At 63.7% G+C, this 55156-nt stretch carries 53 protein-coding genes, 1 tRNA gene and 6 pseudogenes (2 of these 60 only partly in view); 26 read left to right on the top strand and 34 right to left on the bottom strand.

The genetic code is table 11. The features are described from left to right. The 5 genes from K6I40_RS19135 to K6I40_RS19115 all read right to left on the bottom strand — a co-directional run. Positions 1-67: the 5' end (the start) of a hypothetical protein gene (locus K6I40_RS19135; protein ID WP_222915480.1), read on the bottom strand. It extends 125 nt beyond the left edge of the window; only the first 67 of its 192 coding nucleotides appear in the window; it begins with the start codon at positions 65-67; the stop codon falls past the left edge of the window. An 88-nt stretch (positions 68-155) separates the two neighbouring features. After that, positions 156-467, bottom strand: a complete 312-nt coding sequence (locus K6I40_RS19130; RefSeq protein WP_222915478.1) for a carboxypeptidase-like regulatory domain-containing protein — start codon at positions 465-467, stop codon at positions 156-158. A gap of 75 nt (positions 468-542) precedes the next feature. Next, positions 543-1607, bottom strand: coding sequence for an ABC transporter ATP-binding protein (locus K6I40_RS19125; protein WP_222915476.1), 1065 nt, complete (start codon positions 1605-1607; stop codon positions 543-545). After that, positions 1604-3517, bottom strand: a complete 1914-nt coding sequence (locus K6I40_RS19120; RefSeq protein WP_222915474.1) for an iron ABC transporter permease — start codon at positions 3515-3517, stop codon at positions 1604-1606. The genes K6I40_RS19125 and K6I40_RS19120 overlap by 4 nt, the downstream gene beginning before the upstream one ends. A gap of 4 nt (positions 3518-3521) precedes the next feature. Then, complete coding sequence (locus K6I40_RS19115; RefSeq protein ID WP_222915472.1) at positions 3522-4646, bottom strand: thiamine ABC transporter substrate-binding protein; 1125 nt, start codon at positions 4644-4646, stop codon at positions 3522-3524. 108 nt (positions 4647-4754) lie between these two features. On the opposite strand from K6I40_RS19115, the pseudogene K6I40_RS19110 reads away from it, so the two are divergent. Continuing rightward, positions 4755-5875, top strand: a pseudogene (locus tag K6I40_RS19110) (AI-2E family transporter). An 8-nt stretch (positions 5876-5883) separates the two neighbouring features. Further along, on the top strand, positions 5884-6564 hold the full coding sequence (locus K6I40_RS19105; protein WP_345779405.1) for a DUF5518 domain-containing protein: 681 nt from the start codon (positions 5884-5886) through the stop codon (positions 6562-6564). A gap of 39 nt (positions 6565-6603) precedes the next feature. Here K6I40_RS19105 and K6I40_RS19100 read toward each other — a convergent pair whose 3' ends face one another. From K6I40_RS19100 to K6I40_RS19090, 3 genes are all read right to left on the bottom strand, one after another. Next, positions 6604-7932, bottom strand: coding sequence for an ABC transporter permease (locus K6I40_RS19100; RefSeq protein ID WP_222915470.1), 1329 nt, complete (start codon positions 7930-7932; stop codon positions 6604-6606). After that, on the bottom strand, positions 7929-8735 hold the full coding sequence (locus tag K6I40_RS19095) for an ABC transporter ATP-binding protein (RefSeq protein ID WP_222915468.1): 807 nt from the start codon (positions 8733-8735) through the stop codon (positions 7929-7931). The genes K6I40_RS19100 and K6I40_RS19095 overlap by 4 nt, the downstream gene beginning before the upstream one ends. Before the next feature lie 120 nt (positions 8736-8855). Then, on the bottom strand, positions 8856-9167 hold the full coding sequence (locus K6I40_RS19090) for a hypothetical protein (protein ID WP_222915466.1): 312 nt from the start codon (positions 9165-9167) through the stop codon (positions 8856-8858). 346 nt (positions 9168-9513) lie between these two features. Between K6I40_RS19090 and K6I40_RS19085 the strand changes: the two genes are divergently transcribed. From K6I40_RS19085 to rpiA, 3 genes are read left to right on the top strand one after another with little or no spacing between them, the layout of a single operon-like run. Next, positions 9514-10452 carry an ABC transporter ATP-binding protein gene (locus K6I40_RS19085; RefSeq protein WP_222915463.1) on the top strand — a complete coding sequence of 313 codons (939 nt, stop codon included), beginning with the start codon at positions 9514-9516 and terminating at the stop codon, positions 10450-10452. Continuing rightward, positions 10449-11285, top strand: a complete 837-nt coding sequence (locus K6I40_RS19080; RefSeq protein WP_222915461.1) for an ABC transporter permease — start codon at positions 10449-10451, stop codon at positions 11283-11285. The genes K6I40_RS19085 and K6I40_RS19080 overlap by 4 nt, the downstream gene beginning before the upstream one ends. A gap of 50 nt (positions 11286-11335) precedes the next feature. Further along, positions 11336-12043, top strand: a complete 708-nt coding sequence (gene rpiA / locus K6I40_RS19075; protein WP_222915459.1) for a ribose-5-phosphate isomerase RpiA — start codon at positions 11336-11338, stop codon at positions 12041-12043. Between the two features lie 21 nt (positions 12044-12064). On the opposite strand, the gene K6I40_RS19070 is transcribed toward rpiA, so the two are convergent. The 3 genes from K6I40_RS19070 to K6I40_RS19060 form a co-directional block, all read right to left on the bottom strand. Next, positions 12065-12508, bottom strand: coding sequence for a hypothetical protein (locus K6I40_RS19070; protein ID WP_222915456.1), 444 nt, complete (start codon positions 12506-12508; stop codon positions 12065-12067). 11 nt (positions 12509-12519) lie between these two features. Further along, positions 12520-12987, bottom strand: a complete 468-nt coding sequence (locus tag K6I40_RS19065; RefSeq protein ID WP_222915454.1) for a hypothetical protein — start codon at positions 12985-12987, stop codon at positions 12520-12522. 182 nt (positions 12988-13169) lie between these two features. Then, positions 13170-13337: a DUF1931 family protein gene (locus K6I40_RS19060; protein WP_222915451.1), complete on the bottom strand. Its 168-nt coding sequence runs from the start codon at positions 13335-13337 to the stop codon at positions 13170-13172. A gap of 286 nt (positions 13338-13623) precedes the next feature. On the opposite strand from K6I40_RS19060, the gene larB reads away from it, so the two are divergent. The 4 genes from larB to K6I40_RS19040 all read left to right on the top strand — a co-directional run bounded on the left by larB (position 13624) and on the right by K6I40_RS19040 (position 16036). After that, positions 13624-14382: a nickel pincer cofactor biosynthesis protein LarB gene (gene larB, locus K6I40_RS19055; protein ID WP_222915449.1), complete on the top strand. Its 759-nt coding sequence runs from the start codon at positions 13624-13626 to the stop codon at positions 14380-14382. A gap of 119 nt (positions 14383-14501) precedes the next feature. Next, positions 14502-14651: a hypothetical protein gene (locus K6I40_RS19050; protein ID WP_222915446.1), complete on the top strand. Its 150-nt coding sequence runs from the start codon at positions 14502-14504 to the stop codon at positions 14649-14651. A gap of 78 nt (positions 14652-14729) precedes the next feature. Then, positions 14730-14978, top strand: coding sequence for a GIY-YIG nuclease family protein (locus K6I40_RS19045; protein ID WP_222915444.1), 249 nt, complete (start codon positions 14730-14732; stop codon positions 14976-14978). A 101-nt stretch (positions 14979-15079) separates the two neighbouring features. Then, complete coding sequence (locus tag K6I40_RS19040) at positions 15080-16036, top strand: hypothetical protein (protein ID WP_222915442.1); 957 nt, start codon at positions 15080-15082, stop codon at positions 16034-16036. A 41-nt stretch (positions 16037-16077) separates the two neighbouring features. Here K6I40_RS19040 and K6I40_RS19035 read toward each other — a convergent pair whose 3' ends face one another. Together K6I40_RS19035 and K6I40_RS28615 are read right to left on the bottom strand one after the other, a co-directional pair. Beyond that, the gene (locus K6I40_RS19035) at positions 16078-16671 is read right to left on the bottom strand and encodes an NAD(P)H-dependent oxidoreductase (protein WP_222915438.1); all 594 of its coding nucleotides are present in this window, start codon (positions 16669-16671) and stop codon (positions 16078-16080) included. Between the two features lie 7 nt (positions 16672-16678). Continuing rightward, positions 16679-16807, bottom strand: a complete 129-nt coding sequence (locus K6I40_RS28615) for a hypothetical protein (RefSeq protein WP_255681778.1) — start codon at positions 16805-16807, stop codon at positions 16679-16681. 2 nt (positions 16808-16809) lie between these two features. Here K6I40_RS28615 and K6I40_RS19030 point away from each other — a divergent pair. Next, positions 16810-18203 (top strand): annotated as a pseudogene (locus K6I40_RS19030) (phosphoglucomutase/phosphomannomutase family protein). A gap of 663 nt (positions 18204-18866) precedes the next feature. Here K6I40_RS19030 and K6I40_RS19025 read toward each other — a convergent pair. The 4 genes from K6I40_RS19025 to K6I40_RS19010 form a co-directional block, all read right to left on the bottom strand. Further along, positions 18867-19400, bottom strand: a complete 534-nt coding sequence (locus tag K6I40_RS19025; protein WP_222915437.1) for a hypothetical protein — start codon at positions 19398-19400, stop codon at positions 18867-18869. Beyond that, positions 19397-20302: a hypothetical protein gene (locus K6I40_RS19020; RefSeq protein ID WP_222915435.1), complete on the bottom strand. Its 906-nt coding sequence runs from the start codon at positions 20300-20302 to the stop codon at positions 19397-19399. Before K6I40_RS19020 ends, K6I40_RS19025 begins: the two co-directional genes overlap by 4 nt. 112 nt (positions 20303-20414) lie before the next feature. Next, complete coding sequence (gene cysE, locus K6I40_RS19015; protein ID WP_222915433.1) at positions 20415-20930, bottom strand: serine O-acetyltransferase; 516 nt, start codon at positions 20928-20930, stop codon at positions 20415-20417. A 198-nt stretch (positions 20931-21128) separates the two neighbouring features. Then, complete coding sequence (locus tag K6I40_RS19010; protein WP_222915431.1) at positions 21129-21797, bottom strand: metallophosphoesterase family protein; 669 nt, start codon at positions 21795-21797, stop codon at positions 21129-21131. Between the two features lie 262 nt (positions 21798-22059). On the opposite strand from K6I40_RS19010, the gene K6I40_RS19005 reads away from it, so the two are divergent. Together K6I40_RS19005 and K6I40_RS19000 are read left to right on the top strand one after the other, a co-directional pair. After that, complete coding sequence (locus K6I40_RS19005) at positions 22060-22659, top strand: DUF1326 domain-containing protein (protein ID WP_222915429.1); 600 nt, start codon at positions 22060-22062, stop codon at positions 22657-22659. A gap of 30 nt (positions 22660-22689) precedes the next feature. Next, entirely contained in the window at positions 22690-23481 is a 792-nt protein-coding gene (locus K6I40_RS19000) for a DUF2182 domain-containing protein (protein ID WP_222915427.1), read from the top strand. 225 nt (positions 23482-23706) lie between these two features. Here K6I40_RS19000 and K6I40_RS18995 read toward each other — a convergent pair whose 3' ends face one another. Continuing rightward, a complete protein-coding gene (locus K6I40_RS18995) occupies positions 23707-24297 on the bottom strand; it encodes an IMP cyclohydrolase (RefSeq protein ID WP_222915424.1) in 591 nt (196 codons plus the stop codon). Positions 24298-24405: 108 nt separating this feature from the next. On the opposite strand from K6I40_RS18995, the gene K6I40_RS18990 reads away from it, so the two are divergent. From K6I40_RS18990 to K6I40_RS18980, 3 genes are all read left to right on the top strand, one after another. Then, positions 24406-25191 carry a hypothetical protein gene (locus K6I40_RS18990; protein WP_222915422.1) on the top strand — a complete coding sequence of 262 codons (786 nt, stop codon included), beginning with the start codon at positions 24406-24408 and terminating at the stop codon, positions 25189-25191. A 132-nt stretch (positions 25192-25323) separates the two neighbouring features. Then, positions 25324-25396 (top strand) — tRNA-Gln (locus tag K6I40_RS18985). A 130-nt stretch (positions 25397-25526) separates the two neighbouring features. Next, positions 25527-26270, top strand: coding sequence for a rhodanese-like domain-containing protein (locus tag K6I40_RS18980; protein ID WP_222915419.1), 744 nt, complete (start codon positions 25527-25529; stop codon positions 26268-26270). A 1-nt stretch (position 26271) separates the two neighbouring features. On the opposite strand, the pseudogene K6I40_RS18975 reads toward K6I40_RS18980, so the two are convergent. Together K6I40_RS18975 and K6I40_RS18970 are read right to left on the bottom strand one after the other, a co-directional pair. Then, a pseudogene (locus K6I40_RS18975) lies at positions 26272-27647 on the bottom strand (NADH:flavin oxidoreductase). A 389-nt stretch (positions 27648-28036) separates the two neighbouring features. Continuing rightward, on the bottom strand, positions 28037-29080 hold the full coding sequence (locus K6I40_RS18970; RefSeq protein WP_222915417.1) for an NAD(P)-dependent alcohol dehydrogenase: 1044 nt from the start codon (positions 29078-29080) through the stop codon (positions 28037-28039). 187 nt (positions 29081-29267) lie between these two features. Between K6I40_RS18970 and K6I40_RS18965 the strand changes: the two genes are divergently transcribed. After that, positions 29268-30332, top strand: coding sequence for an amidohydrolase family protein (locus tag K6I40_RS18965; RefSeq protein WP_222915415.1), 1065 nt, complete (start codon positions 29268-29270; stop codon positions 30330-30332). Further along, positions 30332-31126, top strand: a complete 795-nt coding sequence (locus K6I40_RS18960; RefSeq protein ID WP_222915413.1) for an iron-sulfur cluster assembly protein — start codon at positions 30332-30334, stop codon at positions 31124-31126. Before K6I40_RS18965 ends, K6I40_RS18960 begins: the two co-directional genes overlap by 1 nt. A gap of 46 nt (positions 31127-31172) precedes the next feature. Here K6I40_RS18960 and K6I40_RS18955 read toward each other — a convergent pair whose 3' ends face one another. From K6I40_RS18955 to K6I40_RS18945, 4 genes and pseudogenes are all read right to left on the bottom strand, one after another. Beyond that, positions 31173-32114: a Water stress and hypersensitive response domain-containing protein gene (locus K6I40_RS18955; RefSeq protein ID WP_255681774.1), complete on the bottom strand. Its 942-nt coding sequence runs from the start codon at positions 32112-32114 to the stop codon at positions 31173-31175. 9 nt (positions 32115-32123) lie between these two features. Further along, positions 32124-32342 (bottom strand): hypothetical protein, encoded by a 219-nt coding sequence (locus K6I40_RS28610; RefSeq protein WP_255681772.1) that lies wholly within the window; start codon positions 32340-32342, stop codon positions 32124-32126. A 140-nt stretch (positions 32343-32482) separates the two neighbouring features. Next, a complete protein-coding gene (gene cgi121 / locus K6I40_RS18950) occupies positions 32483-32989 on the bottom strand; it encodes a KEOPS complex subunit Cgi121 (RefSeq protein WP_222915411.1) in 507 nt (168 codons plus the stop codon). Continuing rightward, a pseudogene (locus tag K6I40_RS18945) lies at positions 32989-35369 on the bottom strand (ATP-dependent DNA helicase). Before K6I40_RS18945 ends, cgi121 begins: the two are co-directional and overlap by 1 nt. 535 nt (positions 35370-35904) lie before the next feature. Here K6I40_RS18945 and K6I40_RS18940 point away from each other — a divergent pair. Next, a complete protein-coding gene (locus K6I40_RS18940; RefSeq protein ID WP_222915409.1) occupies positions 35905-36345 on the top strand; it encodes a universal stress protein in 441 nt (146 codons plus the stop codon). A gap of 29 nt (positions 36346-36374) precedes the next feature. On the opposite strand, the gene K6I40_RS18935 is transcribed toward K6I40_RS18940, so the two are convergent. Next, positions 36375-37583: an inorganic phosphate transporter gene (locus tag K6I40_RS18935; protein ID WP_222915408.1), complete on the bottom strand. Its 1209-nt coding sequence runs from the start codon at positions 37581-37583 to the stop codon at positions 36375-36377. Positions 37584-37664: 81 nt separating this feature from the next. Then, entirely contained in the window at positions 37665-38612 is a 948-nt protein-coding gene (locus tag K6I40_RS18930) for a class I SAM-dependent methyltransferase (RefSeq protein WP_222915405.1), read from the bottom strand. 114 nt (positions 38613-38726) lie between these two features. Here K6I40_RS18930 and K6I40_RS18925 point away from each other — a divergent pair, with 114 nt between their 5' ends. Then, positions 38727-38972, top strand: a complete 246-nt coding sequence (locus K6I40_RS18925) for a ferredoxin (protein ID WP_222915403.1) — start codon at positions 38727-38729, stop codon at positions 38970-38972. A 37-nt stretch (positions 38973-39009) separates the two neighbouring features. Here the strand turns inward: K6I40_RS18925 and K6I40_RS18920 are convergent, their stop codons facing one another. Further along, entirely contained in the window at positions 39010-39666 is a 657-nt protein-coding gene (locus K6I40_RS18920; RefSeq protein WP_222915402.1) for a helix-turn-helix domain-containing protein, read from the bottom strand. An 82-nt stretch (positions 39667-39748) separates the two neighbouring features. On the opposite strand from K6I40_RS18920, the pseudogene K6I40_RS18915 reads away from it, so the two are divergent. Next, positions 39749-41190 (top strand): annotated as a pseudogene (locus tag K6I40_RS18915) (cytochrome P450). A gap of 71 nt (positions 41191-41261) precedes the next feature. Here K6I40_RS18915 and mdh read toward each other — a convergent pair. Continuing rightward, the gene (mdh, locus tag K6I40_RS18910) at positions 41262-42176 is read right to left on the bottom strand and encodes a malate dehydrogenase (protein WP_222915400.1); all 915 of its coding nucleotides are present in this window, start codon (positions 42174-42176) and stop codon (positions 41262-41264) included. A gap of 241 nt (positions 42177-42417) precedes the next feature. Between mdh and K6I40_RS18905 the strand changes: the two genes are divergently transcribed. The 4 genes from K6I40_RS18905 (at position 42418) to K6I40_RS18890 (ending at position 46327) form a co-directional block, all read left to right on the top strand. Then, entirely contained in the window at positions 42418-42882 is a 465-nt protein-coding gene (locus K6I40_RS18905; RefSeq protein ID WP_222915398.1) for a TIGR00725 family protein, read from the top strand. Positions 42883-43083: 201 nt separating this feature from the next. Continuing rightward, positions 43084-43836 carry an Sjogren's syndrome/scleroderma autoantigen 1 family protein gene (locus K6I40_RS18900; protein WP_222915397.1) on the top strand — a complete coding sequence of 251 codons (753 nt, stop codon included), beginning with the start codon at positions 43084-43086 and terminating at the stop codon, positions 43834-43836. A 410-nt stretch (positions 43837-44246) separates the two neighbouring features. Next, positions 44247-45104, top strand: a complete 858-nt coding sequence (locus K6I40_RS18895; RefSeq protein WP_222915395.1) for a phosphatase PAP2 family protein — start codon at positions 44247-44249, stop codon at positions 45102-45104. A gap of 176 nt (positions 45105-45280) precedes the next feature. Continuing rightward, positions 45281-46327 carry a hypothetical protein gene (locus K6I40_RS18890; protein ID WP_222915393.1) on the top strand — a complete coding sequence of 349 codons (1047 nt, stop codon included), beginning with the start codon at positions 45281-45283 and terminating at the stop codon, positions 46325-46327. 95 nt (positions 46328-46422) lie between these two features. On the opposite strand, the gene K6I40_RS18885 is transcribed toward K6I40_RS18890, so the two are convergent. Then, complete coding sequence (locus K6I40_RS18885; protein ID WP_222915391.1) at positions 46423-48885, bottom strand: DEAD/DEAH box helicase; 2463 nt, start codon at positions 48883-48885, stop codon at positions 46423-46425. Between the two features lie 147 nt (positions 48886-49032). Here K6I40_RS18885 and K6I40_RS18880 point away from each other — a divergent pair, with 147 nt between their 5' ends. Then, positions 49033-49539, top strand: coding sequence for a TspO/MBR family protein (locus K6I40_RS18880; RefSeq protein WP_222915390.1), 507 nt, complete (start codon positions 49033-49035; stop codon positions 49537-49539). A 28-nt stretch (positions 49540-49567) separates the two neighbouring features. Here the strand turns inward: K6I40_RS18880 and K6I40_RS18875 are convergent, their stop codons facing one another. From K6I40_RS18875 to K6I40_RS18860, 4 genes and pseudogenes are all read right to left on the bottom strand, one after another. Beyond that, complete coding sequence (locus K6I40_RS18875) at positions 49568-50788, bottom strand: MFS transporter (protein WP_222915388.1); 1221 nt, start codon at positions 50786-50788, stop codon at positions 49568-49570. A gap of 134 nt (positions 50789-50922) precedes the next feature. Then, positions 50923-51513, bottom strand: a complete 591-nt coding sequence (locus tag K6I40_RS18870) for a dolichol kinase (RefSeq protein WP_222920407.1) — start codon at positions 51511-51513, stop codon at positions 50923-50925. 134 nt (positions 51514-51647) lie between these two features. Then, positions 51648-53431 (bottom strand): annotated as a pseudogene (gene glyS / locus K6I40_RS18865) (glycine--tRNA ligase). After that, positions 53424-54278 carry a CBS domain-containing protein gene (locus tag K6I40_RS18860; protein ID WP_222915386.1) on the bottom strand — a complete coding sequence of 285 codons (855 nt, stop codon included), beginning with the start codon at positions 54276-54278 and terminating at the stop codon, positions 53424-53426. Before K6I40_RS18860 ends, glyS begins: the two are co-directional and overlap by 8 nt. A gap of 131 nt (positions 54279-54409) precedes the next feature. Here K6I40_RS18860 and K6I40_RS18855 point away from each other — a divergent pair, with 131 nt between their 5' ends. Further along, positions 54410-54571, top strand: coding sequence for a hypothetical protein (locus K6I40_RS18855; protein WP_222915384.1), 162 nt, complete (start codon positions 54410-54412; stop codon positions 54569-54571). 18 nt (positions 54572-54589) lie between these two features. Here the strand turns inward: K6I40_RS18855 and merB are convergent, their stop codons facing one another. After that, positions 54590-55156 carry the 3' portion of an organomercurial lyase gene (merB, locus tag K6I40_RS18850; protein ID WP_222915382.1) on the bottom strand. The gene runs 87 nt beyond the window's last position, so the window shows 567 of its 654 coding nt (coding positions 88-654); its start codon lies beyond the right edge, outside the window; its stop codon occupies positions 54590-54592.

The raw sequence follows: 55156 nt of genomic DNA, 5'->3' as shown, positions 1-55156 counted from the left end.
CTCGTTCTCGTTGGCGCTCCTCCGCGTCGTCGGCCTGCTTGTCTCGACTGTCTTTGGAGTCTGCCATGCTATTAGAGATGGGAGCAGGCGGGATAACGCTGTGGTAGGCGATCACTCCCATAGCCTCGAGAGTGACCCCATCCGTCAACGTGGCGCTATCGCGATCTCATGGGGCGATACGGACGGAGCGCGGCCGCGTTCGGGACGACTCGAACGAGCGCCGACGCTGGCTTGTACGCAACGCGCTCGCTCGGGGATTTTGCCGCCGTGAGCTTCCAGAATCCGGGCGAATCGAACCGCAGTCGACACAGGCCACGCTCGTCCGTCCGAGCCGATTTCGCTTCGGTCGTAACGATGGCTCCCTCGATGGCTTGCCGTCGATTGTCGCGGACGCGAACGGTAATCGTTGTCCCGGCCGCTAGCTCCCTGCGTTCGACATCGATCCGGAGCTGCCGAGTAACTCTCATGACAGCTATTATCACACTGGCGGTGAAAGAAGGCCACTTGCAGGTTCCGGGCCTCTCGAGATGACCGGCGATATCTCACTCCTGGGCGACGATGTGTGCGTCGTCGGGCGCGAACCCGACCGTCAGTTCATCGCTCTCGGGAACGTTCGGCAGGCGGAGGACGATTCTGCTGTCGTTCCACCGGCCGTTGATGCGGACGGTCTCGCCGAGGAATTCGCTGGTCTCGACGGTCACCGTTAGCCGGTTTTCAGCGGCCGATCGCTCGTCCGCGACCGATTGCGAGAGCGCGCCCGGTCGCACGCAGAAGCTGACTCGATCGCTTCCGTCGGGGAGCGCCAGCGTGAACGTCTCACCGTCGACCGCGACCGTCGCGTAGTCGCCCTCGCGGCTGCGAACCTCACCGTCGAAGACGTTGTTGTCCCCGACGAACTCCGCGACGAACCGCGTCGCGGGCTCGCGATAGATCTTCTGTGGCCGGCCGACCTGTTCGACCTGTCCCCCGTTCATGACCGCGAGCCGATCCGAGATCGCCAGCGCCTCCGCCTGATCGTGGGTGACGTAGACGGTCGTGATCTCGAGTTCTGACTGAATTCGCTTGACCTGTCGACGCAGCGACTCCCGAAGCTGCGCGTCGAGCGCGCTCATCGGCTCATCGAGCAAGAGCAGGTCCGGAGCCGGCGCGAGTGCGCGAGCCAGCGCTACCCGCTGTCGCTGGCCACCCGACAACTGTTCCGGATCGCGGTCACCCATCCCCTCGAGATCGACTAGTTCGAGCAATTCTGCGACGCGTTCGTCGACCGTCCCTCCGTCGGGTGGTTCTCGAAACTGGAGGCCATAGCCGACGTTTTCGGCGACGCTCATGTGGGGAAACAGCGCGTAGCTCTGGAAGACGACGCCGACATCCCGCCGTTCGGGCGGTACGCCGGTCATCTTTCGGCCGTCGAAGCGGACGTCACCCTCGGTTGGCTCCTCGAACCCGGCGATCGCTCGCAAGGTGGTTGTCTTCCCGCAGCCGGAGGGGCCGACCAGGGTGAAGAACTCCCCGTCGCGCACGGTGAGATCGACGCTCTCGAGCGCGACGGTCCCGGTTTCGTCCGCACCGTAGACTTTCGAGACGTCCTCAAGACACAGTTCGGTCATCGCTCGAACCTCCCGCCGACGCGGTCGACGACGACGAAACTCGCGGCCGTGACGACCAATAGTACGGTTCCCATGGCGATCGCGGGCCCGGAGCGACGGCCGAGATAGCGCTCGACGGCGACGGGCATGGTGTACGTCTGGCTTCCGCTGGCCAAAATCACCGTCGAAGAGAACTCGCCGATCGAGATGGCGAAGGCAAAAGCGGCTCCGGCGACGATACCGCTGGCCACGAGCGGTAGTTCCACGTCCCGGAGCGCGCGGTACCGGGAGGCCCCGAGCGCTCGAGCGGACTCGACCATCGCCGGATCGAGATTCGCGAGCAACGGGGAGACGTTGCGCGTGACGAAGGGGTAGGCCGCGACAGCGTGGGCGGCGACGATTGCGACCGCGCCGGTCACCTGGAACCGCCAGCCGCCGGGTAGCGAAATCCCGAAGACGAGCCCCTGCAGCAAGCCGATCCCGAACACGACGCCACTGACCGCCAGCGGGAGCATCGCCAGCGTGTCGACGATTGTCCCGCCGCGACCGGCTCGGACCGTCACAACCGAGACGATCACGCCCATCGGGACAGCGACGGCCAGCGTCGCGACGCCGAACAGTAGCGAGTTTCGAATCGCGATCCACGGCAGGGTCTGATACGATGCCCCCTCGAGCTGGCGCTCGAGTAAGAACGCGTAGTGGCGCGTCGTCAATCCGCTCCCGTCCGTTACGCTCCCGACGACGAGACTCGCCATCGGACCGACGAAGACGACGACGGTGATGAGTCCGTAGCCGATGATCGCCAGCCGGCGCGGTGACAGCGCCGTCCGGAGGTCGGGAAAGAGCGGTTTTCGGGACGGCGCGGTGGCCGATCGAGCCAGCCCGGACTGGGCGGACTCGTACCGGAGGTAGGCGTAGGTCAGGGCGAGCGAGAGGAACGTCTCGAGGATGGCGAGCGTCGCGGCCTCGGCGTAGGCAAGCTGGCGGACGCGATCGTAGATCCAGACCTCAACGGTCGCGAGCTGGAGCCCGCCCAGCGCGAGCACGATGGGGAACGTCATGAACGTGAAGATGAAGGTCAGCAACGCGCCGGTTAGGACAGCCGGCATGAGCTGCGGGACGACCACATCGCGAAATGCGCGACGGGGGCTCGCCCCGAGACTGCGCGCGGTTTCGACGCTCCGGGCGTCGACGGACTCCCAAGCGGCGACGGTGACGCGAGCGACCAGCGGCGCGTTGTAGAACGCGTGAGCGACGATCACGATCGCGAGCGGGTTCCACTCGATGAACGGGAACGGTCCCAGTCCGGCGATTCCGAGTAACTGGTTGAGCGTCCCAGTCCGACCGAACATTGCGTAGAAGCCCACGGCGACCATGATCCCCGGCAGTACGAAGGGGAGGATCGTCAGCGAGCGTAGCGTTCGCCGGCCCCGGAACTCGTAGTTCGCGAGCACGTACGCCGCGGGCAGCCCCAGCACGACGCTCGCGAACGTCGACAGCGCGGCCTGGTAGGCCGTAAAGCCGAACAGCCCCTTGCGAATCGCCGGCATCTCGAGGCCCAACCATGGGATCGGCAGCGCAATGCCGGGGATCGGGTACTCGAGTGATACCGAAATCGAGATCGCTGTGAGCCAGCCGATGAACGACTCGAGGTGGCTCCGAACCGCCAGCGGCTCCGCGAAGACGTCCGCGAGGACACCGAAATAGAACGGATCGGTGAGGGCCTCGCGAAAGAACGCGAGCGTCGCTACGCCGTCGTCGACCACGGCGTTGACGAAGACGATGCCGACCGGCAGGTAGAGCATGACGGCGAGGACGACGGCCGTCGCCAGCGCTGTCAGAGCGAGCGCGTGGCGCTCGAGCCAGCGGCGAGCGGTGGCGGATCGCTGTCGAAGGCCGGCTCCCTGCTCGGCCCATTCCGGTCGAGACACGGGCCTACTGGCTGGCGAACTCGCGCGCCCAGTCCTCAACCCAGCCGTCGAGGTTGCCCCGAAGGTCGTCGTAGCCGATCGTCACCGCCTCCGGCGGAACGTGTGCGTACTGGTCGAACTCCTCGTCGAGGTCAACGTACTCCGAATCGACGGCCGGGAACTGGACGTTGCGCTGGGCGATGACGGCCTGGGCCTCACTCGAGAGGGCGAAATCGAGGAACTCATAGGCGAGATCGAGTTCGGACGCTTTCTCGAAGATTCCCATTCCCTCGGGGTTCGCGTAGCCCTGATCGTTCGGGAACGCGATCTGGTGACGGCTCATATCGTAGTCGTACTGGTTGGCGAACACCTGATCGGTCGAATAGGAGACGACCATTGGCCGTTCTCCGTTCATGTACGCCCCGGAATAGGATTCGCTCCAGTCCTTGAGCGTGCGAACCCCGTTGTCGTCGAGGGAGCGCCAGTAGTCGAGATACCCGTCCTCGCCGGAGGCGTCGATCGTCCATAACAGGAATGCCTGCCCTGGATCCGAACTCTGGGCGCTCTGGGCGAGCAGCGCGTCTTCGTAGGCCGGTTCGGTCAGGTCCTCGAGCGTCTCGGGTTCGTCGACGACGGTTTCGTCGTAGACGAGACAGATGTAGCCCGTATCGTAGGCGAGGACGCGCCCGTGGGGATCTCCCATGTCGAGCCCGTCGCGGATCCGTTCGGCGTTGTCGATCCGGTCGACGTTGAGCGCTCGGAGGAGGCCGCCGTCGTCGAGGGTGTCGTCGATTCGGACGAGGTCGTCGATGTTCGCTCCGAGATAGATGTCGGCATCGATCTCGGCGTTTTGCTGTTTGCGATCGATGTAGTCCTTGATCGCGTTGTTCGGAACGGTCCATGTCAGCTCGGCGTCAGGGTACTCCGCTTCGAATTGCTCCTTGAGCCACGGACCGGCCGGATTCTCGCCGTCGACCATCGATTCGTACGTCGCGACCCGAAGCTCGCCCTTGAGGTCGGGGTTCTCCGGTTCGGGATCGTTCTCGTTAGTCCCATTGCCCTGGCCGTTGTCCCCCTCTTGAGTCAAACAACCAGCGACGCCAGCGACCGCGCTCCCACCGACCGCGCCGACGAACGTCCGTCGTTTCATTACCCGGTGGTTGCACTGGGTGATCTTAAGACTCTTGATCGGCGTCGTTTCGTTCCAGCACTGCTGTCAGAGCCGAAAGGCTTTATTCCCCAGGTAAGACTCACCGCTGTGACAGGGCCCTCGAGTAGAACGGCGAGTTCGAATGGACGGCGACGATACGTCCTCGCGGGGATCGTCGTCGCGCTCGGCGTTCTCACGGCCGGCATCCTGCTCGAGGTTCTCGAAACGATCCTCTTCGCGCTCACCGTCGCCTACGTCCTCATGCCCGTTCAGGGCTGGCTCGTCAGGCGCGGCCTCTCCGAGTGGACGGTGCACTCGCCGCGACCGTCATCGGCTTCGTGACCGCGCTCGCGGTCTTCATTCCCATCATCGTCGCGCTTTACTTCCGTATCGAGCAGGTGCTCGACGCCGTCGAGGGCCTTCCGCGGGAGCTCTCCATGACGGTGCTCGAGGCGACGTACACCGTCGAAGCCGGGGAAGTACAGGCGCTCGCGGTCGGCTATCTCAGCGATGCCGCGACCTCGTTCGCGCTGGCGCTGCCGGTGCTCGCGATCAAGTTCGCATTGTTTATCGTCCTCATGTTCGGCCTCCTGCTCAAGGGCGAGGAAGCGGGCCGGGCTGCCGTCGCACCGATTCCACACGGGTATCGGGACATCGTCTACGCGCTCGCCCAGCGGGCCCGTGAGACGTTGTATGCGATCTACGTCTTGCAGGTCGCGACCTCGATCGCGACGCTCGCCATCGCGTACCCGCTGTTCCGGATTCTCGGCTACGAGGCCGCGCTGACGCTTTCGATCGTCGCCGCCGTCCTGCAGTTCGTCCCCATTATCGGACCGAGCATGCTCATCGCTCCGATCTCGCTCTATCACGTCGCCGCCGGGGACCTCGTCGCGGCGGCCCTGATCGGCGTCCTCGGACTCGTCCTCGTGGCCTGGCTCCCCGATATCGCCGTCCGACCGCGGCTCTCCCGCCGGTCGGCCGGCCTGCCCGGTAGCCTCTACTTCGTCGGCTTTACCGGCGGGCTCTTCACGCTCGGCCCGATCGGCGTCGTCGTCGGCCCGCTGATCGTCGCGGTCTTCGTCGAAGCCGTCGACCTGCTCGCCGACGAGGTCAACGGCGATGCCTCGTTTAGTGAACTCGTCGAGGCGGACCCCGAGGACCCATCGAACGGGGCCGCCGACACGGAGACGACCTTCGAGGAGTCGAGTTCGCAGACCGCCGATGACTGACCGCGCTGGTGTCTCTCCCGCGAAACGGCGCGCAGTCAGACACCACGAACCACCGACACTTTTCACCTCGCACGCCGTTCGTCAAGTATGGTCCGGACCCGAACGCTCATCAACGCGGTCATCGGCGCCGTCATCGGCGTCGCCCTCTCGTTTATCCCCGGTTCACCCGTTCTCGGGGAGCCGTCGCGGGCTTTCTCGAGGGGCCCGACGAACGGACGGGGACGATCGCGGGCACGATCGCCGGGCTCATTACGTTCCTCCCGATCGCGGCCGGCGGGCTCCTCATCTTCGGCTTCCTCGGACTGGGGCTCATCGGCGGCGTCCCAGGCGGTGGCATCGCTTTCCTCTCGATTTTCATCGCCGGTGCTCTCTTGCTCGTTCTCGTCTACACCGTCGGGCTGTCGGCGCTCGGCGGCTATTTAGGGTCCTCCCTCGCCCACGAATATCCCGACAAACAACGACAGACGCGGGAGACGATCGGATTCTCGACGGCGGCGGATCGCCCGTCGCGCACCGCCGACGTGACATCATCCCGGGATCGCGACGTCGATTCAATGTCGACTCGAGACCATGATACCGATACGATGCCGAGCCGAGACCGTGACGGTCAGTCGGATCGATCCCCGTCGGACGGGCTCGAGGGGGATCGCTACTCGGATCGGGACCGAGATCGCGAGTCTGATCACTGATCGCGACTGCGAACGACACCGGCCGATCCGGCGGTCGAGTCACTCGTATCTGAGCGCGTCGATCGGATCCGTTCGCGCGGCCCGCCAGGCCGGATACAGCCCGGCGAGGATCCCGACGAGAATTCCGACGCCGATCGCGAGCGCGACATACTCGAAGGGGTAGACCAGCGGCAGGTCGACGTATTGTGCACCGAGATAGCCGCCGAGGAGTCCCAGCCCCGTTCCCAGGATCGCGCCGATGACGCCGAGGATCACCGCCTCGGTCAGGAAGAGGCTGAGCACGTCGCGGTTCTGCGCGCCGACGGCTTTCATGATGCCGATCTCGCGGGTCCGCTCGGTGACGCTGACGAGCATGATGTTCGCGATGCCGATCGAGCCGACCAGCAGGGAAATGGCCGCGATGCCCACGATGAAGTTCCGAAGGAGATCCAGCACGTCCTGGAGCTGCTGGAGCAGTTCCGTGCTCGTCTGGAACGTGACCTCGAGATTGTCGTCCAGCAGGTCGCTCGCGTCGGACTGGTTGCTCTCGAGGTAGGCGGTCGCGCTCTCGCGGGCGGCATCGATATCGGACTGGTCGGTCGATTCGGCTTCGATGATGATCGCCAGGAAGCGAGCGTCACCGCCGCCATCGTTTCCGTTTCCACCGCCGCTCTCGCCACCGCTCTCGGTACCGTTCTCGCCACCGCTCTCGGTACCACCACCGATTCCCAACCCGGCCGCTTGCTCCGCGTAGTAGGGATCCGTCGGCACGTAGACCCGCGGCGAGGATTCGAAGCCTTCGAACGGGCTCTGTCCCTCGCTGGTGTCGGTGATGCCGACCACCTCGAGGGTCGTGCGCTCGCCGCCGAGGATCGTCACCGCGAGTTCGTCGCCGACGGTGACGTTCTCCTCGAACTGGTTCGCCGCCGCCGGGTTTACCACTGCCTCGCGTTCGCCCATCTCGAACTGTCTCCCCTCAGCCAGCCTGTCCTCGCGGATGTACGACGGCCCCGAAGCGATCAGTCCGTTCCCCTGTGCGACCGTCTCGTTCCCATTCGAAATCGCCTGCGTCTGAATCGTCGCGTAGCCGTAGGCCGCCTCGACGTCCTCAAGGTTCTCAACCGCCTCGAGATCGTCCGGCGTGAAGACGGGCTGGGCACCCGCTAACGGGCCGCCCTCGGTATCGGGGTTGGCGGCCCAGCCGTAGACGTTGCGCTGGTCGTCCGGGCTGATGTCGCCGATGATCCCCGCTTGCAGACTGGCACCCAGCGTGACGAACGCGATCACTGCTGCGATTCCGATCACGATCCCCAGCGTCGTCAGCGCCGACCGGAGCTTATGACCGCGAATGGAACGCCAGGAGAGGCGCAGGCTCTCGAGGGGGTTCATTCGGGATCGGCCTCCCGACGTCCCGACGGTGACTCCTCCTTTGATGCCGAATCTGCATTCGGTGTTGTATCCGTCTCCCGTGTCGATCCCACTGTCGACCCACTGCCACCGTCGCCGTCGAGTTCCTCGATCCGCTCAATCTTCCCGTCGAGCAGGTGGACAATTCGGTCGGCGCGTTCAGCGACGTGGCGCTCGTGAGTCACGACGAGCATAGTCGTCCCGGCCGCGTGAAACTCGTCAAAGAGGTCCAGAATGTCAGCCTCAGTGTCAGTATCGAGATTCCCCGACGGCTCGTCGGCTAGCACGATCGCGGGATCGTTGACCAGCGCCCGCGCGAGCGCCACCCGTTGGCGCTGGCCGCCCGACAGCTCGTTCGGCAGGTGATCCGTGCGGTCGGCGAGGCCGACCCGCTCGAGCAGATCCCGGGCCCGCTCGCGGCGCTCTGTCCGACCGATACCCTGGAACAACTGCGGCAGGGCTACGTTCTCGAGGGCCTTCAGCCGCGGCATCAGGTTAAAGGTCTGGAAAACGAACCCGACCTCCGTCCCCCGGAGCCGGGTCCGTTCGCGGTCCCCGAGGTCGCCGACCGTCCGACCGCCGACGACGACCTCGCCCGCCGTCGGCGTGTCCAGACAACCGACGAGGTTCATCAAGGTTGACTTGCCGGAGCCACTCGGTCCCATGATCGCGGTGTAGGATCCCCGCGGTACCGCGAGGGAGACGCCGTCGAGCGCGTGGACGAGTTCGCCGATCCGATAGGTTTTGCGGACGTTCGAAAGAGATACCGCCGTCTCCCGTGCCATGAGTGGTCGTCCACGGACGGTTCAAAAAAAGTTCGGCGCAACAGTGTGGTCCGCGAGTGAAACGGGCTCGAAGCCGTCCGGCCCTCGTCGCGGCCGGATCGGCGTCGATCCGATCGGCGGCTACCAGTCGCCGCCGGCGGTTCCCTCCTGCATCGGTTCCGCTGCCGTCTCGTCGCCGCGAATGATGATATACGCGATCAGGATGATGATTCCGATCGGGAACAAGAGGAACAGCGATGCTGCGACGCCGAGTCCCCACAGGAGTTCGTTGTTCTCGCGTTTCGAGGCGTCCTTGTACACCCAGTAGCCGGCACCGGCAGCGATCACCAGTCCGATGATGAACCCGATCACCATCCCGATGAGGAACGTCGTGGAGTCGACCCCGGCCGTGTCGCCGCCGGCCTGCAGCGGAAGGAGGGCGAGTTGCAGCATTACACTACCTCACTCGAGTCGCCACTCGATCGAACGCTGGACCGTCGGTGTCGATCAGTATCGCTTCGATCGATGGGTTGCGATGTGAGTTCGCTCATATTTCCGTTCACAAGTGATGTTTCACGAACAGGTATTATATTACTTTCGAACGAATTCTATCAGTGATATTCAAGAAATCTCGACGGAGAAACGAAGAAACGGCGGTAGACGCACGGAAACGTCGCTATCGATGTTCGACGATCGACCGGGGTACTGTCGACGAATTGCTGACTGCGTCGACCGTTTCCCGTGACTGTCTCCCAAACAAGATATTTATATGCTAACCGTAAACACTTAGATAATTAACATGGTAGCCATCACTATCTCTAACGTGACGAAGCGGTATGGCAACGAACTGGCACTCGACGGACTGGACCTCACGGTCGAGAGCGGGGAAATATACGGCTTCCTTGGCCCCAACGGCGCAGGCAAGTCCACGACGATCAACCTCGTGCTCGATTTCATCCGACCGTCCCGAGGCGAAGTCCGCGTCTTCGATCTGGACGCCCGGTCGGACAGCATCGAGATCCGCAATCGGACCGGCATCCTTCCGGAAGGTGCCGAACTGTATGACCGCCTGACCGGTCGTCAGCACGTCGAGTTCGCGATCGAGTCGAAGGAGGCCGACGACGATCCCGACGATCTCCTCGAGCGGGTCGGGATCAGTGACGCCGCCGAGAAGAAAGCCGGCGGCTACTCGAAGGGGATGGCCCAGCGGCTCATGCTCGCGACGGCGCTGGTCGGCAAGCCCGATCTGCTGATCCTCGACGAACCGTCGACAGGGCTCGATCCCAACGGGGCCCGTGAGATGCGGGAAATCATCCGCGAGGAGAAGGCACGCGGCGCGACGATCTTCTTCTCCTCGCACGTTCTCGGCCAAGTTGAGGCGGTCTGTGATCGAGTCGGCATTCTACGTGACGGCCACCTGATCGCGGAGGACACCGTCGACGGCCTCCGCGACTCCATGCCCACCCAGACCCGGCTCCGCATAACGCTCGATCACATCCCCGACAACTCCTCGGCCGCGCTCGAGGCGATCGAATCGGTCGACGGCGTCTCGTCAGTGACGCCAGAGGGCAGGACCCTCGTCGTCGCCTGCGAGGACCGCGCGAAGACGGCCGTGCTGCGGCGGATCGAGGACCACGACGCGTCCGTCGAGGACTTCAAAACCGACGAATCCTCGCTCGAGGACCTGTTCGTGGCCTACACCTCGGACTCGGCCGGCAGTACGGGGGTGATACAATGAGTGCGATCACCGTCGCGAAGAAGGACTTCCGGGATGCCATTCGTTCGCGCGTGCTGATCGGGCTAACCGTGGTGTTCGCCCTGTTTACCGTCGGCGGCGCGGCCCTCGCGTCGTGGATATCGGAGCTGTTCGAGGATGGCGGCGCGGGGTCGACGATTGATCTGATCTTCGCGCTTCAAGCCCCCGCGAGCTTTCTCGTGCCCGTTATCGCGCTGGTCGTCGGCTATGGCGCGATCGCCGGCGAGCGAGAGAGCGGGAGTCTGAAGTTCCTGCTCGGACTGCCTCACAGCCGTCAGGACGTCGTCCTTGGCAAGGTACTCGGCCGGACGGGCGTTGTGGCCGTTTCGATCCTTGTCGGTTTTGCTGTCGGCCTGTTGGGCCTCATCGCGTTCGTCGGTTCGGTCTCGATCGGCCACTACATCGCCTTTACCCTGGTAACGATCCTGTTCGGGTTCGTCTACGTCTGTATCGGCGTCGGTCTCTCCTCGATGACGCGCTCAACGACCAGAGCGGCGATCGGTGCATTCGGCCTGATTATCTTCTTCTGGATCGTCTGGGGAATCATCGGACAGGCCCTACTCTTTGTGACCACAGATTCTCTCGCCGTCGAATCGATCCCCGACTGGTATTTCGTCTACAGTTCCTTGCCGCCGGACAACGCCTACGGCTCCACGATCGAGGTCGTTCTCGGCCAGACGCAGTCGACGATGAGCTCCGACGTGGCGGACCTGCCGTTCGTCGCCAAGCCGTGGTTCGGGCCCGTCATCCTCGCCATCTGGGCGCTCGTCCCGCTCTCGATCGGTCGCTGGCGGTTCAAAAACGTCGACCTCTGATCGCGCCACAAGATGTAACGTTTTTCCCGCCGCCGCTCGCTTGACGAACCATGAAGACGGAGGGCGGCTCCACCGCAGCGAAGCGCCGCGCCGGTGAACGCGCGGCCGAGGACGTCGAGGATGGATTCGTCGTCGGACTCGGCACCGGGTCGACGACCGCTCACGCGATCCGGGCGATCGGCCGGGTTATTGATGACGGCCACGAGGTCCGCGGGATTCCGACCTCGTTTCAGTCCCGCCAGTTAGCACTCGAGGTCGGGATTCCTCTGACCGATCTCGACGCCGTCGACAGCGTCGATCTCGCGATCGACGGTGCCGATCAGGTCGTCGACGATCCGGACGCCCCTTCTCACGGCGCACTCATCAAGGGCGGCGGCGCGGCCCACGCACGCGAGAAACTCGTCGATACGGCGGCGGATCGCTTCGTCGTCGTTACCGACCCCTCGAAGCTGACCGACCGACTCGAGCGCTCGGTTCCAGTGGCAGTGCTCCCCGACGCACATACCGTCGTGGCGGATCGGATCGCGGAACTGGGCGGCGAGCCGACGCTCAGAGACGCCGAGCGAAAGGACGGGCCGGTCGTGACCGACAACGGCAATCTAGTGCTCGACTGTGAGTTCGGGCCGATCGATGACCCTGACGGGCTGGCGACGCGGCTCTCTACAATTCCGGGCGTGGTGGAACACGGCCTGTTCGTCGGGGTAGCCGACGCGACCTACGTCGGCACCGATGACGGCATCGATGTCCGCCGGTACTGAGCCGCCTGCACGTCCTGCTCTCTATTGCGCCCGGCCAGTCTCCTCCGCTCCGTCGCGTCGGGCCGCCTCCGAGTCCGTCGGCGCATCGACCGGCGTCGCGAACAGTCCGGCGATCAGGTAGACCGCCCCCAGCAGGCGGGTCAGTGGGACTACCCACCGTTTCACCTCGAGTTCGTCTGCGTTCTCGTATGCCAGGTGACAGGCCGTCTCGACGACTGTCCGCGGGACCAGCGCCAGAACGAATCCGGCGGTCGCGAGGACGGTCTTACTGCCGGCCGGTGGGCCCGCTTTACGACTGACCAGCCAGACGAACGCGATTCCCTCGAGTCGAGCGATCGGGACCGTCCAGGATCGAAGCCGTCCGGCGTCGGGGTTCGCGAACGCAAGCCGCTCACCGAACCGGATGACCCGTCTCGGGGCGAGTAGCTCGAGCAATCCGATGCCGACCACCAGCACTCGTCGCATCTTGGGGCTCGTCACCGCGAACGGAGCTGGAGTCGGCTCGACGACTGCCCCGAGTCGTCCGTGCTCTCGGCCGCTTTCCTGCCGCCCGCCGACTCGTCGCCCGCACTCCGCGAGAGCAGCGTCACGGTCAGGTAGAGCACGCCCAGCAGCCGTGCTGCGGGCACCACCCACGGCTGTAACTCGAGCCTGTCGGTGTCGACGTAGACCAAGTGCTGGCTGAGTTCGATGATCGGCTGGGGAATGAGGACGAGCGTCAGGCCGGCGAGGCCGAGCAGCGCGGAGATGAGGGTCGATCCCTGTCGGCCGCGGACGAGCAGCCACCCGAAGACGAGTCCCTCGAGCCGGGCACCTGTCAGCGCCAACGGCCGCCGCTCGGTCTCGCCGGGGTTTCGCAGCCCGATCCGTTCGCACAGTCCGATGATCGGCTCCGGTTTGAGTATCTCGACGATCCCGAAGCCGATCAGGAGCTTGCGCAACATGTGTCCCACTCCTCCCACGGCGAGGGGCAAAAACTCGAGCCGGCAATCAGCCGGTCAGCGGGCTGCCGGCAGGTAGCAAGCGAGAGCCGCGTCGCTACCAAGGGTCGACACCGGGTCGCCACAGCTAGCTAGACGCGCCGCTGATCACCGTAGCGTCCGAAAAAATCGCGAACGATCGTCCCTTATAGGTCGCGGGGCTGGACCGTCTTCCGGTCGTTAGCCTCTGCACGTCGGGCGGCGTCTTCGAGGAGCTCGTCGACTTCCTTGTCGAGCGCGTCGTAGAAGTCCGAGGCGACGTTTTTGTCATCGAGCGCTTCCTTGACGGCTGCTTTGACGATAAGATCTGCCATACGATCTACTCGTTTCGCGTTACCTCATATAACGGTTTTGGTTGGTCGTGGAAATACGGGGGTTGCAGCGGTTCATTCGCCCGTTTCGATGACTAGGACCACCGGAAAATATATGTTTGATGAGTGCCCATCCGGAATTTCGTGGCTTTCAAAGCCCGGCATTCGGCTCGCGCGCGGTCCTCCGGGGCTCGCGCGCACGTTCAGCGATACCGAATCACTGAGGATCCGTCTCACATCCGCCGAACCGGGTCGACGGATTCGAGTGTCTCGGTCGTCGATGATCTGTATGCGCGAACTCCTCGAGGCCGTCGCTGACGGCTCGCTGTCGCCGGTGCAGGCCGAAGCCGAACTTAGGGGGTATGTGACCGGTGAAGCGGGCCGGTTCGATGCGGTCCGCGACCAGCGTCGTGGGATTCCGGAAGCGATTCTCGCAGCGGGGAAGTCGGCCGAACAGGTCGTCGCACTCGCCGAAACCGCTCTCGAGACGACGGGGCGAGCACTACTGACCCGCGTCTCCGACTCGCAGTTCGTGGCGCTCGAGACCCATCTCGAGGCGACGGCTCCCGACGCCGTGATCGACCGCTGGAGTACGACGGTCCGCGTGACGACGGCAGAATACGAGCAGCCGTCGCTCGACGCGACGGTGGGTATCGCCACCGGTGGGACTGTCGACGGACCGGTCGCCGACGAAGCGGCGGCCGTCTGTCTAGACGCGGGTGCGACGGTCGATCGGGTCGACGACATCGGTGTCGCGGCGCTGGACCGAACCCTCGATCAGCTCGACCGCCTCCGCGAGGCTGACGTATTGATCGTCGTCGCCGGCCGCGAGGGTGCCCTGCCGACTGTCGTCGCGGGCCTCGTCGACACGCCGGTCATCGGCGTCCCAGTCTCGAGCGGCTACGGGCACGGCGGCGATGGCGAGGCGGCACTGGCCGGAATGCTCCAGTCCTGTACCGTCCTGTCGGTCGTCAACGTCGATGCAGGGTTCGTCGCCGGGGGACAGGCGACGTTGATCGGGCGTGCGATCGACGCCGCTCGAGACTGACGGTCATGCGCCTTTTCGGAAAAATACTTTCCACAACCGGAAAGCCAAACAGTGTATGGAGAAGGCTATTTATCCTTTCGCCCAGTAGATTGTAGTACCGGCTTCGGCCGGTGTGACCAATGCCCAAGTGTGACCACTGCGGTGCGCACGTCTCCGAACGGTTCGCACGCGTCTTCGCCGACGAACACGGTGAGATCCACGCGTGTATCAGCTGTTCAGCCAACGCCGGAATCGCTGAAGCCGCGAAAGAGCGCGCTCGCGGCACCTGACATCGGACCGACACGGGCCGACAACCACGCGCCCCCACGACGAGACGCTTTTTACGCTCCCACACCTGGCCACGAGCGATGGCCGATCACGTCGTCTACGTCCTCGAGTGTGCCGACGGCTCGCTGTACACCGGCTACACGACCGACCTCGAGCGACGCGTCGCCGAACACGACGCCGGCGAGGGGGCGAAGTACACGCGCGGACGAACGCCGGTCGAACTCCGCTATCACGAGGCGTTCGACTCGAAATCAGCTGCCATGTCCCGCGAGTACGAGATCAAGCAACTGCGTCGCACCGAGAAGGAGCGACTCGTCGGGCTCGAATGAGAGCTCGGTTGTGCGATAAACTTTCACCCACCCTGTCTACTATTATCCCGTTACTGTTATTCGAAAAATAGATGCATATTGAGTGTGACAGTAGGCCTGAGATGCAACTCGACGTCGTTGACGATCTGAAGCAACCCAAATACACCGGTGAGAACCGGTGTGAGCCCTGTACCGTGTTGAACCTCCTCATCGCGGCGGTGGTCGGCTCCGTCATCGCGCGGAAGTCCCGCCTCGGCGGCGTGCTCGCCGTGGGGGTATCGATCGCGCTGATCTATCTCCGGGGGTATCTCGTCCCCGGCACGCCGACGCTGACCAAGCGATATCTCCCGCCCGAAATCCTCCGCTGGTTCGGCAAGGAACCCGACCAGGCGATAGCGAGCGGGCTCGGTGCTGTTGACTCGACCGACCGCCCGGCGTCCGGTCACGAGACCACCTTCGACGAGGCCGATACCGTCGAGAGCGATGCCGTCGCTGCAACCGACGCCGACGACGAGAGCGCCGGCGACGAGTCGACCGCCACCGGCGACGAGCCCGCGGCCGTCGACCTCGAGGCCTTCTTCCTCGAGCACGACGTCCTCGAGCCCTGCGCGGATCGGGACGATCTCTGTCTCACCGATGCGTTCGAGGCCGCCTGGTTCGACGAGATCGACCCGCTCTCCGAGTCAGGCGTCGACGTCGCAGCGGCCGTCGACGCCTTCGGGTTCGAGGCCGATCCCGACGAGTTCGAACTCGAGACACAGGGTGAGGGTCGCGCCCTGCTGTCCCGCGCCGGCGGAGCCGGTCGCTGGCCCTCTCGAGCCGCACTGATCGCGGACGTCGCCGCCAGCCGCGCCCTCGAGGCGTGGGTCGACGACTGGGATGCCTTCGACCCCGAGACGAAAGGCGAGGTACTCAACGGGCTCCGGATGTTCCTCGAGACGTGTCCGTCCGGCGGCGACGTTCAGATGGGCGAGGAGGTCGTCGAATCCTGCTGTACCTCCCACGAGGTCGTCGCCGTCACCTGCGAGGAGACGGGCGAACGGCTCTTCGAACAGCGTCTCACTGACGTCGACGCCTGAGCCGCGGTGGCCGCGAGCGCCGACGGTTGACTCGAGGCGACTCAGTCATCGGCCGCCGCGGATCGCGACGACGTGACGCTGGGGTCGATGAACGCGTACTCGGTGATCATCCGGCCGAGCTTCTCGACGCGCTCTTGGAGGGCAGGATCGCGGAACCGACGGCCGTCGATCGCGTCGGGATCGGCTTCGAACTTCTCGGACGCATTTCGGAGCCCGACCTGATGGGGGAGCACCCAGCCGTGGACGCCGCGAACGGTGATTCGCAGGTGATCGAGCGTCGAACCGTAGCTCCCGCCGCCGGCGGTCGCCAGCAGGCCGACGGTCGTCTCTTCGTATTCGTCAAAACCGCAGTAGTCGTGGAAGTTTTTGAGCGCACCTGAGTACGAGCCGTGATAGACCGGCGTCCCGAGGACGACGGCGTCGGCCTCGCGAACGAGACGCGTCACGGTCTCGGCGTCGCCCTGATCGCCGGCGTCGGGATCGTACACAGGGAGGTCGTACTCGCGGAGGTCGAGCAGCGTCGTCTCGGCACCGGCCTCGTCGGCCGCTTGGAGGACGTACCGCAGCGCCGTCCGCGTGTAGCTCGCCTCGCGGAGGCTGCCACTGACGGCGACGACGGTGGGAGCGGGTGTCATACCCGCACTACGCGGCCGATTCGGAAAACGCCATTGCTCGCGCAAGGTACATTGCATCGGCGGCCCCCTCGCGTCGCCGCCCCTTCGTCTGCCGTCGACCAGCGTCGCTTTTTTCGCGGCCGGCGATGACCACCATGTATGGAGACGATCAGCTTCGGTACCGACGGCTGGCGGGCGACGCTTGAGGAATTTACGGCCCCCGCGTTCGGATGGTGGGGCAGGCGGTCGCGACGTATCTTGTGGACGAAGGACTCGAGGGGCCGGTCGCGGTGGGGTACGACGCCCGCGAGAGTTCGCGCGGGTTCGCCGAGGAACTGGCGCGAGTGCTGTGTTCGAACGGCATCGACGTGTTGCTCTCCGATCGGGACCGGCCGACGCCGCTGGTCGCCTACGCGATTGCCGACCGAGATCTCGCGGGCGGGCTCGTGATCACTGCCTCCCACAACCCGCCGGAGTACAACGGCGTGAAGTTCATCCCCGAGGACGGCGCGCCGGCCCTGCCGGCCGTCACCGACGCCATCGCAGATCGGCTCGCCGAACCCGACCCGCTTCCCGAGAGCGAGCACGGGACCGCTCGCGAAGTCGATTTCGCCGACTCGCATGCCGACGCCGCCCTCGAACTGGCCGAGTCGATCACCGGCAACACAGACCTTTCCGAACTCAGCGTCGCCTACGACGCCATGCACGGCAGCGGTCGCGACACGACCGACGCCCTGCTCGAGCGTGCCGGTGCCACCCTCGAGCGCTATCGTTGCGAGCGGGACCCCGAGTTCGGCGGCGGCTCGCCCGAACCCGCCGCCGAGAACCTCGAGACCCTGATCGAGACGGTCACGGACGACGAGAGCGACGTCGATCTGGGGATCGCAAACGACGGCGATGCCGACCGACTCGCCGTCGTGACACCTGACCGGGGCTACCTCGACGAGAACCTGTTTTTCGCCGCGCTGTACGACTTCCTGCTCGAGGACGCATCGGGTGCGGCGGTTCGGACCGTCTCCACAACGTATCTGATCGACCGGGTTGCCGAGGCCCACGGCGAGACCGTCCACGAGGTTCCGGTCGGCTTCAAGTGGGTCGCCGAGGCGATGGCCGAGGGCGACGCGCTGGTCGGCGGCGAGGAGTCGGGCGGCTTCACCGTCCGGGGCCACGTCCGAGAGAAAGACGGCGTCCTGATGGCGCTGCTCGCGGCCCTGATGCACGCCGCGGAACCGCTCGACGAGCGGGTCGATCGACTGCTCGACGAACACGGCACCGTCGTCCAGGACAAGATCAGCGTCGACTGCCCCGACAGCGAGAAATCGCGGGTGCTCGCGGACCTCGAGGACGTGATCCCCGACACCGTCGCCGGAACGGCGGTCGAGGACATCAACACCGCCGACGGGTTCAAGCTGCTGCTGGCCGACGGCTCGTGGCTGCTGGTTCGACCGAGCGGAACCGAGCCCGTGTTGCGGGTCTACGCGGAGGCAGCGGACGACGAGCGGGTTGTGAAGTTGCTCGAGGCGGGGCGGGAACTGGTCGAACCGCTGGTGTGAAGGTACGGCCGGCCGTCGAGGCTGTACTAGTCCGTTGACAGTGTTCTCTGGTGAGTCGATAGGTCGGCGGTGTGGGGTCACTTCTGCCAGATAGAGGTTAGTAGTTCTCCCGTCTTCGGATCAAATTGATACTCGTAGCCGTCAGTTATGTATCCGGAGAATTAGCCGGTCTCCCGGGTGATCTATGCAGGTCGATGCTACGAAATCCTCGACCGTCAGTCCACGGTCTTCACGCACGTTTCGTACAACCGTTTTATTGGGTTCGGCAGCGTCACTACCATATGGCAGATTTTGTCCCTCTGAATACGTCTGGATCTGGTACGTGAGTTCGATCGGCGATAGAAAATCCCCGAACGAGTCGAACGACTGCGTACCGAGCGTCGTCATTTCGGTCAACTGTTCGGAACACGTAGCTGCGTCTGATGGGATAATAAAGTCCCAATTGACCCCGCTATCGGTGGAAACAGCCACGTGATCGTGGTTCTTGCTGGTCATGATTCGAGCGTGATCGTTTCTTTTGTTCCGTCTGTTGCTCGGAGACGAATTCCGTCTGCCTCTATTTGTAGTTGATTGCCTCCGGGCCGAGGCGATGAAATCGGACCCAGTGACCCCGGACTCAGTAATTCCGCTTCATTCTACAGATCGTGCTTAGATCGAAGTGTATTATTCCTCTGTCTCCTCAATGTTTGCTGATTGTTTCCGACCCTCTAGGAGCTCAAGTACTTTTTGCAAATCTGAAACTGTCTCCGAATCCGTTAGCTGCGGATTGTGCTCGAGTATATATGCAAGCAGCCGCTGACCAACCTGATCGACAGCAGAAACGAATGTATCGGACGTTGTGATTGTTGTCTCTATCAATTCTGGATACTCGTCTGGATCTTCGACTGCTTCCCAGATTAGCCGATGGGACACTTCTACTTCCTCCTCATCAGAGGGTTTGATAACCAAATACGATGGTCCATTATGGTTCACGATTGTTCTCTGTTCCCCATCGAGAACATCGATTCCGCTATCAACTAATCTGATTACAAAATCTGTGACCCATGTTGGCAAGTATTCGTTTTTGCCACCCACGAGATACTCGTCACCAGTGCTGATCCGGATACCACCGATCGGATCAGGATTACCGTTTATTAGGGATTCTCGAAACGCACTGTCGTCCCGAAAATCGATCCACAGTTTGTCTCTACTAGTCATTTTACCCATCCATCGTTCCATTTTGCAATATCATTTCCAGCTTCAGGAAACGCTGTTTCTACCGATCCATCGCGTCGAATGACAACACGCATCCGTTTAATTCCTTCTTGAGGAACTGGCCGAAGCATATATTCGGTCTTTCCAATCGCTCTTCCGCCTGAAGTCTCCCCATCTTTAATTGTCTTGTAGATCAGATCGTTAATTTCATTCGGATTCATTTTATTTGGAAGTGAACGAGTCTCAATCCGTTGACCGATTGGCCAGAAGCTTGTGACTCCATCCTCAGAAACTGCATCTTTTCCAACCCCTTGGATATGCCGTTGTTCGATATGTCTCCAACCAAAGTCGCTATTTCCCTGTTCTATCCATCTCAGCTCCCCATCTCTTTTCACGATTAGGTTTGTTCCGTGAATATCCGCTTTTTCGCCGACTTGGAGTATGTCGTTGGAGCTTAGATCAGGGTCAATGTTCCTATATTGACCAGAGTTTGCGCCACGATGCGCGTAAAACTTTGCCATCCGATCGACCGCCGCAGTATCTTCGTCCAGCAAATGCCGCACATCCTCAGGACTATCGAGATCATCGACGAACGCCCGCACCGCACTCGAGTCGGAACTCCGCGAGAGCCGGGCCGCCAGCGCCGCCTGCTCGCTCGAGGAGAGTTCGTCGGCGTGGCGTATTCCGTCGAGTTGCGTAAGCGCATGGTCGAGTCCACCGGCGGTTTCGATTCCGTGATCGTCGCGGAGGTATCGCTGGACAGTCGGCGCGTCCACGTCTGGGTTACAACCGTTGGCGACGACCCGATGTGTGATCTTTCCGGCCCGCGTACCCGGCGCATCGATCTTCCCCAGACCACGGGCGGAGTCGAGGTTCTTTCCGACGTCATCGACCAGCGTACCCATGCTCGAGGATTTGGAAATGCCCTTAGTACCGATGGCGGCTTCAGCGATAAGGTAGGCGGCGTATCCCTCGTATTAGCCCGAAGCGTACTTGCAGTCCCTCGACGTCAACTGATCAGTCGACTCGCTCTGCGGGAACGCCGACAACGGTCGCGCCGGGTTCGACGTCGCTCGTGACGACCGAGCCGGCACCGACGGCCGCGTCCTCGCCGATCGTGATGTCGCCCAGCAGCGTGGCGTTCGCGCCGAGTTGTGCGCCCTCCTCGACCGTCGGATGGCGCTTGACCGGTTCGTTCGTATCGCCGCCGAGCGTGACGCCATGGTACATATGTACGTCGTCGCTGATTTCGGCCGTCTCGCCGATGACAACGCCCATTCCGTGATCGATCGTCACGCGGCGGCCGATCTCGGCGGCTGGATGGATCTCGACGCCGGTCAGCCAGCGGACGAGGTGGGAAAACAGCCGCGCGAGCAGGCGACAGCCGGCTCCGCGGGACCAGCAGCGGTGGGCGAGCCGATGTGCCCAGACCGCGTGGAGGCCCGGATAGCACAGCAGGACCTCGAGCCACCCCGTCGCGGCGGGGTCACGCTCGCACATTGCCCGAACGTCCTCACGCACGCGTCTGAACATCGCTCTCCGTCGTGATCCTCGCGTGAACGGTCGCGGAGCGACGCTGGCCTCGAGTCGACGGACGAGTCGCCGAGCGACAACACCGATCCACGGCGTGCCGAATATAGTTCCGGACGGTACACGCGGTGGAGCCGGTGGATACCATGTCCGAACGTAGCAGTGGGGTGAGTGTAAAAAGATTCGTTTCCGGCGTCGACGTCACTTCCCGCGAGCGAGCCGCGTGCCGATGCGTTTCGGGAGTCTCGCGTCCTCGACTGCGTCTTGGACGGCGTCGATATCGTATTCGACACGGTGGGTGTCGACCGTCAGTGCGTCGAGATCGAGGACCGCATAGCCCGCCCGCGGATCACCATCGCGTGGCTGGCCGACGCTTCCGGGGTTGACGACGATGCCCTCTGCGAACTGCCGCACGCCCTGATCGTGGGTGTGGCCGAGTACCAGTACGTCCTCGTTGCCCAGCAGCCGCGGCGAGAACTCCTCGGGATACGTGTACCGGGTGTATCGGTCGGGATCGTCCGGATGCCCGTGGACTAGCTTGACGCGGCCGTCGCACTCGAGCCGTTCCACCGGGAGGCCGGCGAGCCACTCGAGTTGCGCATCCGAGAGCTGCCGTTTGGCGTATTCGACGCCTGCTTTGGCCATCCCGTTGAACCGGAAAGGGGTGTCCCCGACGACGGCGGCGTCGTGGTTTCCCATCACCGTCGGCACGTCCCGCGTTCGCAACTCGTCGACGCAGTCGCCGGGCCAGGGGTTGTAGCCGGCGACGTCGCCCGCACAGAGGATCTCGTCGGCTGGCGGCATGTCCTCGAGGACGGCCTCGAGGGCGACCCGGTTGCTGTGGACGTCCGAGATGAGTCCGACCTTCATGCTCGGGGATAACAGCCCGAGAGGTTTGTAGGTTATCCGGCGGCAACTGCTTCAACGGTACTATCGGGAGAGCCAGCGGACGTTCACTACTGGACAACGATGTACTGCGCCAGTTACCGATATGTTCCTTGTCTGCTAAATATGGATTGCTAAATACAGAGAACAATTCCAGCAAAAGAGTGGACATACTACTCGTTCCGCCTAAAAGATTTATTGCGTTACATGTTGGCACACCACACGGTGGTTTCGAAATGGCCGAACAATGGCAACTCGAGGGGACTACGTCGAAGCCTGCAACTGCGACGTCACGTGCCAGTGCATCTGGCTGGAACCCCCCGATGACGACGTCTGTACGGTGTCGCTAGCGTGGCATATACGGGATGGGCGGTACGGGGACATCGACCTGAGCGATTTGTCCGTCGGTATGCTCATCTCCACTGAAGCGGGTGTCATGTTCGCTCCCGATACTGGGTGGAATGTCGTGCTCCTCATCGACGAGGCGGCCGACGACGACCAGCGGGCCGCACTCGAAGACATTTATTTCGGACGAGCCGGGGGTATCTTCGCTCCCGTCGCCGACACTCACGTCGAAACCGTCGAGGCCGCAACCGTGCCCGTCACGTTCGACCGGAACGGTGCGGACTTCTCCGTGGAGATGGGAGACGTCGTCTCCATGACGGTTGTCGGGAAGAGGGGCTTCAATGAGGACCTCGGTACCATCTCTCCCCATCCGCTCACGAAGAGTCGGGAGATGCAGACCGGAAAGTCAACGACAGCCACTGTCACCTACAACGACGAGTTCTCGTGGGACGTCTCGGAGAACAATTCGTACTTCGGTGACTTCGAGCTGGCGAACGCCTAACGAATACATTTATAAAACCGTCATTTTTCCATGCGGACACGTGAATCGTTCCGGAAGCGATTCACTCGCCGACGTATTCCAGCTGTCGCGCTTGTCACATACGTGATCGCACTGCTCGCGTGGGCGGCGATCATCGGGCGCTGGTTCCCGATGCCGGAATCGGCACACGGATCGCAGCTGTCCGACCCCGGAGCACCGGAGACGATGGCGCTTTCGAACGGTCTCACCGGTGTCGGTCTCTATCTATTCATGTGGGGTGTAATGATGATCGCGATGATGTACCCGTCGTCAGTACCTCTCTTCCGGCTGTACTACGGGACACTCGAGGGGACGACGAAAGCGGGAAGATGGGCGCGGGTAGCGGCGTTCATGGGGACATATGCGCTGATGTGGATGCTAACGGGGGTCATTCCACTTGTCGTCAACGTCGTGGTTCCGATTACCATCATCGCGCACGAGCACGGCGGCCTTTTAGTGGGCAGTGCACTCTTGCTGCTGGCGGTGTATCAGCTCTCCCCCTACAAGTACCGGTGCCTTCGGTACTGCCGATCTCCGCTCGGTTTCCTCATGGGACACCACCAACGAGGGATTCGTGGTGCCGTGCGAATGAGTTGGCAATTCAGCGTCTTCTGCATCGGGTGCTGTTGGGCCCTGTTCGCGTTCGTGGTGGTCGTGGGCTCAATGAATATCGTGTGGATGGCGCTGATCGCGGTCGTGCTCTCGCTCGAACGGACAGTTGCATGGGGCGAGCGACTGGCATACGCAGTCGGCATACTCGCTGGCGCTACCGGAATCGCTCTCATCGTGATCACCATCCCGTAGAACCATCCCGTCGCGGTCGGTGACTACCCGCGTCGCACTCAGCATGACTCGGTGACGGTTATCTGCAACTGATAAAATCCGTTCCGACCGGTGCGTCCGCCTATCGAGCAACACATCTATAGTAGCTACTGAAAGTCACTGCACACCCGATCGCACGACGACTGTATGATCGATGTGTAACTTGTTTCAGTTGTCACTATAGCTAAAATACCGGCCCTGTCTCGATCAGTCGCCGTTCTCGATCGCCGTCTCGAACCCGTCTTCGGTTCGAGCCACACCGGCCGCACAGACCGCGTGCTCGAACTCGAGGTCATAGACCTCGCTCGCGGCCGCCTCGGCACTCCCCGCCTCGAGGTCGATCGATTCGGGGGAATTCTTCTCGTAGGTCGCGACCAGTGTCGGCTCGTCGACGGTCTCGACGAGCAGGGCGTCCTTGCGCACCGTGCCGATCAGGGCCTCGCCGTCCCCACCGATCGTCGCCGCGATCCGGGGCGTGTCGTAGTCATCTTTCTCGTAGTCAAGCGCCAGCAGACTCTCCGCCAGTGCGTCGCGGGCCGGATAGCCGAGTTCGAGTTTCTCCGCGATCGGATCGACGTGCGAGCCGTTACCGAAGGCGGCCGTCTCGCCCGTCGGCGTCTCGACGACCCGCAGGCAGTTATAGGAGACGTAGGGGTTGTCTGTTGCCGGGGCATCGTCGGTGGGACCGACGGTGAGTGCCTCGTCTCGAGCGGTGATCTCCCGGTTCGGGAATGATCGCGAGGAGACGCGGTATGCTCCGACTTCGGGGCCGACAACGACGAATCGTCCGACGTACATACTCAGGGGTGCGCGAGAGAACGGAAAAGGGGTATCGGTTCGCACTCGAGCGGCCGTAGTCGCTACATCGTCCGAGTGTTTATATGAGATCGCGCGGCGAACGGCGGTGTGGCTACGGAGGACGACTGTCTCAAGGCGTTACGAGAGGCCGCCGAGCGACTGGGCGAGTCGCCGACGAAAGCACAGTACGAGGAGCTGGGGCTGACGCCCGCCTCTGCGACGATCATTCGAACGTGTGGGGGCTGGAACGACGCGAAAACAGAGGCGGGACTAGAAACAGCGTACTCGAGAGGGTCTCGAGTTGGGCCGAAACCGGACGATGTCGAGCTTCCCGAGGATACGTCTTGGGAAGAGCTTTCCGTCGACCAGCGGTGGCACTATCGAAATACTAAGTGGAACACGGAACGGACGTTACACCGCCGCTCTCACCTTCGATCCTGGGTTAACGATCGAAAGCGCGAACAAGGGTGCTCACAATGTGGTGTCGATACTGCTGCATGTTTAGATTTTCACCACACTGATGAAACGACGAAGCGAATGGCAGTTGGACGAATGGTGACCTTCGGCTACGGGAAAGAGACACTTCGTGAAGAGATTGAGAAGTGTGACGTCTTGTGTGCTAACTGTCACCGGGTACTTCATTACTCCAAACCGGAGCAAGAACGCAGGCAATGGACTCACAATCTAAAGCGTGACGCAGGGTGTGATCGATGTGAAGAGTCAGATCCTGCCTGTTTGGATTTCCATCACTTCGGTGATAAAAAGGAAGCAACTGTCGCAAAACTCGTCTCGAATGGGCAACCGAAAGATCGTATTCGTACCGAAATTAATCGCTGTCGCGTTCTCTGTGCAAACTGCCATCGAACGGAACACTACGTCCCACCGATGCCGTAATCTCCATCAGGGTCGGTGCCTATACAGAGTTCCCCGACGTTCTGATTCGCGACTGAGTTCGTAACACTCTAATACGAACACCAACTACGAAGGGATACGTCGTCGGCAATCGGAGCCGGCGAGCACATGTCAAGTCCATTAGGGTAGTGGCCAATCCTCCGAGCTTCTGGGGCTCGGGACGCTGGTTCGAATCCAGCATGGACTACTTCTCTGCCGTTTCGACTCGAGCACTTCACCAACCTTGTCCCTCGGTTTCCAGTTGAAACGAAGGGGTCACTGTGGCGAATACTCCATTACCAGAACCCATATTGGGATGACGCGCATAGCTAGCGGCAATGAACCGACGGCAGTTTCTCGCAGTAGGCTCGACGGCGGCCGTGACGAGCGTCGCGGGGTGCCTCAGCGGTGACGGCGGACAGGGTGACGGATACGGCCCGAAACCGGAATCGGAACCCGAAGAGCGGTCGATCGACACGAGTACCTATCAGACGAAAGCATACGACGGTATCGAGGTGCCACTGGCTCCCATCGAGGACGTCTTCTACTGGTATCAGCGACAGGAAGCACGGGTGGCTGATGCACGTAAATCAAACCAGTACGAGAACGCGCATATCGCCGGGGCACCGCTGAGCCCTGCCCCGGACGGCGGTTCGGACGATCCGATCGCAGACTGGTCCACGGATGATCGCATCGTCACCTACTGTGGCTGTCCCCACCACCTCTCCGGACTGCGTGCCGCATCGCTGATCGACAACGGTTACGAGGAGGTATACGCGCTCGACGACGGATTTCAGGCGTGGATCAATTCCGGCTATCCGCTCGAGGGCTCTGAGGTCTCGGAGGATCGGGCGACCTACCACATTCAGGGACAGTCCGACGCTGCCTACGCCGGTGAGATGGTCATGCTCGAACAACTCGATGCAGAGCGCGCCGAAGCCGCACCGATCGCCGAGGACGGCTCGTACACGCTACAACTCCACTACGCGGGCTCGACAGACTCCCGGTTCAGGGTCGAGGCCCCCGATTACACGACCGAAGGGACGCTCGCGGAACTGACGAGCAACACTCTCACGGCCTAAATTACTCGCTCTCGGGCCGTCCGTAGGCACCCTCCCGCTCGAGTTCGCCTCGCTTTCGAAGCACGGCCGGCGTCCGGCAGATCCCCGGTGCACCGGTCACCTGCGGCACCGTACAGTTGTTGCAGCTCTCACAGAGCGCGCGCGGATTTTCGTCTCTCGATTCGGTCTCGAGCAGCCGCGCCCCTAACCGCGGTTCGGCGTAGAAGGGCGGGCCATGCCGACCATGTCGCAGGCCGGCTCCGCGTCGCTCGAATCGCCGCCAACCCCACTCTCCGTCCTCGAATCGAGCAGCCGGTCCATCTCCGCTCGCCCGCGGATCCCGCCCTCCCCGAGGACGGGAATCGACACCTGCTCGCGCACGCGGCGGCAGAAGTCCTCGTTCCATGCCGGTTCGAAGTCGTACTGCAGCGACTGGATTCGGTTCGCCGCGGCGACGAGTCGCCTGCGCGTCGCGCCGCCGAACGCCGCGTCGTACTCATCCTGAAGTGCCTCGTTGTCCCACGCCCGCTCGGGGTACTCCCCGCGGACGATGCTCATGTCCCAGACGACCGACGTCTGGACGGGGACCACCGCGTCGTAGCCGATCTCCTCCAGCCGGCGGGCGATCTCAACCCCATCCTCGAGTGAAAGCTTCCGACGAACGATCGGCGCGGGCGGCGCTGGCGTTTCGGCGGGGACTTTGGTCAGCAGGGGCACGTCGCCCGCCCGCTCGCGGATCTCGTCGTGGACGACCGCGAGAAAGTTCAGACGGGCCTCGGGCGAGCCGCCGAACTCGTCGGTCCGCCGGTTGTAGAACGGGGACAGGAACTGCTGGACGATCCCCATGTTCGCGCCGGCGAGGTGGATCCCGTCGTAGCCCGCCTCGACGGCCCGAGCCGCCGTGCGACCGAAATCGGCTGCGAGGTCGTACACCTCCGCCGTCGTGAGGACGTGCGGATCGTACTCGAGGAATCCTAGCCGATCGAGCAGTCGCAACTGCCAGGGCGGCTCCGAGACGGCGAGTTGCTCGAGGTCCGGATGCTCCGCGCTGTATTCGGCGTGCCAGGTCTCCATGCTTCGGAGCCCGCCGTGCTCGAGTTGGACAACGATCCGGCTCCCGTGGTCGTGGATGCGGTCGGTGAGTCGTGACAGTCGTGAGACGAAGTCGGGGTCGTGGACCCGGGTCATCCCTGGGGCGGCACAGCCACCCTCGCCGCGGACGATCGTCGCGCCCTGACAGAGGAGGCCGACGCCCGATTCGGCGGCGGGCTCTAAGTCGTCGATCAGCGTGTCGACCGCGTCGGGGCCGTTGCCCGCACACTCGAGCAGCGGCGCGCGGTAGAGCCGGTTGGGGATCGTGACGCCGCCGATATCGATGGGCTCCTCGAGGGTGGCCATGCAGGGCGTATCAGGCGGCCGTACAAGAGGGTAGTGCCAGTCCGGAGTCGGTGGGATCGTCTCCCTCGAGACGGATGCTACGACGTATACCTATCTCGAGTTGGATTGTAACGGTGACGTGTGAACTGAGCGTCCTGCGTCCGTGGCAACGAGGGACTCCACGCCCTCCCAGCCGATTCGTTCACTCGCAGGCTCGCTCACTTCTCACTTATCCCTCGCGTGCGTTCGAGCGACAGTTCGTCATCGGCTCGCGGTTCCCGACGGTCACCGCTCACTTCCGAACCCCTCACTCCGTTCGGGCCTCGCATGACTCACTGACGCTCAGCACGCGCCACCGCACGGCGGTTGGCCAGTTCCGGAGTGAGACGAAGAGCGATAGCAGACGGTTGTTAGGGCGGCAGGACGACCGCCCGGCCCTCGATTTCGTTGTGCTCGAGCCGTTCGGCGACCGTGTTGATCTCGTCGAGGTCGTGGCGCTCGGTGCGCAGTTCGACATCGCCGCGGTCGACGAGTGCGACGAGTTCCTGGAGTTCGGCGTACTTGCCGACCAACGTACCGCGGAACGAGAACTCGCCGTTGACCAGCGCCTGACTGGGTTCGTGGACGTGGCCGCCGTAGCCGACGATATGGTGGTCGCCGCCAGCGGCGACGATTTCAGGTGCCAATCCGGTCGTCTCGTCGGCCCCAACGAAGTCGACGACCTGCTGGGCTCCCTCGTCGTCGGTCAGGTCTCCGATCACGTCGGGGAGGTCCTCCTCTGTGGAGTTGACGGTGTGGCGAGCGCCTAACTCTTCGGCCAGCTCGAGCGCTTCGTCTTTGATGTCGACGGCGACGATGTCGGCGGCGCTCATCGCCTCGAGGCACTGGAGCCCGATGTGGCCGAGCCCGCCGACGCCGATGATAACGGTGGTGTCGCCGGGGTTCAGTTCGTCGACTGCTTTCTTGACGGCATGGTAGGCCGTGATCCCCGCGTCGGCGTGGGGCGCGATCTCAGTCGGATCAACGCCATCGGGCAACGGGATCACCGCGCGCTCGTTGGTCTGGAGGTACTCCGCGAAGCCGCCGTCGATGGTGAGGCCGTTGAACGCGCTGTTCTCACAGTACATGTCCTCGCCGAGTCTGCAGGGCCGACAGATGCCACAGGTCTGGACGGGATGGCAGATCACCGGATCGCCCTCCTCGACCAGCGTCACCTCCTCGCCGGTCTCGGCAACGATCCCGGCGTTCTCATGGCCCAGCGTCATCGGCAGGTCCTGTGGCGCATAGTCGGCCCACATCCCCTCGATGATGTGGTTGTCAGTCTGACACCATCCTGCCCCCTCGACCTCGACCAGTACCTGATCGGACCGCTCGAGGGCCGGCCGGTCGACGTCGTCGATCGAGAGTGCGTCGCTCATTTCCTCGGTGTACTCGTGGAGTCTAGCTGCTTGCATGGTACTGAGTCACAGTTCACCGCCATTCGTGATAACATTCCCCTCGCGTATCGCCGACCGTGAATATTTATTTCTTGATACTAGTTCGAAGAACCACTAATTTTGACCGGAGAAGATGATGCGAGAGGTAGAATTCAGATATGTCTGAAAAAGAGTAATGTGGTGTGGTATCGATATACACTGTGCGATGTATCAGCATAACGGAGAGGAAATCTTCGTCATCGACGGCCACGTGCACCTGTGGGACGCCACGGAGGAAAATATCAAACATGAGGGCGGGGAGGAGTTCATCCAGTGCTTCTACGACTATCACACGACGTTTACGCCCGAGGAGCGCCAATGGGACATGTCCGAATACCGGCAGTACGGTGCCGAACGGATGGTTGAAGACCTGTTTTCGAATGCTGCTGTCGACATGGGAATCTTCCAGCCCACCTATCTCACCGACTTTTACGAAGAGGGATTCAACACGACCGAGCAAAACGCCGAACTCGCGACCGAGTACCCAGAACGGTTTGTGCTCAACGGCTCGTTCGATCCGCGTGACGCGGACCCGGGTCTCGAGTACCTCGAGGAACTCCACGAGAAATACGAGATTCCCGGCGTCAAACTCTACACCGCGGAGTGGCGCGGCGACTCGAAGGGTTGGCGACTCGACGACGAGGAGGCCTTCGAGTTCCTCGAGAAGTGCTCCGAACTCGGCATCGAGAACATTCACGCACATAAGGGGCCAACGATCCGCCCACTGAACCGCGACGCCTTCGATGTGGCGGACGTCGACGACGCGGCCTCATCGTTCCCGGAACTCAACTTCGTCGTTGAGCACGTCGGGCTCCCTCGCCTCGACGACTTCTGCTGGATCGCCGCCCAGGAGAACAACGTCTACGGCGGGCTCGCGGTCGCCGCGCCGTTCGCTCAGAACCGGCCAGGAAAGTTCTCAGAGATCATGTCCGAACTCCTCTGGTGGCTCGGCGAGGACCGGGTCATCTTCGGTTCGGACTACGCCATCTGGAACCCCGACTGGCTCGTCGAGGAAGTCCTCGAGGCCGAACTTACACAGGACGACCGCATGGAGTACGGCGTCGAGTGGGACCTCGAGACGAAACAGAAGGTCATGGGAGAGAACATCGCTGACCTCTACGACATCGATATCGAGGAAAAGAGACAGGCCTTCCAGAACGACGAGATCAGCCAACAGTTCGACCTCGAGGACCACTACGCCAGCGGGGAACCCGCGCCGGCGGACGACTGATGAGTACGCTGCCTTCCGACGGCTCCGCTCCCACGCGGGCGGCCGTCCGTGACCGATTGGACCGAGTCACCGATCCGGAACTCGATCGCTCGATCGTCGAACTCGACTACGTCGATCGGATCGAGATCGACGGCGGCCGCGTCGGCGTCGACCTCACGCTCCCGACGGCGTGGTGCTCGCCGGCCTTCGCTTGGATGATGGCCGTCGACGCCTGTGACGAGGTCGAGTCCCTACCCGCCGTCGAGAACGCTCGCATCACGCTCCACGAGCATATGCACGAGGCGGAGATCAATCGCGGCGTGAACGAGGGGCTCTCCTTCGCCGACGCGTTTCCGGACGCCGACGGCGACGTCGACGCAGTCCGTGCGGAACTCGACGACAAAGCTCGAGTCGCCCGACAGTACGACGCGGTCGAAACGCTGCTGGACGCGGGTCTCGATGCCGAGGCAATCGTCGGACTCCGACGGCGGGACCTCGAGCACGACGCTTCCAAATCCGACGGGGGGCCTCCTGAGACCGTCGCCGTCTACGTCCGTGACCATTCCTTCGCCGTCAGCGTTCCGGCGGAGCCGATCGAACGATACCTCGAGAAAGCCCGCGAAACGAACCTCGTCTCTGATCCGGCTGACGTCCTGTTTCGAACGCCAGAGGGCGAGCCGATCGACGCCGACTCGTTCGACCTTGTTCATCGACGAGGACGGCTCGCCCAGGTCAATATGTCGAGTCAGGGCGGTATCTGCGACGGGCTTCGAGACGCGAGAGAGGGTCGTCTCGAGGGGTCTGCGGACGACTGAGGCACAGGATCGATCCGCGCGGTTCTTCTCTTCTGCTCCGCGCCGCTCAGCCGGCAAGCGCTCGCAGCAGGTCGTCGTCGGACTCGTTCGTGTCGGCATCCGTGTCGTCCGCCCACTGCTCGGTTTCGGTGCGCTCGAGCGTCCCATTGCGGTCCTCGACGGTCGCGTCGTCGGGCGCGGCCCACGGGGCGAGCGTACAGTCTCGTCGTTCCATCCCCGCGTCCTGCTCGACGAAGATGTCGGTTCGCAGCTCGTATTCGCAGTGGACCGCGTCCTCGTCGTCGGGGATCGTTCGCGTCTCACCGTTAATCTGCATCGCCAGTTGGGCGCGCATCTCGGCGTCGGTGACCTCCTCGTTATCCGCGTGCGTCGCGAACCAGGTGGCGACATCGTCGTTGTCCATTTCGGCGACGAAGGTGATCTCCCGGCTTTCCTGCGGTGGGATCGTCGCGTTGGACGCCCCGTTTCGAACGTCGACCTCGTTGGCCTCCCAGTGAGCGACGGTCACATTGTTGAATACCATCTCACCGGTGAAGGCCGGGGTCGGTAGCGAGTAGGCATTCGGGTTGTACACGTCGAACGTGAGGAAGAGCTCGGTCCGATTTTCCGTTACGTTCCCCCACTCCGCACTCGTGTCTCGAACCTCGACGGTCGGCTCGACCGTCCGACTCGCGGGATCTGACTCCCCGCCGATCGGCGAGAGCGAGTGTTCGCCCTCGCTCTCCGCGAGGGTCCCCTCGATCATCATCTCGAGGTCGGTTGCCTTCTCGTCCGTGTAGGTTCCTGACGGCGAGCCAGAGAGCGGGCCGACGTCGACGTTGGCGGTCGTCTCGACCGCGAGCTTGCTCACTTCGCCGTTCCGAACGTGCGAGGCCCACCACGCCGGCAGCTGCTGGTATCGCAGATCCGTTCGGAGCTCTGTCGTCGTGTTGCCCGCCGGGACGCTCACGTCGTCAGCTGATCCCGTCGCAAGTTCGACGTCGTTCATCGCCAGCGTCTACTCGACGCTCGTCCCGCCGAGCGAGATCGCCGGATTAGGGTTGTCGATCCAGACCGCGGTGATGACTTCGATCTTGTCGTCGGAAACGTCGCCCCACGCGTTGTCCTCGAGGCCGGCGTCGGGGACCCCGATCACACCGACGGCGAAGAGCCCGCCGAGTGTCGCAGCGATGCCGACACAGCAGACGAGGAAAATCTGCGCTACCTTCTTTCGCATATGTAGAGGGCCACGAATGGGATCGAAATATAAGGATGCCGTTTAGAACGGCCCGATTAAAATACCGGGGTCGGTCTTCGTGACAGGCCGCCGGAGCGACGGTCTCGAGCAGCGCGACCTGAATACGATCACGGAACCCGCTACTTCTCGACCTCGAGCAGCGCGACCCGCTCGCGAACCAGCGCCGATAGCGGCGCGTCGGTAGCCGCCCGCTCGGCGTCGGTAATCTCGAAGAACTCACAGAGCGTCTCGGCGTCCTGCGCTTCGAGCGTCGGCTCCCGTTCGACGAATGCGCCCAGCGATTCGACCGCCTCGAGCGCGGCCGCTTCATCGCCGTCACTCCCGCCGTCGACGAGCACTACTGCTCGGTTCTCGCCCTCGCCGACGCCCATTTCGAGCGCGCGGTCGATCTGCCGCCGGCCGGCGGCGTACAGGAGGATCTCGACGGCGCGGTCTCGGGCAACGTTCTCGCCGCGGTCGATCGCCCGATCGGTGAACTCGACGGCCCGCTCGAGGTGGCGACGGTCGGCGACGTACCGCGAATCGAACGCCTGGATCGTCACGTCGTGGCGGTCCCCGACCTCACCGAGGTCGGCCACGAACGAGTCCAAATCATCAATCTCGAGGCGGCATTTCAGAACCTTCATCAGAAGTCACCCAGACTCGCCTGACTGTCGTCGGCGTCCGCCGTCTCTGTCGCTTCTGTTGTCGTCCCGTCACCGTCTGTGTCGTCGCTCGAGTTCGCTGTTGCTTTTCCATCCCCATCGCTCGACCCCGTCGATTTCGGCTCGACACCGTCCATCGAGGGGTCCTCGCGGCCCGCGTTCTCGAGGATGTTCGCTGCCGTCTTCTCCCCTTTGAGCACGTCGAGGATCACTCCCTTGTCCGCAGTCCGCAGGTCGGCGGGCTCCTCGATTCCCGCGTCGTAGAGTCGGCGGGCGCGCTTGCGGCCCACACCGCCGACGGAGACGAGTTCGAGCAGTTCATCGCCGACGCCGTGTTCGACGCGGGCGCGGGCTTCTCGGACGGCGACGGTCCACTCGCTGTCGATCTCCGCGGCCAGCGACTCGGCCGCCCCGAGCAGCCACTCCGCGGTGTCGACCTTCCCGCGGAGGTCGCCCGGTCCGATCTTGTACCGATCGGTCAACTGCTCCTCGTCGGTCTCCGTCGCCCAGTCCTCGAGCAGTTTGCCCGTTTTGAGTGAGGAGAGCCAGTCCTCAAAGCGCTCCTCCTCGAACTCGCTGGGGGCGTTACCCAATAGTTCGGCCTCGCGTTTGTAGAAGAGTTCGCCAAATTTCTCGTCCTCCCCGGAGCGCAGATAGAGCTCGTACATGTCCGGCGTCCGTGAGACGAGCTGGTAGAGACCCAGTGCGGTCGGGCGCTCGTCGGCGTCCTCAAGGCCGTGGACGATCTCCGCAGCGCTCATCGGATCCAATAGAGCCGCGAGACGGTGTGACCGAGGCTGGTCGCCTCGAGTTCCTCGTCACGGCCGCTCTCCTCGGCGAGGTCGGCTGCGGAGGTGAACGCGCCGTCGGCGTCCTCGTCAGCACTGTCGCTTTCACCAGTGTGACGCTCTATGAAATCGTTCGACTCGAGGTACTCCAGAACCGTGTCGGTCACCGTCTCGAGCCGACCGGCCTCGCTCGACTGGCTGGCGTAGAGGGTGGCCTCGAGGAACTCGAGGAGTCCGTCGCGGGTGCGAGCGAAGCCGGAGGCGATGGTCGCGAGCACGTGGGTCCGGAGGGCGGGTTCGGCCGCCAATTTCGAGCGAACCGGCTCGGGATCGGCCCAGATATAGCGGTCGAACAGCTCCTCGCTCTCGTCGTGGCTCTTGGCGAGCAACACGGCCTCGCCGTAGGGGTCGAGCCCGGGTCGGCCCGCTCGGCCCATCATCTGATGGACCTCGAGGACGTCTAAGGGTGCCATGCCGCCGGCGCTCGGATCGAAGCGCCGCCAGTCGCGGACGATCACCCGTCGAGCCGGAGTGTTGACCCCTGCCGCGAGCGTCGGCGTCGCCGAGATGACTTTCAAAAGGCGGTCACGGAAGGCATCCTCGACGATCGAGCGCTGGGTACTTGAGAGGCCGGCATGGTGGAAGGCCGAGCCATGCTCGACGGCCTCAGCGAGGTCTTTACTCGTTTCGGTGTCGCTGTCGTTCCGAATCTCGTCGGCCAGTTCGGCCAGCTCGTACTGCTCCTCGGCGGTCAGTTCGTTCTTCGAGACGCCGCCTAACCGCCTCGCGGCGGCCTCGGCGTTCCGCCGGGAGTTGACGAACACGAGCGAGGAGCCGTCCTCCTGGAGAATGTCGCGGACGAGCGCGGCCTCCTGCTTTTCGCTCCCTTCAACGGGCACCTCTCTGGTCGAGCCGTCGTCGAAATTCAGTGCGTTCCCGTAGTGGACCCCCATCTGGAGGTCGATCGGCCGCCAGTCGGTATCCACGAGCGCGGCGTCGAGCCAGTCGGCGATCTCGTCTGCGTTGCCGACCGTCGCCGAGAGCGCAACGACCTGCATGCGGGGGTTGAGCTTCCGGAGTTTGGCGAGGGTTACCTCGAGCGTCGGGCCCCGGTTCCGGTCGTCGATCAGGTGGACCTCGTCCGAGACGACGCAGGTCAGATCGGAAAGCCAGTCGGCCCCGTTGCGGACGAGCGAGTCGACCTTTTCGCTGGTGGCGACGACGATGTCCTTCGTCGCGAGCCAGTCGCTGGTGCTCTCGTAGTTGCCGGTCGTCACGCCGACCGTGACGCCGAACCGCTCGTAGGCCTCGAACTCCTCTTTTTTCTCGCTGGCGAGCGCTCGTAGGGGGACGATGTACAGCGCCGTTCCGCCGCGCTCGATCGCCGACAGCATCGAGAGGGCAGCGATCATCGTCTTCCCGCTCGCGGTCGGGACGGCGGCCACGAGGTTCTCGCCCTCGGTCGCGCCGGCCTCGACCGCTTCGGCTTGGGGCGGGTAGAGCTCCTCGATGCCCTCGCCCCGGAAGTGGTCGAGGGCACCGGCCGGGAGCCCCGACAGCTCCTCGATATTCATTATCCACCCTTGGCGCGTCCCGCGGTTTAAAGTATCGTCTCGCGAGCCCTGGGATCTCCTCCTCGAGCGACGCTGCGCTCGCCCGCCGCTCGATCAGTGGCGATCTGTCAGGGTCTGCGCGCGCTCGAGCGTTCGATACAGGTGGACTACACATCTCCCGGTATTGATGAACTGGCATGCGGTGGCGCGCGCTGGAACGCGGTGAACGCCAGTGAGCTGCGGCCCAAAGCCGTGCGAGGTCTTTGCGAGCCTGCGAGCAAAGGCTTGTCAGAGCTTGCTCTGACAGTGGATAAGCGAACGAACGGCGTGAGTGAGTGTTAGCGCGGAACCAAAGGTTCCGAGACCCATGCGAACGGGCGCTACGCGCCCGTGAGCAGAAATCGGTTGGGGAGGGCGTGGCGATCCCTCGTTGCCACGATAGCAGGACGCTTTGATTTGCTTCTACTCGAGGGAATCAACGGCTCTACTCACAGAACGGAGAGAGTAATTGGCCGACGGCGATAGACCGATGGGACCGGCTCCCGAACAACACTGTATGGCCGACTCCGACCCCGACCGCGTCCTCGTCCCTACGCTCGGCCGACCGCGGGAAGACGAGGCACTTGCCTACGCCCTCGAGACGTTCCCCGACGCCGATATCACCCTGCTCGCGGTTGTAACGCCACTGGACGCACCGCTCAGTGAGGGCGGAATCCTCGAGCGAAGTGAGGAACGGACGGACCAGGCGCGGGCCAGCGCGACCGAGTTGCTCGAGTCGGTCGCCGATTCGACGGCGACGAGCCGTGTCCGGATCGAGACGATCGAAGGGCGACCCGGAACCGTCGTCCCCAAATATGCCTCCGAGGAAGGATTCGATCACGTCGTCATGTACGGCTCCGAAATGGGGTCGACGGGGTTCCTCAGGCGGTTTCTCGGTCGCGGTATTGCCGCCACGGTGGTCGAACGCACCGCTAAGCCGGTGACGGTGCTCGACTGAGGCCGCACTCGAGTTAGAACGAACCGATTTCAGCCGCCAATGGCCGTCGCGAACAGCTGGTACAGGCCGTAGCTGACGACGACCGAACTCGAGAGCGTCACCAGCCAGAAGGTGATTGTGACGCCGATCTTGCGCCGGGAGACGCCCGCCGAGCCGCCGGCCAGCCCGCCGCCGATGACCCCCGAGAGGATGATGTTGTTCAGCGAAATGGGAATCCCGAGCGCGATCGCCAGCTGCGCGATGATAAAGCCCGGGACCAGCGCCGCGATCGACCGCCGGACGCCGAGCTGGGCGTACTCCCGGGAGGTCGCCTGCAACAGCCGCGGCGCTCCCATCCAGGCACCCGCGAGGATGCCGGTCGCACCGATCGCGAGCAGGAGGATTCCCGGGAGGCCGAGTTCGACGCGAAAGAGGTTCTCGAGCGGGCCGGTCGCGAGGCCGACCTGCGAGCCGCCAGAGGAGAAGGCGACGATGCCGCCGAGGACGAGCAGGAACGAGCGGATGCCGCTCTCGACGGAGACACGGACGCGCTCGCGGACCCAGTAGAACGCGAGGAGTCCGACCCCGATCGTCACGATGACGGTTCCGAGATCGACGCCGGAAGCGAGCGTCGGACCACCGCCGAACTGCCGGGAGACGAATCCGGCGAGGGTGCCCTGATCGGCAGCCGGATCGGGAATCACGCCGAGACGGATGTTGGCGACGATCGCGCCGACGATGCCGGCCAGTAGCGGGACGCCGACCGTCTCCGGGACGTCGTCGCGTCGCAGGACCGTCGCCGTCGCGTACGCCAGTCCGCCGGACATGATCGGGACCAGCAGCCAGAAGATCCCGAGCCGTCGGTAGGTGGCCATCGCCGGATCGCCGCCCAGTGAGAGGCCGACGCCGACCATCGAGCCCGTCGTCGCGAACGCCGCCGGAATCGGGTATCGCGTGTAGATCCCGATCGCCATGAACCCCGCCGCAGTCAGCAGGCCCGCGGTGGCGGCCAGCGGCGTGATCGTGACCCCGTTTATCAGATCCGTACCGACAGTCTTGGAGATGCTGCCGCCCTGCATGAGCGCGCCTGCGGCCGCGAGCAGCCCGATGACGAACGCCGCCTGCATCGTCGAGATGGCGTTCGCGCCGATTGCGGGGGCGAACGGCGGCGAGTTGCTGTTCGCCCCGAGTACCCACGCCATGAACAGACAGGTCAGGATGGCGGTCCCGACGAGGACCGCAAAGGAGAGTGCGACCATTCGCCTCTCGTACCCCTCTGTTCCACGACCCCGCGGAAAAGCGTTGGCTCAGCAGTCGATCCGCGGATCGGGAAGCCGTCGCTATCCGGGTTCAGCGCCCGATATGCCCTGCTTTTCCAGAATTGCTCTGTAATGGGCCGTCCCGTCGGTTCGGCGGACGTCGCAGACGAACCACGGCGTCGCACTCGTCGCCTCGCGGAGCCGTGCGGGGGAGCACAGCAGGAACTGTAGCGTTCGACCGACCTCGCGGTATCGCTCACCCTTCTCTGTCTCGTGTTCGAACTCGAGGTGGAAACACCGGTGGGCGACTCCCTCGCGCGGATCGGGTCGGTAGCCGAAGAACTCGTCGTCCAGTCGCGCCGGGTCGTTGTTGTCGACGACGGCGACGCCCCCGTCGGCGGTGACGCGAGCGAATTCGACGAGCAGTTCGCGAATCCCAGCGAGCGAGCGGCCGAGCCCTATCTGCGTCCCGACGGCGTGGACAGCACCGACCGACCCCGTTTCGATCGGTAGGTCGAACATGTCGCCGACGAGGACGTCCTCGAGGCCGCGCTCCGCGGCTTTGCCGTCTTCTCGCGGGCTGGGGGACGGCTTTGCCGTCCCGTTCGAGGCGGCTTCGCCGCCTCGCAGCCCGCTCGAAGGGTACGTGGAGCATTGCTCCACGCAACTCCGCCTTGAGGTCCTGCGGACCTCGCACCGCTCGCGGGCCGTTAAGACGGCGTTCGGACTTACGTCGACGCCGACGGCTTCGACCCCGCGCTCGGCCCACCACAGGAGGTGTTTCCCCGCGCCACACCCCACGTCGAGGATTGGTTCGTGGTCGGCCACTCGCTCGAGTACCTCGATCGTTTCCGACTCCCATGACTCGGGACTCGAGAAATAGAATTCGGCGACGTTACCGTCTTGCACGTCCGCGCCGTCGCGATAGGCCAACTGACCCGGGCCGTCGCGGTAGTGAGCGAGCATCGCTCGTCCCAGCGGGTCCGCCGCCGTTCGCGACTGTGGCGGCTCAGAACGGGTTCGTCCCATGCTCGAGTCGACAAGAGCGCAGATAGTAAAATTCTGGTGACATATGGTTCCGAGTAACATCTCACGTGGGAAGCGATCGCTAACGATTTACCGCGATCGGCCGAACCCTCAGCCATGAAAGTCGAATTCGACGAGGACACCTGTATCGGGATGTTCCAGTGCGTCGCGGAGTGGGACGCGTTCAAAAAGGACAAGTCGGCCGGGAAGGCGATCCTTGAGGACAGCGACGAGGTCGAAGACGAGATCTTCGTCCGCGAAGTGCCCGACGACGCGGAACTCGACGCGAAGTTCGCCGCTCGCTCCTGTCCCGTTGATGCGATCACGATTTACGACGACGACGGCGAGCAGTTGATTCCCTGAGACGGTTCCGTCGCTTGATTCTCCGTCATTCTCTCTCTTAGCGGCCCAGCGCCGCGTCGACTAATACCGACTCAGCCGTCCGGAGAAGCGTCGATGACGCACTTTCCGAACACTCGAGTGCCACCGCGACTTCGGCCAGCGACCCTGTCCGCGGCACGTCGTAGTAGCCGACCGCTCGAGCCGTCTCCATCGCCTCGAACTGGCGGGCGGTCAGCCTGCCAGCCAGCGTCTCGACCCTGTGGCGGTGGTCACTGACTCGTTCCACGTCGATCTCGACGCCGTCGGGAAACGCCTCGAGCAGGCCCGCCAGCGCGTCGGGCTCGCCGAGGACGGTCACGTGGACCGTCTCCGAACTGGTGTAGACGATCGGCGGGACGATCACCAGCCCCGGCTCGTCGAACGCTCCCATCAGGCTCGCGTCGGCAGCGCGGACGTCCATCACGGCATAGGCGTAGAAGGTGTCCTCGTCGATCGGCGTGATATCGAATCGGTGGACCACGTCCAGGTCCGTCGCGACCGCTCGAGCGGCCTCGCGGTCGCCGGCGATCACCGAGAGGAATCGCACGCGCTCCGTCTCGGGGTCGACGTGCCACGAAAGCAGTTCCTCGCGATGTACCTCGAGGTCGTTCCGGAGCTGCGGGACGGGTAGCTCCATCCACTCCGGAAGGCGAAGCGTCAGATCCGTCGACTGCACGCCGGAGACATCGGCATCCTATTATAAAGAAGTTCACAGCTTCGGGCGAACGCCGACTTCCGTTCCCCCGCTACAGTCGTGTATGTCCGAGATTCACTCACGACGGTCCGACGACTCGACCCCGGCGACTGACGGATCGACCGGCGACCGGCCGCCAGGTCCGCGGGGGCTCCCGCTCCTCGGAAGCACGCTATCGGTCGCCCGCGACCCGCTCGGGTTCGTCGACTCGGCTCGAGAGTACGGCGACGTCGTCGCCTACGAGGCGTTCGGCACCGAATTCGCAGCCGTCTTCGATCCCGAGATCGTCGAAACGGTCCTCGTCTCGAGCGCCGACGAGTTTCGAAAGGGGGAGTTCGAGACCGGCTTCGGCGAACTCATCGCCCCCGACGGCGTGGCGTTCACTGAGGGCGAGTGCTGGCGTCGCCAGCGGCAGTTGCTGCAGTCGTCGTTCACGCCTGACCGCATCCGATCGTACGCCGATGGCATGGTCGCGGAGGCGTCGGCGCTCGCCGATCGGTGGGACGATGGCGAGACGGTCGCCCTCGGAGACGCGCTGTCGGGGTACACACTCCGCGTACTCACGCGGACGCTATTCGATCTCGCGCTCGACGACGACCGGGCGGCGATCGTCAGGCGAGCGACCGAGGCGCTGTCTTCGTATGCGTCTCCCCAGCAGTTCGCTGTCCAGTCCATGCTTCCCTCGCGGCTCTCGACGCCGACCGAACGCGAGTACGAGGCCGCGATGGCCGATCTCGAGTCCCTCGTTGCCGAACTGGTCGCAGATCGCCGCGAGGGAGACGAGGAGGCGGACGCGACAGGCGGTGATCTCCTCTCCGTGTTGGCTCGCACGGAGTATCCGGACGGTTCCCGGCTCTCCCCGAGGAAGTCCGGGACCAGCTTGTCACGTTCCTGTTCGCCGGCCACGAGACGACCGCGACGGCGCTGACGTTCGTCTGCTGGCTGCTCGCGGGCGAACCCGCCGTTCGGAACGATCTCGAGCACGAACTCACGACTATCCTCGGGGACCGGGACCCGAAGTTTGCCGACCTCCCTGCCCTCGCGTACACTGAGGCCGTCATCAGGGAGGCGATGCGCCTCTATCCGCCGGTGGTAGCCCTCTACCGCGAACCGCTCGAGGCGACGACGCTGGGCGGCTATCGCGTGCCAGCCGGGACGACGCTACAGCTCTCGATCTATGGGATTCATCGCGACGACCGGTGGTGGGCCGACCCGGAGGCGTTCCGACCCGAGCGCTGGCTCACGGACGGGGACGAGAACGGGGATGGCCGGACGCTCGCGTCCGATACCGGTCGACCCGAGTACGCCTATTTCCCGTTTGGCGGCGGGCCGCGACACTGTCTGGGCATGCGCTTTGCAATGACCGAACTCAAACTCGCGCTCGCGACGATCGTTCGCCGGATCGAATTCGATCGCGTCACCGAGTCGCTCGAGCCGTCCGTCGAGATCACGCTCGATCCCGGTGATGTCGAGGCCCGAGTTCGGAAACTGCCGATCGACGACTGAAGCGCCGTCCGCAGCCGGGTGACTGCCGGCTCATCGGTGGCTGCGAAAAAACCCGGACGGGTGAGCATCGCCTACGAAATCTCGTCGTACTGCTCCGAGAGCTTCTCGGCGGCCTCGCCGAGTTGGTTGCGCTCGTACTCGGTGAGGTCCCACCCGACGACCTCCTCGACGCCGTCGGAGCCGAGCTTCGCCGGCACGCCGAAGGCGGTGTCCTCGTGGCCGAACTCGCCCTCGAGTTTCACGCTCGCCGGGAGCACCTCGCCGGTGTCACGCAGAATGGCCTCGACCATGTGGCCGACGCCAGTCGCCGGCCCCCACTGAGTCGCGCCTTTCTTTTCGATGACATTCATCGCCGAGGCCTGGAGTTCCTCTAAGAGTTCCTCCTTTTCGTCCTCGTCGAACTCGGGGTCCCGGCCGTTGACCCGCACCTTGGAGAAGACAGGGACCTGTGCATCGCCGTGTTCGCCGAGGATGGTCGCCTCGACGTTCTGGACCGGTGCATCAAAGCGCTGGGAGATGACGTACCGGAACCGAGCGGAGTCGAGCCGCCCACCGAAGCCGATCACTTTCTCCCGGGCGCGGTCGCCCGTCTCGTAGAGGTGGCGGTTCAGCAGGTCGACGGGGTTCGACGTGGTGACAGTGATGAAGTCGTCGTTGTGCTCGGCCAGCGAGGAGCCGATGTCCTCCATGATCGGCGCGTTGTCGCCCGCCAGATCGATCCGGGTCTGGCCCGGCTGGCGCGGAATGCCCGCCGTGATGACGACGACGTCCGATCCCGCCGTGTCCTCGTAGCCGCCCTGTCGGATCGTCGTGTTCGAGTCGTAGGCCGCGCCGTGGTTGGTATCGGCGGCCTGGCCGATCGTGTCGTCTTCTTTGTCCGGAATGTCAACGAATACGAGCTCGTCTGCGATGTCTCGAAGCGCGATGTTGTAGCCCGCAGCGGCCCCGACGGTCCCGGCCGCGCCGACCACGCTCACTTTCGTCATACCACGTAATGCTTCCCCATCACACACGTTAAATCCGTCGAAACCTCTGACTTCGAACCATTTCGACGGTACATATTTCGACGACTGTCGTATCACGTACCGATCTCGGCGGAACGCGGTAGTGACTGAACAGTTCAGTTCGCCGTCCATCACTTCCCGAAATTAGGGATCGGTCCCTCCCTCGAACCGCCCGCAACTCGAGACCGAACCGGTCATAGTCCACGCCTGCGGCTATGCTCGTATGCGCGTCAGCGTCATCGGCGGCGGTGCGATCACGGACGAACAAGCGACCCGCGCGGAAGCGGTCGGACGCGAACTCGCCGCACGCGGCCACGCGGTCGTCTGCGGTGGTCGCGGCGGCACGATGGAAGCGGTCTGTCGCGGCGCGAAATCCGAGGGCGGAACGACCATCGGCATCCTTCCCGGCGAGCGCCGCGAGGCCGCGAACGACTCCGTCGACATCCCTATCGCGACCGGTCTCGGCCACGCCCGGAACGCGCTCGTCCCGCTGAACGGCGACGCGGTCATCGCGCTGGCCGGCGGCGTCGGTACCCTCTCCGAAATCGGCTTCGCTGGGATCTACGACCGACCCGTTGTCGGCCTCGAGACCCATGCCGTCTCCGGCCTCGAGATCGATCTCGTGACTGTCGACACCCCATCTGGGGCCGTTGACGCCGTCGAAACCGCGCTCGAGCACACGCCGTAACTCGAGAATTTCGATCCCGGAAGACCGATGCGAGACGATGGGATCGCTCTCGAGGAGATCCCCTCCAGCAACGGGTAGCAGTCGAGAGACGGTATCTCGGTCCGACAGCGCTCGAGGAGATGGTTCCGCCCGGCACGGGCCGTCGTTTCGGTCGTCCGTCCCTTCGCAGCTTTTTCGACGGTCCGTCGCCTCTAGACGAATATGAGCGACTTCGACAAGGAAGCCGAGCGTGAGAAACTTCGAGAGAAGTACGAGCAGGACAAAGAAGAGCGCGAGGCGACCCAGCGGATGAGCGACCTGCTGCTCAAGGGCGCGACGATGACTAACGCCCACTGCGGGACCTGTGGTGACCCCCTCTTTCAGGAGAACGGCACGACCTTCTGTCCCAGCTGTCACGGGAACCCCGATGCCGTTCAAGGGACCGAACTCGAGGCCCAATCGGCTGCAGAGGGGTCGACAGACGGTGAGACCGCTACCGGCGAGAACACCGACCGAACCGACGGCGCGGACACCGCGACGCCCGACACCGACGACGCCGCCGCGACAGCGGCTGAGACGGCATCTGATCAAGATGCAACGCCGGCGACCGACCAGCGCGGTACTGAACGCGGACAGGAGACGAACGCGCCGACCGCGGACCGGCAACCGCAGCCGTCAGCATCGGCGGCCCGAGACGATCACCCGTCGCCGTCCCAACCCGACACCCCCTCGGCCGATCGAACCCCCTCGAGTTCGCGCACCGACGACCGTCCGTCCGGATCCGACCACAATCGACCGCTCCCCGCGACGGGTTCATCCGCAGCCGACGGCGACCTCGAGGCCGCCCGCGACGCGCTCGCTCGGACCCTCGAGAAGTTCGCCGAAGAAGCCGCCGCGACGGACGATCCCCGGTACGCCAAGGACTGCCTCGAGGCGGCTCGCGAGGCCGGTGAGGCGTTGGCGACGCTGCGCTGACGGGATCCATCGCGGCGGGATACCCGGCCCGTCGTTGTCCAGATCCGTCTCCCGAACGGAACGCCGAACACCCTACCGACTCCAATCACCGGGACGGGTACGTCCCCACGCGCCGCGCGGAGAACGGTGGCTCTGCCGTCGCCGTCATTCCTTCCCGCGGCGTGCTATCCGGCTCGAGTCGCATTGCATATCAGTAGATATAAATTAAGTAGGATTTACCTACTAATAGGAATCCGCTGCGCTGGGCCGTTACAGAACGAGTATTCAGCGATCGGGCGCGTTCGACCACGCTCGGACCGAAGCCAGCCCGATCCATCCCGGCACGATTCATCACCCTCCCCTCGTGCCAGCCACTCGTCGGCTCGCAGCTCACAATCGCTTGCCACCCCTACGACGGAGGAGAACTACTAATGGCATTAGGATACGTCACATTCATCACGACAGCAATCGTCTGTATCGGCGTTACAGCCACCTGTGCATGCTGTGTCCGCTCCTCGACGCTCCCGCGAACGGTCGCCGAACTCGAGCGCCGGGGCCGAGCTATCGCGCCGTATCTCGGCGTCACACTGCTGGTTTTGCTGGCAAAACGATGGACACATAACCGCAGCTTGGAACTCTCGCACGCGCTCGACTGGGACATCACCGCGGAGATCTACGCTGTCGAAGGGTCGTTCGTCGCCTCTCTGCAAGCTATCGTTCCCGATGCACTGATCGGGTTCTTCTCCGCGATGTATATGTTCGGGTTCCCGTATCTGCTAGTGACGGCCCTCGCCCTCTATTTCCTGTTGCCGACCCAGCGCCGCTTCAAGGAACTGCTCGTCGCGTATGCACTCAATACCTTGATCGGGTCGGTATTCTATACGCTGTTTATTGCCTACGGACCGCGAAATCACCTGCCGACCGTTAACGGGCTAATGTACGAGTTCTATCCGCAGACACAGGAACTCACGGCAGAGGTTTCGGCGAACACGAACGTCTTTCCGTCGCTTCACACGTCACTGGCGGTTATTGTCACGTTGTTCGCCTGGCGGTCGCGTCGAGAGTATCCCAGATGGTTCTCGCTCGCGTCGGCCGTCGCCACCTTCGTCGTCTTCTCGACGATGTATCTGGGGATTCACTGGCTGATCGACGTCGTCGCAGGCATCGTACTCGGGATCTGGTGTGTCCTCACCGCCGAGCGACTCGTCGCCCGCGCGGAGGGTGATAGCGATCGCGTTTCGGTTTCGGACGACCGCGAGACGGGCATCGCCTCCGAGACGAACGACTGAGCGACTCGTCCGTTCTTATCGGGCCGCTCGATGATATCTGGCTCGCGATACTAGTTGGCTCAGAAACAGATTTACCATTCAAGACGATATTTTCACGGGAAGTGATAGATGTGAAGAAACGCCGCTCACTCGTACTGGTCCTCGTATCGCTCGTTACAATCGCGGGAATTGCTCCCATGGCTGTGGTCGGATCGAACGGAAGCGCCCCATTCGACGAATCGACGGTGGCAGTCGAGCAGGGCGAATCAGTAACAGTCGACATCTCGTTCAATAATTCCGACCGAATGACGCTAGCCATCGGGCCCAAAGAAGCAGTTAATTACCGTGCGGCCGTCACCGCCGAAGACATAACCGACGACGGGACCGCAACCGTGACCTTCGATACTGGTTCCCTCGCCGTCGATCCCGTCGACGACGCTATCGAACCGGGCGACGGAACGCGACTGACGAATCGGTCCCAGTCCAGACTCGACGACACGCTCGATCCGGGCGAGTACACCATCGGAGCGTTCGTCGACGGCGACGTGATCGATACCGCCACCGTCGTGATCACGGCGGACGACGCGGACGGCTCGGCGACCCTCGCTATCGCGGAAGGGAATCCGGACGCCGACCGTGATATCGACGGTCCCGTCCCGGATCCTGATCCGGATCTCAGTATCGGGTCAAGTGAATACGCTACGTTCGACGGGTACCCGTCAACCGAGCGAGGAGAGACGGCCCCAGTCGCTATGCACTTTAACGATACTGATCAGGCAACGCTGAATATCAGCCACTTCGACGAATCCGGTTTCGAAGCGAATGTTACCGTCGAAGATGAGAACGACAACGGGAACGCGACCGTCGTATTCGACACGGCCGCTCTCGGCGTTGGCTCCGTCGACGATGCCATCGAAGCAGGCGACGGAACGACGGTGACGAATAGATCTCAGGTCGAACTCGAACAGTCGCTCCAACCGGGCGAATACCTCCTCATGGTGACCGTCGACGGCGAAGCGACGGACTCGTCGTATCTATCCATCCAGGAGCGTTCGGCCGAATCTGACTCATCGAACGAGTCGGAAGCCGGCGATAAGAACGAAACCGAAGTCGCCAGTGAGTCGAACGATAACGGCGACTCGGCCGGCGATGGGCTGCCGGGATTCGGCGTGAGTACAGCACTGGTCGGAATTGCGCTCTTCGGAGTCGGGTTCGCCCTGCGAGCCTCCACGGGACGAGACTAACCCGTACCGGTCGCGAGGCTACCCCGCCGACGATAGACGCCCTATTCCGTGCAGTCGCGGACGGCCGGCGATGATGGAATCGATCGGTCAGCGGCTTAACCCGTGTAGTCGCTCCCGATGACCTCCCGAATCCGCTCGGCGGTCACTGTCCCAACGCCGTCCGCTTCCTGTAACTCGTCTTCCGTCGCGATCATCACCGCCTCGACGGTACCGAACTCCTCGAGCAGCGACCGGGCCGTGACGGGGCCAATTTCGGCGATCGAGGAGACTACGTACTCTTGTTGTTCGCTCAGAGTCTTGGCCCCTTTTTCGCCGTGGACCGACACCTCGCGATCGGCGGTTTCCTGCTCTCGGCCGGCGATCACCGCCAGCAGTTCAGTCGTGTCGTCTTCGCCGTCCGTGCGCAGAACGCTCGCCCCGAAGTCGACGGCGAGACTCGAGAGCGCACCCCGGACCGCGTTCGGATGGACGTCACGCTGTTCGTAGAGTCCCTCGCCTTCGACGATCACGATCGGCCGCGAGTAGTGGCGGGCCATCGCGCCGACCTGCTCGAAGACCGATCGGTCACCGCCGACCAGCGAGTCGACGAAGTCTGCGACAGACTTTCGTTCGACGACGACCCGATCCGACAGGACGTAGTCGCCGACATCGAGCGTCTCGAGAGTAATCTCATAGGCCTCGCGTCGCGAGAGCTCGCGGGCGATGTTGGCGTCCATCTCCCGCTGGTCGGCGACGACCGCGACGGTGTCGCCCTCGGCGTGGGGCTCGTGGGTTTCGACTGCCTCGTCGGTTTCCTTGGCCTCAACTGCATCGTCGTCTGTCTCAGTACTCGAGTCCGAGTTGTCGGTTTCGAACTCCCGCAGTCCGGGCTGTCCCGCGACCCCCTCGCTTCCGCTGGAAGAACCGCCGACGGCGTCGGCTTCACTGCCGTTTTCGTCTACTTTCACTCCACTCCTGTCGCTTCCCTCGAAATCGGCCAGTGATTGCTGTGAATCGTCGAGTTCGTCCGCGAGTTCGTCGGCCATGCCCTTCAGTTCGCGCAGTTCCGACTCCATCTCCTTCTCGCGCCGTCGCGAAATCCAGAAGTAGGCCTCGTCGCGGGTGTCCTCGGCCATGAGGACGACGACGCGTCCCTCGGACTGGCGACCGGTTCGGCCCTTCCGCTGGATCGAACGGATCGCCGTCGGGACCGGCTCGTAGAAGAGCACGAGGTCGACCTCGGGTACGTCTAAGCCCTCCTCAGCGACTGATGTCGAGACCAGCACCTCGAACTCACCCGCCCGGAACTCGTCGAGCACTTCCTGTTGTTGCTTCTGGGTCATCCCGTCGGACCCCTCGCGATCGCCCTGCCCGACGAACCGCTTCGCGTCGAAACTCTCCGAGAGGAACTCGGTCAGCGCCTCCGCCGTGTCACGGGACTCGGTGAAGACGATCACCCGATCGCCGCCCTCGAGACCCAGCGTCTCGGCGAGCAGCATGCGGGCTTTGCTGTATTTGGGGTGGATCTCGTCGAAGCTCTCGGCTTTCCGCATGGCCTCGCGTACGCGGGGATCCGAGACCATCCGCTGGCTCGCCTTCGACGCACCCGACGAGCGGGCCTGATTGCGCTGGCGCTCGAAATAGCGACGGAGGGCCTCGACGCTCTGGGTCTCGACCAGCGTGACGGCCTGCCGGAGCTTCATCACTTCGGCGTGGATTGACATCCCTTCGAACCCCTCCGACTGGTCGTTGTTGATCAGCTCCTGGAGCTCGGCCCGCATTCGATTGAGATCCTTCTGGGACTGGTCGGGCTGGGTCGAACTCGCGATACCGAGTTCCTTGAGCTTCTCGAGGCGTTCTTTGATCACCTCGTTCAGCGCGTCCCGGATCTCGATGACTTCATCGGGAAGGTCGATGCGCTCCCACTCGACCTCGGTGTCGTGGGTGAACTCCTCGACGTCGGCGTCCTCCTCGGTCATTACCTCGACTTCGTCTATCCCGAGGTTCTCACAGACCTCGAGGATGGCTTCCTCGTCGCCGCCGGGGGAGGCCGACATCCCAGTGACGAGCGGCCGCTTCGCGTCGGGGTGGTAGCGCTCGGCGATGTAGTTGTAGGCGTAGTCGCCCGTCGCGCGGTGGCACTCGTCGAAGGTGATGTGGGTCACGTCGGACAGCGAGATCCGACTCCCGACGAGGTCGTTCTCGATCACCTGCGGCGTCGCCATCACGACCGTCGCGTCCTCCCACATTGCGGTGCGGTCCTCGGGACTCACGTCGCCGGTGAAGACGACGATTTCCTCGTCGGGGATCTGCAGGGCTTCCCGGTAGAAGTCCGCGTGCTGCTGGACGAGGGGTTTCGTCGGTGCGAGCATCAGTGACTTACCGCCGACCTCATCGAGTCGTCGGGCTGTCACGAGCAGGCTCACTGTTGTTTTTCCCAGTCCGGTCGGGAGACAGACGAGCGTGTGGTGGTTCGCGGCCGTACCCGCAAGTTTCAGTTGGTAGAGTCGCCGCTCTAAGAAGTCGGGCTCGAGGAGCGGATGCTCGATAGAAGCGATTTCCTCGTCCGTCGTAGCCATTACCTGCCGTTCATCGCCGCCGCGAATAAGGGTTCCCGTACCGCGGTGAAAGTGAAGTAGTGATCCTCGAGCGCGCTGACCGGCGGAGACGCCTCGAAGAGCGCCGTCGGCATCACCGCTTTCCACGGTCGTCCCGTAGACACCGCTATGACTGCCGGCGCGACTCAGTCCCACCGCGGACTACCCGATCGGAGTTCGCTCGTCAGGGCCGCCGCGTTCGTCGTGGCTATCAACCTGATCGGCGGCCTTCCCGGCATCTTCTCGTCGCCGGATACACCTTGGTTCCGCGCGCTCGAGAAACCCTGGTTCTACCCGCCGGGGATCGCGTTTCCGGTCGTCTGGACGCTCCTCTTTACCCTGCTTGGCATCGCGCTGTGGCTCGTCTGGCGCAGCGACGCCGACGGCCGGCGGCTCGCACTCGGAGCGTTCGCCGTCCAGATGCTGTTCAACGTCGCCTGGACGCCCGCCTTTTTCACGCTCGAGGCACCGCTCGTCGCGCTCGGCATCATCGTCACGCTCTGGGTGCTCGTCGCCGGGACAATCCTCGCGTTCCGGCGGGTCGACCGCCGCGCCGCGGCGTTGCTAGTGCCGTATCTCGTCTGGGTGACCGTCGCAGCCCTCCTCAATTTCGAACTCTGGCGGCTGAACGCCTGAGAAACGCCGATTGGATGCCGGCGTTCAGTTACTGATCGGATAGTTCGGGCAGCCACCACGTCAACACGATCGCAACGGCCACGAACCCGGCGAGCACGACGTATGCCTCGTCGAAGTAGCCCCGATCGGCGAACGCGCCGAATAGGACCGGACTGATCGCGCCGATGGTCATATAAACGGTCCGCAGGAAGCCCAGGCCGGTCCCCTGCATGTCCGCCGGAAACGCCGCGGTCATGTACGGCAGCGTGATCGTGCCGTAGCCGAGGATGCTCGAGAGGAAGAGGGTCCCGACGACGACGGGCCAGAACCCCTCGAGGAACGGGAGCGCGACCAACGAGAGGACGACGACGCCGAGGACGGGCGGCAGCGATGTCCGGATCCCGAACCGGTCATACAGCCGCCCGGTCAGGGGCTGGACGACGATTCCGGCCGCGAAGAAGGCGCTGAATAGGCCGGTCGCGATCCCTTGGGAGAAGCCCTTGCTCTCGATCAGATAGGTCGGGTAGAAGCCGGTAAACGCCTGCCAGACGCAGTACGTGAGGATCTGGATCGCGGTCACGGTGACGATCTCGGGTCGGCGAAGCTCCGACAGGACGTAGCGAGCCGTCTCGAGGGAGACGCTGTCGACGGCGCTCTCCGCGCTCGAGGTGCGCGCGGGGACGACGAGCCGGAGCCCGATCGCGACGAGGGCGAACGCGGGGACCGCGAGGCCGAAGCCGTACTGCCAGGCGAACGCCGACGCGATCCCGCCGGCCGCGAGCGGCAGGAGGGTGTTGCCGGCCTGGCCGGCGGCCATCGTCACGCCGATCGCGGTGCCGTCGTTGTCGGGATAGATATCGGACAACGTCGTAAAGCGGGCGACGCCGTACAGCGCCGTCCCGAAGCCGAACGCGGCCGTGGCGAGATAGACCACCGGCGCGGAGCCGGCGACGGCGACGAGCCCGAGCGTTACCGTAGAGATCACCGTACTCACGACGAGGACGTTCCCCTCGCCGAACCGGTCGGCAAGCAGTCCGCCCGGGAGCTGTCCCAGCGCGTAACAGAGCCAGAGGGCAGTCAACAGGAAGCCGGCCGTCGTCAGGTCGAGGCCGTAGGCTCGTCGGAGGTACGGCAGCAAGACGGGATAGGCGAGCCGGACGCCGATTGAGAGAAACCAGCCGGCGGCGACTGCGATCAGGATTTCGCCGCGGCCGTCCGTCAGGAAGGCCCGCACAGTCGCCAGTCGACGCCTCGTTCCGAACAGAGACACGGGTGGCTGCTCACTTCGTCGGCGACGGTCTTTAGCGGTCCAGAACGGTATGGCCTTGCCGATATCGGAACCCGTCGACGCGTCGATGCGTCACCGGCCCGGCCGAGCGAACGGTCACGGACTGTTCCCTGTCCCTACAGCGATACCGGCGTGAACTTGAGGACCAGATAGGCCAAACAGGCGGCGTAGATCGGGATCGTCAGGTTGTCATCGACGATGTAGGTGCGGATCTCGAGGGTCACGCCGTCGGCGAGCGTCGCGCCTAGAGCGGCGACGAGCGCCACTGCAACCGGCAGAAACGGCACTGCGACGACCGTCGAGACGAGAAACATCGTGATGAGGACTTTCGGCGGTTTGACCCGCTGGAGGCTGTTGTCCGAGACGGCCCCGCTGATCGGGTCGCCCAGTGCGAGCATCAACATCGCGGGCAGTGCGATATCCGGCTCGAAGACCACCACGACGGCGGCCATACTGATGAGATACAGCGCGTAGGCGGCGGGGTTATCCTGTTCGTACTCGCGGGTGAGCACGTCATAGAGCCGCCAGTCAAGCCCGATCTGGAGCCGCAGGAACTCGAGGACGAGCGCGCCGGTCGCGAGGGCGACCATGAGAACCTGAAACCGGGTCCAGGTGAGTCCGAGCCCGAGATAGGTAGCGAGCAGATAGAGGGCGACCAGCCCTGAGCCGCTGGCATGGACGAGTCGCCGCTTCAATTCGTCGGCCATCATCTCCAGTCTCGGGAGAGGTGACCTTCAGTCCGTCGGTTAGTTCTCCCTAGTCCTATATACTATATAAAGGACTCCCGCGCTCGAACGACGGCAACCGATAGTGCCTGGTGCCGTCACCCGCCCGGTATCGCTTACTCCTCGAGCTCGTCGAACGCGAGGTCGCCGGCCCGGATCGCAGACAGCGTTTCGGGCAGGTCATCGATCGGGAGTCGCTTTTGCGCCGTCGAGTCGCGCTCGCGGACCGTGACGCCGCCCTCCTCCTGTTCGATGCTCTCGTAGTCGACCGTCACGCAAAACGGCGTGCCGACCTCGTCCTGCCGGCGGTAGCGCCGGCCGATGTTGCCCGAATCGTCGTACGTGACCGACAGCCCGCCTCGCGCAGGGCGTCGACGATGGCGTTTGCTTCGGACTCGAGTTCGTCGTCGTTTTGCAGCGGGAAGACACCGACGAAGGTTGGCGCGACCTCGGGATCGAGGTCGAGGAAGGTCCGTTCCTCGCCGGCGACCTCGTCCTCGCGGTAGGCGTGGTGGAGAACGGTGTAGACTGTCCGGTCTACGCCGAAGGAGGGTTCGACGACGTGGGGCGTGACGTGCTCACCGGCCTCCGTCTGTTTCTCGACCGCGAAGCCGGTCTTTTCGACGGGGATCTCGTGGGTCTCGCCCTCGAGGTCGATCTTGACGGTGTCACCGTCAAATGCGGAGCGATCGCGAGCCGCAAGGTCCTCGAGCTTCTGGACCACTGCTTGTGCGTCGCCACCGAACTCGGGGCCGAGGTAGCTCATGTCTGGGTCGACGGCGGCGCGCTCGATGGTCTTCGGTTCGTCGTACTGCTTGAAGATCGTAAAGCGGTCGCCGGAGTGCTCGGCGTGTTTCGAGAGGTCGTAGTTGCCCCGGTGGGCGAAGCCGGCCATCTCGATCCAGTTACCGTCGATCTCGCTCTCAGCGTCCCAACAGTCGCTGGCGTAGTGGGCCCGCTCGCCCGAGAGGTGCTGGCGGTAGCGAAAGCGATCCATGTCGACGCCGACCGATTCGTACCACGGCTTCGCAACGCCGAGGAAGTAGGCGACCCACGGGTCCGTGATGATGCCCTCCTCGACCGCCTCGCCGATTGTCGTCTGGAATTCCTCGCCGTCCTCGGCGTTCTGCTCGCTCGCCGGGTAGAGGGTTACTTCGACGTCCTCGACGCTGGAGAGATCCGGCTTGTCGGCCTCGGGATCGATGAAGTACTCGAGTTCGGCTTGGGTAAACTCCCGCGTACGGATGATCGAGCGCCGGGGGCTGATCTCGTTGCGGTAGGCGCGGCCGATCTGGGTGACACCGAAGGGAAGCTGGTTGCGCGCGTACTCCTTCAGGCGCGGGAACTCGACGAAGATGCCCTGTGCGGTTTCGGGGCGCAGGTAGCCGGGGTCGGAGTCGCCGGGGCCGATGTTCGTCGCGAACATGAGGTTGAACGAGTCGACGGCCTGGCCCGCGAGTCCCGCGCCGCAGTTCGGGCAGACGAGTTCGTACTCGGCGATGACGTCCTCGACTTCGGGAATGGGAAGGCTCTCGGCGTCCTCGTATTCGGTGTTGTCCTCGACGACGTGGTCCGCGCGGTGACTCTCGCCGCACTCCGGACACTCGACGAGCATGTCGTCGAAGCCGTCCAGATGGCCCGACGCCTCGAAGACGGGCTCGGGCATGATCGTTGGCGCGTCGATCTCCATGTTGCCCTCGGCGACCGCGAAGCGATCCCGCCAAGCGTCCTCGACGTTCCCCTTCAGCGCCGCACCCTGCGGGCCAAAGGTGTAGAAACCACCGACGCCGCCGTAGGCCTCGCTGGACTGGAAGAAGTAGCCCCGCCGCTTGGCCAGTTCGACCAGTTTCTCGCTCGTCGGTTCGTCGGCGCTTGCCGCCGCGTGTTCTTGCTCACTCATAGAGTGCCTCCAGTAGATCGACGTCACAGACGATACCGACGAGGTCCTCGCCCGTGACCATCGGAATCTGCTCGATGTCGTTGGTGATCATCCGCTGTGCGGCCTCCTGGACTGACGTCCCGGCCGAGACCGTCACCACGTCGTCGCTCATGAGCTCCCGGATCGGTCCCGCCGGAATCTCGATGTCCCGCGTGGGGAGATAGCGGCTGCCGACCGCCTTGATCCCTTCCCAGGACCAGTCGTCATCCTGATCGCCGAAGTTGTCACCGGTCTCCTCCTCGCCCTCGACGATCCGGGCAACCTCGAGGATGTCGACCTCCGTGAGGACGCCGCTCATCCGACCGTCGTCGTCCAGCGCGACGGTGTAGGGGACGTTCGCGTAGGACAGTTCCCGCTCGGCGACTGGCAGTGGCGCACCCTCGTAGGTCGTGTTCACGTCCGTGCTCGCGTAGGACTCGACAGTTCCCTCGGTCTCCTGATCGCCCGTCGCGATCGCGTGAATGACGTCCGTGACGGTGACGATCCCTTCGAACTCGCCGTCGACGACCGGAACGCGACGTGCGCTCTCCTCGACCATCGTCCGCGCGACATCCTCGAGACTCGTTTCAGCGGTCGTCGTCGGCAGGTCTTCTTCCATCAACATCACGAGTTGGTCCTCATCCGGCTCCTCGATGAGCGTCTCTCGCGAGATGAGACCGCGGTACTCCGGGCCGTTGTCGGTCGGTTTGACGACCGGGACGGACGAGAACGATCGTTCTTGCAGGTATTCGAGTACGTCCGAACGGGTACCTGGCAGGTCGGCGGTGACCACGTCCTCACGGGGCGTCATCGCGTCGGCTACGTTCATATCCCCACGGTACGCCGAAAATGAGTATAACCCAGTGTTTCATACCCGATATCGGTTCGATTTCCGATCAGTATTGCGAACGGACAGTCCAATTCGATGACTTTATATGTATCTGGGTGTCACTCTCTCACATGGCGACGAACCCCCACGCCATGGCGTCCGATGATACGATCGTCGGTTCGATCGACTCGACGGCTGCAAGCGACGAGTATGTCATCGCGGACATCTCCGCGGACGGTGCCTGGTTGTCGATGCAGGCAGACGACGCACCGACGCTTCCGGCCTGGCGATAACCGGGGTGGGAAACGGGATTATTCTGTACCGAGTCCGGTCGCGACCCCCGTCGCGGCCGACAACGGCATGCCGATAGTTGCTACTGCGGTCCGCGCTGCCCACTGTTCGTACGCGCTCCGCGTCGGAAAGGCCTTCACTGATGGACAGATCGCGGCATAGGCGTCCTCGAGCGTTGGTTCTCCGTCCGATGGTATTTCATCAGTGACGACACCGAACGAAACGGCCGCTGTCGACGGCGTCACGTTCAGGTCACCGTCGCCCGTCGCTCGAGCCTCGATGACCGCCCCGCCCGGGCTTGTGGTGTGAATCTCGACGGGGGCCGACGCCAGTTCAGCGAGCGCGACAGCATCGTAGAAACACTGGAAGTCGTAACGGGTGCCGTCGAGTTCGCCCCAGTGGGCCGTTTCCCCGTCCGCGTGACAGAGATCGTCCATCTTGATCGGCCCCCCGCCGCCGATCCGCTGCCGAAGTTCGGCGACCCAGTCCTCGAGCGTGGTGATCGAGGCGTCGCCGACGAACTGTTCCATCGCCGTCCGGACGTCGTCGGGGAGGGGTGTCTCCATGACGGCCGGTCCGTCTATCCA

The sequence above is a fragment of the Natrinema sp. SYSU A 869 genome (assembly GCF_019879105.1).
In the GTDB taxonomy this organism is placed as follows: domain Archaea; phylum Halobacteriota; class Halobacteria; order Halobacteriales; family Natrialbaceae; genus Natrinema.
Note: the sequence above shows the minus strand (reverse complement) of the source record. Positions and strands in the feature narration are given on the sequence as shown.

What these genes read in the sequence shown, in the direction of transcription:
- K6I40_RS19130 (WP_222915478.1), bottom strand. Translation starts at nt 467, where the DNA reads ATGAGAGTTACTCGGCAGCTCCGGATCGATGTCGAACGCAGGGAGCTA.
- K6I40_RS19125 (WP_222915476.1), bottom strand. Translation starts at nt 1,607, where the DNA reads ATGACCGAACTGTGTCTTGAGGACGTCTCGAAAGTCTACGGTGCGGAC.
- K6I40_RS19115 (WP_222915472.1), bottom strand. Translation starts at nt 4,646, where the DNA reads ATGAAACGACGGACGTTCGTCGGCGCGGTCGGTGGGAGCGCGGTCGCT.
- K6I40_RS19100 (WP_222915470.1), bottom strand. Translation starts at nt 7,932, where the DNA reads ATGAACCCCCTCGAGAGCCTGCGCCTCTCCTGGCGTTCCATTCGCGGT.
- K6I40_RS19095 (WP_222915468.1), bottom strand. Translation starts at nt 8,735, where the DNA reads ATGGCACGGGAGACGGCGGTATCTCTTTCGAACGTCCGCAAAACCTAT.
- K6I40_RS19090 (WP_222915466.1), bottom strand. Translation starts at nt 9,167, where the DNA reads ATGCTGCAACTCGCCCTCCTTCCGCTGCAGGCCGGCGGCGACACGGCC.
- K6I40_RS19085 (WP_222915463.1), top strand. Translation starts at nt 9,514, where the DNA reads ATGGTAGCCATCACTATCTCTAACGTGACGAAGCGGTATGGCAACGAA.
- K6I40_RS19080 (WP_222915461.1), top strand. Translation starts at nt 10,449, where the DNA reads ATGAGTGCGATCACCGTCGCGAAGAAGGACTTCCGGGATGCCATTCGT.
- rpiA (WP_222915459.1), top strand. Translation starts at nt 11,336, where the DNA reads ATGAAGACGGAGGGCGGCTCCACCGCAGCGAAGCGCCGCGCCGGTGAA.
- K6I40_RS19070 (WP_222915456.1), bottom strand. Translation starts at nt 12,508, where the DNA reads ATGCGACGAGTGCTGGTGGTCGGCATCGGATTGCTCGAGCTACTCGCC.
- K6I40_RS19065 (WP_222915454.1), bottom strand. Translation starts at nt 12,987, where the DNA reads ATGTTGCGCAAGCTCCTGATCGGCTTCGGGATCGTCGAGATACTCAAA.
- K6I40_RS19060 (WP_222915451.1), bottom strand. Translation starts at nt 13,337, where the DNA reads ATGGCAGATCTTATCGTCAAAGCAGCCGTCAAGGAAGCGCTCGATGAC.
- larB (WP_222915449.1), top strand. Translation starts at nt 13,624, where the DNA reads ATGCGCGAACTCCTCGAGGCCGTCGCTGACGGCTCGCTGTCGCCGGTG.
- K6I40_RS19050 (WP_222915446.1), top strand. Translation starts at nt 14,502, where the DNA reads ATGCCCAAGTGTGACCACTGCGGTGCGCACGTCTCCGAACGGTTCGCA.
- K6I40_RS19045 (WP_222915444.1), top strand. Translation starts at nt 14,730, where the DNA reads ATGGCCGATCACGTCGTCTACGTCCTCGAGTGTGCCGACGGCTCGCTG.
- K6I40_RS19040 (WP_222915442.1), top strand. Translation starts at nt 15,080, where the DNA reads ATGCAACTCGACGTCGTTGACGATCTGAAGCAACCCAAATACACCGGT.
- K6I40_RS19035 (WP_222915438.1), bottom strand. Translation starts at nt 16,671, where the DNA reads ATGACACCCGCTCCCACCGTCGTCGCCGTCAGTGGCAGCCTCCGCGAG.
- K6I40_RS28615 (WP_255681778.1), bottom strand. Translation starts at nt 16,807, where the DNA reads ATGGTGGTCATCGCCGGCCGCGAAAAAAGCGACGCTGGTCGACGGCAG.
- K6I40_RS19025 (WP_222915437.1), bottom strand. Translation starts at nt 19,400, where the DNA reads ATGACTAGTAGAGACAAACTGTGGATCGATTTTCGGGACGACAGTGCG.
- K6I40_RS19020 (WP_222915435.1), bottom strand. Translation starts at nt 20,302, where the DNA reads ATGGGTACGCTGGTCGATGACGTCGGAAAGAACCTCGACTCCGCCCGT.
- cysE (WP_222915433.1), bottom strand. Translation starts at nt 20,930, where the DNA reads ATGTTCAGACGCGTGCGTGAGGACGTTCGGGCAATGTGCGAGCGTGAC.
- K6I40_RS19010 (WP_222915431.1), bottom strand. Translation starts at nt 21,797, where the DNA reads ATGAAGGTCGGACTCATCTCGGACGTCCACAGCAACCGGGTCGCCCTC.
- K6I40_RS19005 (WP_222915429.1), top strand. Translation starts at nt 22,060, where the DNA reads ATGGCAACTCGAGGGGACTACGTCGAAGCCTGCAACTGCGACGTCACG.
- K6I40_RS19000 (WP_222915427.1), top strand. Translation starts at nt 22,690, where the DNA reads ATGCGGACACGTGAATCGTTCCGGAAGCGATTCACTCGCCGACGTATT.
- K6I40_RS18995 (WP_222915424.1), bottom strand. Translation starts at nt 24,297, where the DNA reads ATGTACGTCGGACGATTCGTCGTTGTCGGCCCCGAAGTCGGAGCATAC.
- K6I40_RS18980 (WP_222915419.1), top strand. Translation starts at nt 25,527, where the DNA reads ATGAACCGACGGCAGTTTCTCGCAGTAGGCTCGACGGCGGCCGTGACG.
- K6I40_RS18970 (WP_222915417.1), bottom strand. Translation starts at nt 29,080, where the DNA reads ATGCAAGCAGCTAGACTCCACGAGTACACCGAGGAAATGAGCGACGCA.
- K6I40_RS18965 (WP_222915415.1), top strand. Translation starts at nt 29,268, where the DNA reads ATGTATCAGCATAACGGAGAGGAAATCTTCGTCATCGACGGCCACGTG.
- K6I40_RS18960 (WP_222915413.1), top strand. Translation starts at nt 30,332, where the DNA reads ATGAGTACGCTGCCTTCCGACGGCTCCGCTCCCACGCGGGCGGCCGTC.
- K6I40_RS18955 (WP_255681774.1), bottom strand. Translation starts at nt 32,114, where the DNA reads ATGAACGACGTCGAACTTGCGACGGGATCAGCTGACGACGTGAGCGTC.
- K6I40_RS28610 (WP_255681772.1), bottom strand. Translation starts at nt 32,342, where the DNA reads ATGCGAAAGAAGGTAGCGCAGATTTTCCTCGTCTGCTGTGTCGGCATC.
- cgi121 (WP_222915411.1), bottom strand. Translation starts at nt 32,989, where the DNA reads ATGAAGGTTCTGAAATGCCGCCTCGAGATTGATGATTTGGACTCGTTC.
- K6I40_RS18940 (WP_222915409.1), top strand. Translation starts at nt 35,905, where the DNA reads ATGGCCGACTCCGACCCCGACCGCGTCCTCGTCCCTACGCTCGGCCGA.
- K6I40_RS18935 (WP_222915408.1), bottom strand. Translation starts at nt 37,583, where the DNA reads ATGGTCGCACTCTCCTTTGCGGTCCTCGTCGGGACCGCCATCCTGACC.
- K6I40_RS18930 (WP_222915405.1), bottom strand. Translation starts at nt 38,612, where the DNA reads ATGGGACGAACCCGTTCTGAGCCGCCACAGTCGCGAACGGCGGCGGAC.
- K6I40_RS18925 (WP_222915403.1), top strand. Translation starts at nt 38,727, where the DNA reads ATGAAAGTCGAATTCGACGAGGACACCTGTATCGGGATGTTCCAGTGC.
- mdh (WP_222915400.1), bottom strand. Translation starts at nt 42,176, where the DNA reads ATGACGAAAGTGAGCGTGGTCGGCGCGGCCGGGACCGTCGGGGCCGCT.
- K6I40_RS18905 (WP_222915398.1), top strand. Translation starts at nt 42,418, where the DNA reads ATGCGCGTCAGCGTCATCGGCGGCGGTGCGATCACGGACGAACAAGCG.
- K6I40_RS18900 (WP_222915397.1), top strand. Translation starts at nt 43,084, where the DNA reads ATGAGCGACTTCGACAAGGAAGCCGAGCGTGAGAAACTTCGAGAGAAG.
- K6I40_RS18895 (WP_222915395.1), top strand. Translation starts at nt 44,247, where the DNA reads ATGGCATTAGGATACGTCACATTCATCACGACAGCAATCGTCTGTATC.
- K6I40_RS18890 (WP_222915393.1), top strand. Translation starts at nt 45,281, where the DNA reads ATGGCTGTGGTCGGATCGAACGGAAGCGCCCCATTCGACGAATCGACG.
- K6I40_RS18885 (WP_222915391.1), bottom strand. Translation starts at nt 48,885, where the DNA reads ATGGCTACGACGGACGAGGAAATCGCTTCTATCGAGCATCCGCTCCTC.
- K6I40_RS18880 (WP_222915390.1), top strand. Translation starts at nt 49,033, where the DNA reads ATGACTGCCGGCGCGACTCAGTCCCACCGCGGACTACCCGATCGGAGT.
- K6I40_RS18870 (WP_222920407.1), bottom strand. Translation starts at nt 51,513, where the DNA reads ATGGCCGACGAATTGAAGCGGCGACTCGTCCATGCCAGCGGCTCAGGG.
- K6I40_RS18860 (WP_222915386.1), bottom strand. Translation starts at nt 54,278, where the DNA reads ATGAACGTAGCCGACGCGATGACGCCCCGTGAGGACGTGGTCACCGCC.
- K6I40_RS18855 (WP_222915384.1), top strand. Translation starts at nt 54,410, where the DNA reads ATGGCGACGAACCCCCACGCCATGGCGTCCGATGATACGATCGTCGGT.